Annotated in this window: 58 protein-coding genes, 2 tRNA genes and 1 pseudogene (2 of these 61 cut by a window edge); 14 read left to right on the top strand and 47 right to left on the bottom strand. The window is 67.7% G+C overall.

Translation table 11 applies throughout. From position 1 onward, the window contains the following. Both mobF and ESP70_RS03925 read left to right on the top strand, forming a co-directional pair. A protein-coding gene (gene mobF / locus ESP70_RS03920; protein WP_188110473.1) for a MobF family relaxase crosses the window boundary here: on the top strand, positions 1-955 show its end. The gene continues 2852 nt to the left of window position 1, outside the view; only the last 955 of its 3807 coding nucleotides appear in the window; the start codon falls outside the window, past its left edge; its stop codon occupies positions 953-955. 199 nt (positions 956-1154) lie between these two features. Then, positions 1155-1838, top strand: a complete 684-nt coding sequence (locus ESP70_RS03925; RefSeq protein WP_149688024.1) for a hypothetical protein — start codon at positions 1155-1157, stop codon at positions 1836-1838. A 60-nt stretch (positions 1839-1898) separates the two neighbouring features. Here ESP70_RS03925 and ESP70_RS03930 read toward each other — a convergent pair whose 3' ends face one another. The 4 genes from ESP70_RS03930 to ESP70_RS03945 all read right to left on the bottom strand — a co-directional run bounded on the left by ESP70_RS03930 (position 1899) and on the right by ESP70_RS03945 (position 6084). After that, positions 1899-3119: a hypothetical protein gene (locus ESP70_RS03930; RefSeq protein ID WP_149688025.1), complete on the bottom strand. Its 1221-nt coding sequence runs from the start codon at positions 3117-3119 to the stop codon at positions 1899-1901. Positions 3120-3637: 518 nt separating this feature from the next. After that, positions 3638-4264: a helix-turn-helix domain-containing protein gene (locus tag ESP70_RS20660; protein ID WP_149688026.1), complete on the bottom strand. Its 627-nt coding sequence runs from the start codon at positions 4262-4264 to the stop codon at positions 3638-3640. Positions 4265-4576: 312 nt separating this feature from the next. Continuing rightward, positions 4577-5506 carry a nucleotidyl transferase AbiEii/AbiGii toxin family protein gene (locus ESP70_RS03940; protein ID WP_149688027.1) on the bottom strand — a complete coding sequence of 310 codons (930 nt, stop codon included), beginning with the start codon at positions 5504-5506 and terminating at the stop codon, positions 4577-4579. Then, positions 5503-6084 (bottom strand): type IV toxin-antitoxin system AbiEi family antitoxin domain-containing protein, encoded by a 582-nt coding sequence (locus ESP70_RS03945; protein ID WP_149688028.1) that lies wholly within the window; start codon positions 6082-6084, stop codon positions 5503-5505. Before ESP70_RS03945 ends, ESP70_RS03940 begins: the two co-directional genes overlap by 4 nt. Before the next feature lie 180 nt (positions 6085-6264). On the opposite strand from ESP70_RS03945, the gene ESP70_RS03950 reads away from it, so the two are divergent. After that, positions 6265-6516 (top strand): helix-turn-helix transcriptional regulator, encoded by a 252-nt coding sequence (locus tag ESP70_RS03950; RefSeq protein WP_149688029.1) that lies wholly within the window; start codon positions 6265-6267, stop codon positions 6514-6516. Between the two features lie 16 nt (positions 6517-6532). Beyond that, positions 6533-7543, top strand: a pseudogene (locus ESP70_RS20665) (tyrosine-type recombinase/integrase); the annotation flags it as partial. Between the two features lie 212 nt (positions 7544-7755). On the opposite strand, the gene ESP70_RS03960 reads toward ESP70_RS20665, so the two are convergent. From ESP70_RS03960 to ESP70_RS19995, 10 genes are all read right to left on the bottom strand, one after another. Further along, positions 7756-7831 (bottom strand) — tRNA-Glu (locus ESP70_RS03960). A gap of 66 nt (positions 7832-7897) precedes the next feature. After that, a tRNA-Gln gene (locus ESP70_RS03965) sits at positions 7898-7969 on the bottom strand. A gap of 76 nt (positions 7970-8045) precedes the next feature. Then, the gene (gltX, locus tag ESP70_RS03970; RefSeq protein WP_149688030.1) at positions 8046-9527 is read right to left on the bottom strand and encodes a glutamate--tRNA ligase; all 1482 of its coding nucleotides are present in this window, start codon (positions 9525-9527) and stop codon (positions 8046-8048) included. Next, positions 9520-10302, bottom strand: coding sequence for a fumarylacetoacetate hydrolase family protein (locus ESP70_RS03975; RefSeq protein ID WP_149688031.1), 783 nt, complete (start codon positions 10300-10302; stop codon positions 9520-9522). Before ESP70_RS03975 ends, gltX begins: the two co-directional genes overlap by 8 nt. Before the next feature lie 51 nt (positions 10303-10353). After that, the gene (locus ESP70_RS03980) at positions 10354-11286 is read right to left on the bottom strand and encodes a CU044_5270 family protein (RefSeq protein WP_149688032.1); all 933 of its coding nucleotides are present in this window, start codon (positions 11284-11286) and stop codon (positions 10354-10356) included. A gap of 2 nt (positions 11287-11288) precedes the next feature. After that, positions 11289-11843: an RNA polymerase sigma factor gene (locus tag ESP70_RS03985; protein WP_188110474.1), complete on the bottom strand. Its 555-nt coding sequence runs from the start codon at positions 11841-11843 to the stop codon at positions 11289-11291. Positions 11844-11891: 48 nt separating this feature from the next. Then, on the bottom strand, positions 11892-12656 hold the full coding sequence (locus ESP70_RS03990) for an isoprenyl transferase (protein WP_149688034.1): 765 nt from the start codon (positions 12654-12656) through the stop codon (positions 11892-11894). 4 nt (positions 12657-12660) lie between these two features. After that, entirely contained in the window at positions 12661-13389 is a 729-nt protein-coding gene (gene recO / locus ESP70_RS03995) for a DNA repair protein RecO (RefSeq protein ID WP_056404387.1), read from the bottom strand. Positions 13390-13436: 47 nt separating this feature from the next. Continuing rightward, positions 13437-14471: an SGNH/GDSL hydrolase family protein gene (locus tag ESP70_RS04000; protein ID WP_149688035.1), complete on the bottom strand. Its 1035-nt coding sequence runs from the start codon at positions 14469-14471 to the stop codon at positions 13437-13439. 101 nt (positions 14472-14572) lie between these two features. Next, positions 14573-14734 (bottom strand): hypothetical protein, encoded by a 162-nt coding sequence (locus tag ESP70_RS19995; RefSeq protein ID WP_188110475.1) that lies wholly within the window; start codon positions 14732-14734, stop codon positions 14573-14575. Here ESP70_RS19995 and ESP70_RS04005 point away from each other — a divergent pair, their 5' ends adjacent. After that, complete coding sequence (locus ESP70_RS04005) at positions 14735-15139, top strand: DUF3052 family protein (RefSeq protein ID WP_149688036.1); 405 nt, start codon at positions 14735-14737, stop codon at positions 15137-15139. It begins immediately after the preceding gene. Here ESP70_RS04005 and ESP70_RS04010 read toward each other — a convergent pair. From ESP70_RS04010 to leuA, 4 genes are all read right to left on the bottom strand, one after another. Beyond that, entirely contained in the window at positions 15136-15564 is a 429-nt protein-coding gene (locus ESP70_RS04010; protein WP_149688037.1) for a VOC family protein, read from the bottom strand. The genes ESP70_RS04005 and ESP70_RS04010 overlap by 4 nt on opposite strands. A gap of 39 nt (positions 15565-15603) precedes the next feature. Next, positions 15604-17109, bottom strand: coding sequence for an L-piperidine-6-carboxylate dehydrogenase (gene amaB / locus ESP70_RS04015; protein WP_149688038.1), 1506 nt, complete (start codon positions 17107-17109; stop codon positions 15604-15606). A gap of 1 nt (position 17110) precedes the next feature. Further along, entirely contained in the window at positions 17111-18208 is a 1098-nt protein-coding gene (locus tag ESP70_RS04020; RefSeq protein WP_149688039.1) for a saccharopine dehydrogenase family protein, read from the bottom strand. 261 nt (positions 18209-18469) lie between these two features. Further along, entirely contained in the window at positions 18470-20209 is a 1740-nt protein-coding gene (leuA, locus tag ESP70_RS04025; RefSeq protein WP_149688040.1) for a 2-isopropylmalate synthase, read from the bottom strand. Positions 20210-20350: 141 nt separating this feature from the next. Here leuA and ESP70_RS04030 point away from each other — a divergent pair, with 141 nt between their 5' ends. Beyond that, positions 20351-21340, top strand: a complete 990-nt coding sequence (locus ESP70_RS04030) for a glutathione S-transferase family protein (RefSeq protein WP_149688041.1) — start codon at positions 20351-20353, stop codon at positions 21338-21340. Here the strand turns inward: ESP70_RS04030 and ESP70_RS04035 are convergent. The 4 genes from ESP70_RS04035 to ESP70_RS04050 form a co-directional block, all read right to left on the bottom strand. Continuing rightward, positions 21326-23557, bottom strand: a complete 2232-nt coding sequence (locus ESP70_RS04035; RefSeq protein ID WP_188110476.1) for a transglutaminase TgpA family protein — start codon at positions 23555-23557, stop codon at positions 21326-21328. The two genes, ESP70_RS04030 and ESP70_RS04035, sit on opposite strands and share 15 nt — an antisense overlap. Further along, the gene (locus ESP70_RS04040) at positions 23544-24806 is read right to left on the bottom strand and encodes a DUF58 domain-containing protein (protein ID WP_149688043.1); all 1263 of its coding nucleotides are present in this window, start codon (positions 24804-24806) and stop codon (positions 23544-23546) included. Before ESP70_RS04040 ends, ESP70_RS04035 begins: the two co-directional genes overlap by 14 nt. A gap of 5 nt (positions 24807-24811) precedes the next feature. After that, positions 24812-25750 (bottom strand): AAA family ATPase, encoded by a 939-nt coding sequence (locus ESP70_RS04045; RefSeq protein WP_149688044.1) that lies wholly within the window; start codon positions 25748-25750, stop codon positions 24812-24814. A 96-nt stretch (positions 25751-25846) separates the two neighbouring features. After that, the gene (locus tag ESP70_RS04050) at positions 25847-26194 is read right to left on the bottom strand and encodes a hypothetical protein (RefSeq protein ID WP_149688045.1); all 348 of its coding nucleotides are present in this window, start codon (positions 26192-26194) and stop codon (positions 25847-25849) included. 54 nt (positions 26195-26248) lie between these two features. Between ESP70_RS04050 and ESP70_RS04055 the strand changes: the two genes are divergently transcribed. Further along, positions 26249-26734, top strand: a complete 486-nt coding sequence (locus ESP70_RS04055) for a flavodoxin family protein (RefSeq protein WP_149688046.1) — start codon at positions 26249-26251, stop codon at positions 26732-26734. A 38-nt stretch (positions 26735-26772) separates the two neighbouring features. Next, positions 26773-27492 (top strand): hypothetical protein, encoded by a 720-nt coding sequence (locus ESP70_RS04060; protein ID WP_149688047.1) that lies wholly within the window; start codon positions 26773-26775, stop codon positions 27490-27492. Here ESP70_RS04060 and ESP70_RS04065 read toward each other — a convergent pair. From ESP70_RS04065 to ESP70_RS04075, 3 genes are all read right to left on the bottom strand, one after another. After that, positions 27466-28578: a hypothetical protein gene (locus tag ESP70_RS04065; RefSeq protein ID WP_149688048.1), complete on the bottom strand. Its 1113-nt coding sequence runs from the start codon at positions 28576-28578 to the stop codon at positions 27466-27468. The genes ESP70_RS04060 and ESP70_RS04065 overlap by 27 nt on opposite strands. 94 nt (positions 28579-28672) lie before the next feature. Beyond that, positions 28673-29692 carry a PHP domain-containing protein gene (locus tag ESP70_RS04070; protein WP_149688049.1) on the bottom strand — a complete coding sequence of 340 codons (1020 nt, stop codon included), beginning with the start codon at positions 29690-29692 and terminating at the stop codon, positions 28673-28675. 9 nt (positions 29693-29701) lie between these two features. After that, a complete protein-coding gene (locus ESP70_RS04075) occupies positions 29702-30505 on the bottom strand; it encodes a pentapeptide repeat-containing protein (RefSeq protein ID WP_223148598.1) in 804 nt (267 codons plus the stop codon). A 26-nt stretch (positions 30506-30531) separates the two neighbouring features. Between ESP70_RS04075 and ESP70_RS04080 the strand changes: the two genes are divergently transcribed. Next, positions 30532-30798: an acylphosphatase gene (locus tag ESP70_RS04080; protein WP_188110477.1), complete on the top strand. Its 267-nt coding sequence runs from the start codon at positions 30532-30534 to the stop codon at positions 30796-30798. Positions 30799-30878: 80 nt separating this feature from the next. Beyond that, entirely contained in the window at positions 30879-31316 is a 438-nt protein-coding gene (locus ESP70_RS04085) for a hypothetical protein (protein ID WP_149688051.1), read from the top strand. 9 nt (positions 31317-31325) lie between these two features. Here ESP70_RS04085 and ESP70_RS04090 read toward each other — a convergent pair whose 3' ends face one another. From ESP70_RS04090 to ESP70_RS04125, 8 genes are all read right to left on the bottom strand, one after another. After that, positions 31326-31859, bottom strand: a complete 534-nt coding sequence (locus ESP70_RS04090; protein WP_149688052.1) for a GNAT family N-acetyltransferase — start codon at positions 31857-31859, stop codon at positions 31326-31328. Between the two features lie 2 nt (positions 31860-31861). Further along, on the bottom strand, positions 31862-32779 hold the full coding sequence (gene era / locus ESP70_RS04095; protein ID WP_149688053.1) for a GTPase Era: 918 nt from the start codon (positions 32777-32779) through the stop codon (positions 31862-31864). Beyond that, positions 32776-33105 carry a cytidine/deoxycytidylate deaminase family protein gene (locus ESP70_RS04100; protein ID WP_149688054.1) on the bottom strand — a complete coding sequence of 110 codons (330 nt, stop codon included), beginning with the start codon at positions 33103-33105 and terminating at the stop codon, positions 32776-32778. Before ESP70_RS04100 ends, era begins: the two co-directional genes overlap by 4 nt. After that, positions 33089-34396 carry a hemolysin family protein gene (locus ESP70_RS04105; RefSeq protein ID WP_149688055.1) on the bottom strand — a complete coding sequence of 436 codons (1308 nt, stop codon included), beginning with the start codon at positions 34394-34396 and terminating at the stop codon, positions 33089-33091. Before ESP70_RS04105 ends, ESP70_RS04100 begins: the two co-directional genes overlap by 17 nt. A 10-nt stretch (positions 34397-34406) precedes the next feature. Next, complete coding sequence (gene ybeY / locus ESP70_RS04110; protein ID WP_149688056.1) at positions 34407-34883, bottom strand: rRNA maturation RNase YbeY; 477 nt, start codon at positions 34881-34883, stop codon at positions 34407-34409. Continuing rightward, a complete protein-coding gene (locus tag ESP70_RS04115; RefSeq protein WP_056212975.1) occupies positions 34861-35889 on the bottom strand; it encodes a PhoH family protein in 1029 nt (342 codons plus the stop codon). The genes ybeY and ESP70_RS04115 overlap by 23 nt, the downstream gene beginning before the upstream one ends. A gap of 96 nt (positions 35890-35985) precedes the next feature. Next, positions 35986-37068 (bottom strand): alkene reductase, encoded by a 1083-nt coding sequence (locus tag ESP70_RS04120; protein ID WP_149688057.1) that lies wholly within the window; start codon positions 37066-37068, stop codon positions 35986-35988. Between the two features lie 88 nt (positions 37069-37156). After that, the gene (locus ESP70_RS04125; RefSeq protein ID WP_149688058.1) at positions 37157-37651 is read right to left on the bottom strand and encodes an RrF2 family transcriptional regulator; all 495 of its coding nucleotides are present in this window, start codon (positions 37649-37651) and stop codon (positions 37157-37159) included. 88 nt (positions 37652-37739) lie between these two features. Here ESP70_RS04125 and ESP70_RS04130 point away from each other — a divergent pair, with 88 nt between their 5' ends. Further along, complete coding sequence (locus ESP70_RS04130) at positions 37740-38474, top strand: SDR family oxidoreductase (protein WP_149688059.1); 735 nt, start codon at positions 37740-37742, stop codon at positions 38472-38474. Here the strand turns inward: ESP70_RS04130 and ESP70_RS04135 are convergent. From ESP70_RS04135 to hrcA, 3 genes are read right to left on the bottom strand one after another with little or no spacing between them, the layout of a single operon-like run. After that, positions 38471-38821, bottom strand: a complete 351-nt coding sequence (locus ESP70_RS04135; RefSeq protein WP_149688060.1) for an HIT domain-containing protein — start codon at positions 38819-38821, stop codon at positions 38471-38473. The two genes, ESP70_RS04130 and ESP70_RS04135, sit on opposite strands and share 4 nt — an antisense overlap. Next, complete coding sequence (gene dnaJ, locus ESP70_RS04140; RefSeq protein WP_149688061.1) at positions 38818-39966, bottom strand: molecular chaperone DnaJ; 1149 nt, start codon at positions 39964-39966, stop codon at positions 38818-38820. Before dnaJ ends, ESP70_RS04135 begins: the two co-directional genes overlap by 4 nt. Positions 39967-39995: 29 nt before the next feature. Continuing rightward, complete coding sequence (gene hrcA, locus ESP70_RS04145) at positions 39996-41012, bottom strand: heat-inducible transcriptional repressor HrcA (protein WP_149688062.1); 1017 nt, start codon at positions 41010-41012, stop codon at positions 39996-39998. Between the two features lie 59 nt (positions 41013-41071). On the opposite strand from hrcA, the gene ESP70_RS04150 reads away from it, so the two are divergent. Together ESP70_RS04150 and ESP70_RS04155 are read left to right on the top strand one after the other, a co-directional pair. Further along, the gene (locus tag ESP70_RS04150; protein WP_149688063.1) at positions 41072-41515 is read left to right on the top strand and encodes a hypothetical protein; all 444 of its coding nucleotides are present in this window, start codon (positions 41072-41074) and stop codon (positions 41513-41515) included. Next, a complete protein-coding gene (locus ESP70_RS04155) occupies positions 41508-42341 on the top strand; it encodes a DUF3097 domain-containing protein (RefSeq protein ID WP_149688064.1) in 834 nt (277 codons plus the stop codon). Before ESP70_RS04150 ends, ESP70_RS04155 begins: the two co-directional genes overlap by 8 nt. Here the strand turns inward: ESP70_RS04155 and ESP70_RS04160 are convergent. From ESP70_RS04160 to lepA, 10 genes are all read right to left on the bottom strand, one after another. Continuing rightward, a complete protein-coding gene (locus ESP70_RS04160) occupies positions 42328-43401 on the bottom strand; it encodes a CHAP domain-containing protein (RefSeq protein WP_188110478.1) in 1074 nt (357 codons plus the stop codon). The genes ESP70_RS04155 and ESP70_RS04160 overlap by 14 nt on opposite strands. Positions 43402-43537: 136 nt before the next feature. After that, positions 43538-44704: a radical SAM family heme chaperone HemW gene (hemW, locus tag ESP70_RS04165; RefSeq protein ID WP_149688066.1), complete on the bottom strand. Its 1167-nt coding sequence runs from the start codon at positions 44702-44704 to the stop codon at positions 43538-43540. Positions 44705-44708: 4 nt separating this feature from the next. After that, entirely contained in the window at positions 44709-46544 is a 1836-nt protein-coding gene (locus tag ESP70_RS04170; protein ID WP_149688067.1) for an AMP-dependent synthetase/ligase, read from the bottom strand. Between the two features lie 71 nt (positions 46545-46615). Next, positions 46616-47251 carry an MOSC domain-containing protein gene (locus ESP70_RS04175; protein WP_149688068.1) on the bottom strand — a complete coding sequence of 212 codons (636 nt, stop codon included), beginning with the start codon at positions 47249-47251 and terminating at the stop codon, positions 46616-46618. A gap of 16 nt (positions 47252-47267) precedes the next feature. Further along, the gene (locus ESP70_RS04180; protein ID WP_188110479.1) at positions 47268-48860 is read right to left on the bottom strand and encodes an efflux RND transporter periplasmic adaptor subunit; all 1593 of its coding nucleotides are present in this window, start codon (positions 48858-48860) and stop codon (positions 47268-47270) included. Beyond that, positions 48857-49642: a hypothetical protein gene (locus ESP70_RS20000; RefSeq protein WP_188110480.1), complete on the bottom strand. Its 786-nt coding sequence runs from the start codon at positions 49640-49642 to the stop codon at positions 48857-48859. The genes ESP70_RS04180 and ESP70_RS20000 overlap by 4 nt, the downstream gene beginning before the upstream one ends. Before the next feature lie 20 nt (positions 49643-49662). Beyond that, positions 49663-50886 carry an ABC transporter permease gene (locus ESP70_RS04185; protein ID WP_149688070.1) on the bottom strand — a complete coding sequence of 408 codons (1224 nt, stop codon included), beginning with the start codon at positions 50884-50886 and terminating at the stop codon, positions 49663-49665. Further along, complete coding sequence (locus ESP70_RS04190) at positions 50883-51566, bottom strand: ABC transporter ATP-binding protein (protein WP_342780157.1); 684 nt, start codon at positions 51564-51566, stop codon at positions 50883-50885. Before ESP70_RS04190 ends, ESP70_RS04185 begins: the two co-directional genes overlap by 4 nt. Further along, positions 51563-52795, bottom strand: a complete 1233-nt coding sequence (locus ESP70_RS04195; protein WP_246161777.1) for a permuted SH3 domain-containing protein — start codon at positions 52793-52795, stop codon at positions 51563-51565. Before ESP70_RS04195 ends, ESP70_RS04190 begins: the two co-directional genes overlap by 4 nt. A 75-nt stretch (positions 52796-52870) precedes the next feature. Then, on the bottom strand, positions 52871-54721 hold the full coding sequence (lepA, locus tag ESP70_RS04200) for a translation elongation factor 4 (protein WP_149688071.1): 1851 nt from the start codon (positions 54719-54721) through the stop codon (positions 52871-52873). Between the two features lie 310 nt (positions 54722-55031). Between lepA and rpsT the strand changes: the two genes are divergently transcribed. Continuing rightward, positions 55032-55292, top strand: a complete 261-nt coding sequence (rpsT, locus tag ESP70_RS04205) for a 30S ribosomal protein S20 (RefSeq protein WP_056212949.1) — start codon at positions 55032-55034, stop codon at positions 55290-55292. Between the two features lie 40 nt (positions 55293-55332). Here rpsT and ESP70_RS04210 read toward each other — a convergent pair whose 3' ends face one another. Then, positions 55333-55700, bottom strand: the final stretch of a protein-coding gene (locus tag ESP70_RS04210; RefSeq protein WP_149688072.1) for a DUF418 domain-containing protein. The gene runs 796 nt beyond the window's last position; the window shows 368 of its 1164 coding nt (coding positions 797-1164); its start codon lies off the right edge, out of view; it ends in the stop codon at positions 55333-55335.

Below are 55700 nucleotides of genomic sequence, written 5' to 3' on the forward strand. Positions count from 1 at the left end.
TGTCTCCGCCACGACCACGGCTCGCGAAGCGACGTCACCGTCGGCGCAGCTCCACGATGCCACCACCAGGTACGCCGATGCACTCGTCGCCGCCGCCGAAGACATGCTTGGCCTAGATCGCGTTCTCGATATCGCAGAACAAGCGGAACAACTGCTGCCCGGACTCACCGGCTCGACTGGATGGCCGACCCTGTCGGCGCAGCTCCTCATGATTGAGTCCAACGGACTGAGTGCTCACGATCTCCTCGAGACTGCCTTCACGTACCGCCCGCTTGACGATGCTGACGACGCTGCACTCGTGCTCGGCTGGCGGCTCCATACCCTCGCTCCAACAGACGGCGGGCCGCTGCCGTGGCTACCCGCCACACCTGCAAACCTCACTGACGACCCGACCTGGGGCACCTACTTGGCCGAACGCGCGGAGCAGGTCAGCACCCTCACCGACGACCTCCGGAGATCCACGGATCAGCGACCGCACGAGTGGTTGCCGCCTAACTCCACTCTCCCCGCCAGCCTTACGAGCGACATAGAAGTGTGGCGCGCCGCCCACGGCATACCCGAAAGCGACCGAAGGCCGACCGGCTCACCGAAGGCGGACTTCGCGGCCCGCGAACATCAACAACGTCTCGATCAACGCCTCAATCATCACCTCGACAAGCAAGGCGCGGCGTGGATCCGGCCAATCACTGAGCTCGTCGGACACCGCGACACCCACACGCCCGTCCTTGCCGAACGGCTCGCCCGACTGGTCCAGCAAGGCCACGACGCACACCGCCTCCTCGAGACAGCAGGAAGCCAGGGACCGCTACCCGATGACCACGCGACATCGGCCCTCGACTCCCGGATCACCCGACTCCTCGCGGACGAAAACCGCGTCTCCAGCCGCATCCGCCAACAGAACATTGCCCTGCCACGGCGATCATTCGATCCACCCCGAGGAGGGCCCAGCATTTGAGTGACTGCAGGTCGCTTTCGCAAGAGGTTGGCGGCCCACGAGGACTGGTATCCGAGCGTCCGTGGCATTGAGTCACACAATTGTCTGATTGGTGCGTGAGTATGACCTCATGACAGGCGACCGCGCACGTTGCGCCTTCTGCTTCGCTGAGAGCTCTGCGTTTCCAGCGCTGACACGGGAGCACCTGATGAGCCGTCCTGTGGCTGACGCATTCGGTATCGACAGGACTGCCGCTCTCGCGCGTGTGGACAGCGGACAGGTTGGCAGCATCCGTTGGACAACTGTCAACGGTATCGGACGACGGTTCGTCTGCGCCCCGTGCAACAACGGATGGATGAACGCTCTCGAACACGAAATGGCGACAGCAAGCCTGTGGACTTCTAGTAGCGACGAGCCACTGGGCGAGCATCGGGCGCAGGTAGTTCGAAACTGGGCATTCAAGACCCACCTGATCCTCTGCTACGTCGAGGGTAACGCGGGCAAATTCGCAGATCCGGACGTTGACGATGCGGTTGTCCCGCCCCTCAGTTTGGCGCGAGCGATATACGAGAAGCGGTACGACGACCTCGCGGAGCTGGCTGTCGGATTGGCTATCAACGGCGCGTCTACAGACTTCGCGTACGAGTTCGGTACACCCGGTGTTATGACTGTCGGGGGCGTCGAGCGTAAGAACGGCATCACGGCGCCTGCCTCGATTATTTCGATCGGCCGACTTCAGATGTGGGTTGTCACACCGCTCCCTATCGGGTTCAACCTGTTCGTCGCCGACGGCGTGAAGGCGTGCGAGGCGTCAGTGACCGTGAATGAGCTTCCGCCACTGGACGCAGTCGGAAACCTGAGGCAGATTCGCGTGGACTACGAGGACGAATGGCCGTCTCCATAGGTTGATGCGCCCGATAGATCAGTCGACCAGAAGACGGATCACGCGTGCCATCCATTGCCGTCAGCCCTCGCCGCGTTCCGTGGCCGTCTGCGCCCCCGACTCCAGCAGCGCTTCCACCATGCCGTGCAGGGTGGTGAATACCGTCTGCGGTTTCCCTCGAGTCCGCTGCAATTGTGCCAACTGCGTACCTGTATGCGCCTCGGCCGCGACGAAGTCCGCGTACCCGGCCGCGCAGGACAAGAAGAGCATGTCCACCAGATCGTTCGGCTTCCACACAGTCGTCCCGTTGAGGTAGCGCTGCGTGAACAGGCCGGATAGGTAACCGACCATCGGCATGCTGGCCAGGCTAGAAACCAACTGTCGGTCGTTCAGGTGCGGGAGGGGCTGATCCGTTTTCAAGTCGTGGTGCCCATTGAAGAAGGGCTGGAAGTCGGCCTCCCAGAACCGACGCAGCGCTAGCCGGCGCTTGGATGCTGTGCCGGATAGCGCTGTCACCTCAGCCGTGACCGCTACTTGGCGGTCCAACCAGACCGTCGGGTTACCCCGTTCCGAGGTCTCAGGATGAAGCAGCATGTCCGCGATCGTTGCTGCGCTGCTCATCACGTACTCAAACAGCTCTTGGCTATCGGGCTCGAAGTCGGCAGCACGCTTCCCCTCAGACATGAGGGCGTTCGGTTCCAGCGTGATGACGGGCGGAGACCCCGGTCGGTCCTCCCCCAGCACGTCAGCGAACATCTCCGCTGCTTCGTGCCGCCACACACTCATCGGGTGCCGCAGTTGCCAGCCGCCGGTGAGTGACGCCATGGCCACGCCAAGGTCGTATCGCTTGTCGCCGTATAGTCCCGCCGTTTCCAGCATGTGGCCGGACGACAGCGGCAGCACGATCCCGCCATCGGTTGCCAACCGAATCAGTTCGCAAGCAGCGGCCAGCTCGTCCCGGTTCTTGACCCGCTCGGGCGCGACGCGTGCGAGCGCCACGGTGCTCCAATGATTCTGGTCCAGATAGACGGTCGCACGCCCATGCAGCGGGTCCTCCTGGAACGGGCTGTATGCCTCGGCGACGATCGCATGTTCACGTGTCGTGATGCTGATGTTCCGCCAGCGCTCCCAGTCGAAGATCATCATCGCTACTTCGGAGGTCCGTAGCGCCTCGTCGAGATTCATCGGCTCGGTGTGCGTCTCTCCGTTTTGAAGAACCACCCGGAACTGCTGGCTGCGACGGTCGACCATCCACAACTTGAAGACATCGGCCGAGAAGACGTAGGGCGCGTCGTCAGTCACTATCCCAGTGTGGACCGCCGGGAGGTGCGCAGGCGCCCAAACTACCGCCTCTTGGGATCAGATGCCGGTGACGATGCCGCCAAGTCAGCGGCCAGCATCCTATTGGAGGACCACGTCGCCCAGCTATCGACTAGGGCCACAATGACCGACCCGACCACTGAGTGGCCTAGGACCTACATGGCGAACGGCATCGGACCTGTGTCATCGTCAACGTCCTCGAATAGCACGCACGAGTCGGATGACGTCGCGCCTCTGACGCGGCTTCAAACGGACGAACCAACGCAGCGCGACGGTCATCAGGACCAACGTCATTGCGGCGATTGCGGGAACGGCGGTTGCTGCCTCCAAGGCAGCACGGCAGATGGCGATCAAGGACATGAAAAGCGCCTCCGGGCATAAAAAAAGCCCGCGCGAGCGGGCTAAGAGGGTAGGGGGGGGAATGGACTTGGACGGGAAAAGGGCAGAGCTGCGCCTAGGGAGGTCTCATGTCTGACCTCCCTCCCGAAGGGGCGGGTTAACTAACGCGCAAGTCGAGCCACGTCAGCCACGCGCACGAGAACTTGACCGTTCTCGTCGCGCGAAGTTGTTAGGCGTCCGCGACTGATCCACGAGCGGACGGTTGAAGGTGCGACACCCACCGCACGAGCGGCGTCAGCGGTGCTGATCAGTCGGTGGTGGTGTCGAGGGTGGATTCTGGCTCCAAGTCCCGACGTCCGGTGTGTGCGCGCCTCGATCTCATCGTGGGCGATTCGCACGGCGCGGCTGTCGAACACGCTGGAGCCACGCTCGGTTCCCGTGGGCTTCAGGTACCCACGCTTTACCCACTGCCGCACCGTCGACGGACGCACGTCGAAGTAGTGCGCAACATCGCGGGTGGACCACACAGGCTCGTAGTCGAGATCGCGACGCCAGCCGAGGGTCGTGTCCTCGTCGTACGGCGGTTCGAACGTGACCAGGCGGGGTCCCGGCCGCCGTCGAAATCGGTTGTTAGGTCGATTCCCCGGTGGGGCGGGGCTGGGATTAGCGGCGCGAAGAGCATCGGCTGCCGAGGGCGGGACACTCGACAAGTGCGACGGCAGGCGAAGAGACCTGGCGACCTCGTCTGAGGAGATTCCCAGTTCGCGGCCAAGTTCGTAGACACGCATTCTGAACAGAGGTTAACTGCGTGACAGTGCAACATGCGAGCGCGGAAGTCAGGGGCAGTCCTCTAACGAGGGCAGCAAAAAACCCGGGTCCGATTCAGGTCCCGGGCTGTCTTGGGCGTAACTCTCCCGCCAAGACGTGACTTTACAGCAAAAAAGCCGGGATAGAAGCAGGAGCGCCGGACAAGCCACAGCGGTCTCTTTGTGGTCGCTATGCCCCGCGTCTTAGAGGGAATCGATCCACGTGTTCCCGACCGCGAAGTCGAGTGACCCATTCCTCGTGAGCCGAGGCGTAGTCAGTTTTGCTGGCCTCCGTCAGTCGTTCTCCCGGACGTCAGCTGTTGGCAGCCACTGATTTGCGACGGGGTCCCATAGGCTGCCGACGGTTCGATGAGCAATGACCGGATCAACGAACGACGCCACTTCTTCCAAGACGTCGGCAAAGGCTTGGGGCAGCGTGTTCTGGTGCGCTTGTCGGCGACGCCACGGGGCCCATTTGGGTTGCGCCAACGTCGGCATGGTGGCGAGGCTCGGGAGCAGTGTCGTCAGGGTCACTTGTCGGTGGTTGGCCACCGCGTCCAGCGCGTCGAGGAGGTCGGTGCTTTCGATCCGATGCGTGCGGCTGATCGTGAGGATGTCGGCATAGTCACGCCAACGTGTATTCGCTTGGCCGCGCTGGATCGCCGTAACAGCCTTCTCTGCGATCACCATGGGCAACGGGTAACCCAGCAGTCGCACCGGGTCTTGTCCCAGGTCCAGAAGACGCGGCAGAACTGTCTCAGTTGGCTCCGGCCAGATCGGGTCGCCGAAGCTCACATCGATTCCAATAGGCAGTCTCGAGCGTCCAACCTTGCCCACGACGCGCACGCGGACCCCCGAGTACTCGTCCTCGTCACGGATCGTCTGGGCGGAAATGCTGGCGAGGTCGAAAACCACGCCGTCCTCCACCTCGATGCCGGCAATCTCCTTGATTCGGGTAGTGATGGCATCGACGTCATTCGGAACTCCAGCAGCCTGGAGGTCGATGTCCTTGGTGGCCCTTCGCAAGTGAAACGACGCCAGCAGCACACCGCCCTTGAGCACGAAGTCTTCTCGAAACTTCGAGACGGCCACCCGACTCAACAGCGCTTCTAATACGTATAACGTCAGAAGTTCTTGGACGTCTCCCCCGGTTCCACGGGCAAGGCTCTGTACGGCCAGGAAGGCGTCTCCCGCCGGATTCCCGTGCTGAGGTTTGGACTTCACAGGAGGATCTCCAAGGCCGATCGCAGCGCCGGATTGGCTTTGGGGAAATGAGTGGCCATCGTCAGCAACTTGCTGGGGTTGTTCCCCCGGCGCCGCAGCCATTGCTTCAGCGCCTCATGGGCGAGATCACTGCCCAATTCATGGCGCATACGGAACGCGTCGATGATCGTTCGCTCGCTCCCGTACAGACCGATCTCGATATCACCGGGCAAGTGGTGGGTCTCTCGTCCCAGGTGAAAGGTCTCCGGATCGAACGAATGCCACTTGATCGGGGCGAATCTCGTCTTGGGCGTCCGTTCGCCCCGGGGCAGGGCGATATCGGTCGCGCGCGGAATCTCGTCGGTGAGCTCGTGCAGTGCAAGTGCGCTCAGCAGACAAATGGTCGCGTTCGGTTTCCGCAGCGCTATGGCAGCCCATGCGGCAGTTGTGTCGTCCATGCCCCCGGGCCTCAGGTAGATCCCTGGCGCAATCTGCTCGAGTTCACCGCTCTCGCGCAAGGCATAGAGTCGATGCCGCGTCAGACCGAGGCTCTCCAGCTCTGACCGACGGATGATCGTAGGCAACTCCGTGCTCGGCATGACCCACCTCCGCCAAATCGGACAAATCGTTTACACATGAAGCATATCTGTATGCATTTCGTCTGACAAGACGATGAACGGACAGTTCACTCCCCCGACGAAAAATCTGCTGCCATCTGGCCTCTCGCCTATAGCTTCTCGGCCTTCAGGACTATCAATCACCTCACCGAGGAGCACATCATGACCGAGCACGTCACCGACACTGTCGACACCGACGACGAACTGCTGACCATCGACGAAGCCGCTGCCCTGGTACGCGCACCTGTGGCAACCCTGCGCTACTGGCGACACCTGGGCACCGGCCCACACAGCTTCCGCGTCGGCCGTGCCGTCCGCTACTGGCGCCGAGACGTCCTTGCCTGGCTGAACGAGCAAACAATCCACAGCGGGCCGCCGCGCCTTGATACCCACCCGTTGACGCAACGAGACTGAGCGTAGGAGGAACTCCATGGCCAGCATCGAGAAACGGACGAGGGACGGACGAACGGTCTGGCGCGCGCACTACCGCACGCCCGCTGGACACCAGCGAAACAAGACCTTCGACCGCAAAGTAGACGCCGAGAGGTTCCTCACCAGCGTCGAGAGCTCCAAGAACACCGGCGACTACATCGACCCGTCACTCGCCCGAGTGACCATCGGTGACTGGGCTCAGACATGGCTCGACGGACAAAACCACGTCAAGCTCACCACGCTCAACCGCTACGAAGGCGCTGTGCGCAAGCACATCCTGCCGGCGTGGAGCCACGTCAGGCTCTCGGCCGTCTCCCACTCCGACATACAGGTGTGGGTGACCAGCCTGTCCAAGACCCAGTCACCGGCTTCGGTCCGCAAGATCCATCGCGTGCTCTCGCTGATCCTCGACATGGCGGTCAAGGATGGTCGACTCACCCGCAACGTCGCCGCCGGGGTCAACCTGCCACGACCAATCAAGCACGAGAAGCGCTACCTGACGCATACCCAGGTCGACGAGCTTGCGTACGCGTGCGGCTACCCGGCCGAGGTCAGCAAGCACCGGGCCTTGGACGAGCACAGCAACGAGATGTATCGGCTCGTCGTCCTGTTCCTCGCCTACACAGGCGTGCGGTTCGGCGAGATGGCCGCACTCCGTGTGCGCCGTCTCGACCTCACCAAGCGCCGCGCGGTCATCGCGGAATCAGTGACCCCCGTCCAGGGCCACGGTCTCGTCTGGGGCGCACCGAAGTCCCATCGTCGTCGCGAGGTGCCGATCCCCCGGTTCCTCGTCGACGACCTCGCCCGGCACGTCGCCGGCAAGGCACCGGAAGACCTCGTCTTCGGAGGAATTCGCGGTGGCGAGGCACTGCGGGTCAGCGTGTTCCGCAAACCCTTCCGAGTGGCAGCGACGGCCATCGGCATTCCTGATCTGCACCCGCACGAGCTGCGCCACACTGCCGCGTCGTTGGCGATCGCGTCCGGTGCTGACGTCAAGGTCGTGCAGCAGATGCTCGGCCACGGCTCGGCGACGATGACCCTCGACACGTACGGACATCTCTTCGAGAACCGCCTCGACGAGGTCGCCGACGCGATGGATCTGGCACGCACTTCCGAGCGCGCTCAACCTGCTGTTGCCCGAGTGTTGCCCGAGCACCTTACGGACCTGGATGAGGAAGACCCCCTGACCAGCGTTTCCGCTGGTCAGGGGGTCTTTTTCCATGGTAGCCCCGACGGGATTCGAACCCGCGCTACCGCCTTGAGAGGGCGGCGTGCTAGGCCGCTACACAACGGGGCCATGGGTGGTCTTGCGACCGCACAAAACCCTACCAAAGCATGCTCGGGAGCTGCCCGGAGGGTTTCGCTGGGATACTAGGACTCGAACCTAGAATGGCGGTACCAGAAACCGCTGTGTTGCCAATTACACCATATCCCAATGGCTGCGGACGGGGTCCGAGCCGAGGTCACACTTTACCCGACCGCACCTCTCGCGCCCAAACCGGGACCACCGCTCACGATGCCGTCACGGCCGACAGCCGCGCCAACGTCGTCTCGCGTCCGAGCAGCTCGAGCGACTCGAACAGCGGCGGCGAGATCCGGCTGCCCGTGACCGCAACGCGTACGGGCCCGAATGCCAGTCGCGGCTTGAGTCCCAGGCCCTCGATGAGCGCCCCTCGGAGCGCCTCCTCGATCGGCTCGGTCGTCCAGTCCGACACCGCTGACAGCGCCTCGTGCGCCGCCCGCGCGACAGCGAGGCCAGCCTCGTCGAGGTTCTTGGCTGCGTCGGCCTCGTCGATCGCGAAGTCCTGCTCGGCGACGAACAGGAACCGCAGCATGTCGACGGCCTCGGTCAGCAGCGTCATGCGCTCATGCACCAGCGGGGTCGCCGCCTCGAGCGTGCTGAGCTGGTCGACCGTCGGCTCGTCGTCGATCAGACCGGCGGCCTGGAAGTAGGGCACCAGGCGATCACGCAGGTCCGGCTCGGACAGCAGGCGTACGTGCGAGCCGTTGATCGCCTCGCACTTCTTGATGTCGAACCGCGCGGGGTTGGGGTTGACCCGGCCGATCTCGAATGCCTCGACCATCTCGGGGATCGAGAAGATGTCGCGGTCCTCGGCGATCGACCAGCCCAGCAACGCCATGTAGTTGAGCAGGCCCTCGGGCAGGAAGCCCTTGGGCTTGTAGTCGAGCAGGTTGGACTCGGGGTCGCGCTTGGACAGCTTGCGGTTGCCCTCGCCCATGACGAACGGCAGATGGCCGAACTCGGGTGTGAAGCCGCCGCCGATGCCGATCTCGGCGAACGCCTCGTAGAGCGCGATCTGCCGCGGCGTCGAGCTCAGCAGGTCCTCGCCGCGCAGCACGTGGGTGATGCCCATCATGGCGTCGTCGGTGGGGTTGGTCAGCGTGTAGAGCGGCTGGCCGTTGGCGCGTACGAGGACGTAGTCCTGCACGTTGGCCGAGTCGAACGTGATCTCGCCGCGCACCAGGTCGTTGAACGTGTAGGTGCGCTCCGGCATCTTGAACCGGATCACGGGCTCACGACCCTCCGCCTCGTAAGCCGCGACCTGCTCGGCCGTGAGGTTGCGGTGCAGGCCGTCGTAGCCGCTGGGCTTGCCGGCTGCGCGGGCGGCATTGCGGCGCTCCTCGAGCTCCTCGGCGGTGTCGTACGCCTTGTAGGCGAAGCCCGCGTCGAGCAGCTGTTGCGCCACGTCGGCGTAGATGTCCATGCGCTCGGACTGGCGATAAGGGCCGTGGGGGCCGCCGACCTCGGGGCCCTCGTCCCAGTCGAGGCCGAGCCAGCGCATGACGTCGATCAGGAGCTGGTAGGACTCCTCGTTGTCGCGCGAGGTGTCGGTGTCCTCGATACGGAACACGAACTTTCCGCCGTGGTGGCGGGCGAACGCCCAGCTGAACAACGCCGTGCGCGCCATGCCGACGTGCGGATTGCCGGTCGGGGACGGGCAGAAACGGGCGACGACGGGACGATCAGTCATTGCGGCTCACCACGCTGTTCGTCAGGGTGCCGATGCCTTCGATGGTCACGCTGACCTCGTCGCCGACCTCCATCGGGCCGACACCGTCGGGCGTACCGGTCAGGATCACGTCACCGGGCAGCAGCGTCATGAACGACGACACGTACTCGATGATCGCCGGCACACTGAAGACCATGTCGGACGTGTTGCCGTCCTGCTTGACCTCGTCGCCGAGCCGGGTCGTGACCTGGACCTTGGACGGGTCGAAGTCGGTCTCGATCCACGGGCCGAGCGGACAGAACGTGTCGAAGCCCTTGGCTCGCGTCCACTGGCCGTCCTTGGCCTGCAGGTCGCGCGCCGTCACGTCGTTGCCGATCGTGTAGCCGAAGATCACCTTGGCGGCGTCCTCGGCGGAGATGTCGCGGCAGATCCGGCCGATCACCACAGCGAGCTCGCCCTCGAAGTGCACATTCTCGCTCTGGTCGGGATAGAAGATCGGCTCACCGGGGCCGATGACGCTGGTGTTGGGCTTGAGGAAGATCAGCGGCTCCTCGGGCACCTCGCCGCCCATCTCGGCCGCGTGCCTGGCGTAGTTCTTGCCGACGCAGACGACCTTGCTGCGCGGGATCACCGGTGCGAGCAGGCGTACGTCCGCCAGCGGGATCTTCTGGCCGCTGAGGTTGAGCCCCGCGTAGAGAGGATCGCCGTTCAGGACCGCGATGGTGGGGACGCCGTTGTCGTCCCCGATGACTCCGAAGCGGGGATCGTCGTCCCCCGCGAACCTGGCAATGCGCATATGCACCAGCCTATCGTTCCGCGGGCACCCGCCCTCCCGCGACCGAGCCCGCTAGTACGCAGCGGTCGGCACGGTGGGGGTGGCGTCGGTCGGGCCCTGCGACAGATAGGTCATCCGGTAGGACCCGCCGGCCGCCAGCTTCATGCGGCTCTCGAGCAGCTCACCGGTGCTCGGCTCGACCACGTACGTCATGTCGCCCAGCGTGATGCCGTAGCCGGTCCGGCCCTTGGCGTCCGTCATCCGGCCGTCGTTCTTGACGCCCTTGAGCTCGGCAGCTGCGTCCCACATCGCTTTGCGGACCGCCGGTGGCGCGGGGCTCTCGCCCAGCAGGTCGCCGAGCGTCTTGAACGCGTAGTGGTCCGGCGTCCCGCCCCTGAGGCCACCGGTGTCGGCACGGAGCAGCCTGAGGAGCTCGGACTTCGAGGTCGTGAGGTGGAGCAGCTGGTCCCAGGTCAGGCTCTGCTGCTGGAAGCTGAACTTCGCGACGCCCATCTTGACGAGACCGCCGTCGCCGAAGCCCTCGTCGAAGAGATATCCGGTTGACGTGTGCCCCTGCCAGAACGTCCGCCGGTACACCTTGTCGCCGCTCTGGTGGTACTCCGAGTCGACCCTCCAGTACTTCGCACGGGCGGTGTCGTGGGTCTGGGCAGCTGCAGACGTCCCTGCAGCGTGCAGGACCTGCGAGGCGTTGCGGAACTCCGGCGTCTGGATCGGTGCCACCGGCACGGTCGTACGTCCCGGGGGCTCGGCTGTGGGCGCGGTGTCGTCGACCAGCCGCGGCGCGATGACGACGACGGCGGTCGCTGCAGCGACCATGAGGACACCGGCCGTGCGCCGGCGCCGGGTGCGCCGCCGCGCGATGTGCGTGATCCGGTCGACGCTGGCCTGGGCCACAGCGAGCGACTGGACGCGGGAGAGCTCCAAACCCTCAGGGCGCGGGTCGGTGGTGGGGCGGGTTTCCTCGAGGAGGTCGTCGATGTGCATGATCATGAGTCCTGTCGATGGGGTTCTGGGGAGATGGCTGACAGCAGGGATTCGGCGCGCGTACGTGCGCGGTGGAGGCGACTCCGGGCGGCGACGCCACTGATCCCGAGAGCCTCCGCCGCTTCGGAGACCGTGAGCTGTTCCCAGCCGACCAGCAGCAGCACCTCACGTTCGCCCGGCGACAGCTGTTCGAGGGCGTGGCGCAACCGGCTCCGCAGCGATGACGCGTCGAGGCGCGCATCGACGGCATCCCAGTCGAGGTCGAACGAGTCGTCGTGGCTGCTCTGGGAGCTGCGTTGCCGCAGGTGGGCTCGGAGCACGTTGCGAGCAATGCCGTAGAGCCACGGCAGCGCCGACCCGCTGGCATGGGGCTTCACCCGGAGGCGGGCCTCCACCGCAACGGTGAACACCTCGGCGAGCAGATCCTCGGCGATGCCAGCTCCGGCACGCCTGGAGAGGTAGCGGTGCACGGCCGGGGCATGGCGGGTGTAGATGACGCCGAACGCCTCCACGCTCGTCCGGGACCTGACGAGAAGCTCGGCGTCCGACGTCTGCATGCTCACACCTTGCTTATGCCCGTCGGCGGCAAAGCGTTGCATCGCGCGTCAGGCGCTGCCGTAGCGGCGGTTGCGGGCGGCGTACTCCTCGATCGCGGTCCAGAGCGCGCGGCGGTCGACGTCGGGCCAGGCGATGTCGGAGAACACCATCTCGGCGTAGGCCGACTGCCACAGCAGGAAGTTGCTGGTGCGCTGCTCCCCCGACGTGCGCCAGAACAGGTCGACGTCCTCCATGTCGGGCTCGTCAAGGTAGCGGGCGAACGTGCGCTCGTTGACCTTGTCGGGGTTGACCTTGCCAGCCGCGACGTCGCGAGCCAGTGCCGCCGCCGCGTCGGCGATCTCGGCCCGGCCACCGTAGTTGACGCACATCGTGAGGGTCAGGACGTCGTTGTGCTTGGTCATCTCCTCAGCGGTCTCGAGCTCCTTGATGACGCTGCGCCAGAGGCGGGGGCGCCGGCCGGCCCACCGGACGCGTACGCCGAGCTCGTGCATCTCGTCGCGGCGCCGACGGATGACGTCGCGGTTGAAGCCCATGAGGAACCGGACCTCGTCGGGCGAGCGCTTCCAGTTCTCGGTCGAGAACGCGTAGGCCGAGATCGCTTTGACGCCGATCTCGATGCCGCCCTCGACGACGTCGAACAGCGCCGCCTCGCCCATCTCGTGACCGGCGGTGCGGGGCAGGCCCCGCTGCTTGGCCCAACGGCCGTTGCCGTCCATGACGATCGCGACGTGCCGGGGCACCTGCTCGAGGGGTATGGCCGGCGGCTTCGCGCCGGAGGCGTGCGGAACCGGCTGGCGTACGGAACGCTTCATGCCGCTACCTGTCGACGTGACTCAGGGAACGCAGACCGCGCTCGAGGTGCCACGAGAGGTAGGCGCTGACGATGCCGCTGGCCTCGCGGCGGGACCGGTCGTCGGACGTGCCGACGGCAACCCAGTCGCCGCTCAGCAGGCCTGCGAGCAGCGAGACGGTGAACGGTGACGGCGCGGCCGACCCCGCCACCCGGCAGTCGTCGCACAGCATGCCGCCCGACGCGGCGTGGAAGTTGCGGTGCGGGCCCTCGGCGGCGCAACGGGCGCACGCGTCGAACGTCGGCGCATAGCCTGCGATCGACAGCGCCCGGAGCTGGTAGGAGTCGAGGATCAGGCTCGGCGTCATGCGGCCCTCGGTGAGCGCGCGCAGCGCACCGACGAGCAGCTGGAGCTGGGGCACGGCGGGCTCGCCGTCCTCCTGCACGAGCCGCTCGGCGGTCTCGAGCATCGCGGTGCCCGCGGTGTAGGCGGCATAGTCGCCGCCGAGGTCCTTGGCGAACGCGTTGATCGTCTCGACCTGCGTGATGATGTCGAGCGAACGCCCCTCGGCGAGCTGGAGGTCGACGTGCATGAACGGCTCGAGCCGGCCGCCGAAGCGCGACGTGGTCTTGCGGATGCCCTTGGCAGCGGCTCGCACGATGCCGCGGTCACGCGTGAGGAGCGTGATGATGCGGTCGGCTTCGCCGAGCTTGTGGACACGCAGCACGATGCCGGCGTCACGGTAGAGGCTCACCTGTCCATTGTGCCGTGAGGGGAGGACGAAAGCCGTACGCGGCACGCCTACCTGGTCGCTTGCGCCTTCGCGTACTCACGATCGACCCGGTCGATGCTCGCGCGACTGGTCAGGTCGACACCGGCACGCTTCGCTGCCGCCCGGATCTCGGGACTGGACAGGTCCGGCACCTCGAACACCTCTGGGCGGATCGTGGTGTCAGTCGCCGCGTATGCGCGTTGCTGCTTGGCCAGCTTGCCGCTCGCCGACTCAGCCCGCGTCATGACCGCCGCGTTCACCGCGACCGCAGCACCGATCAGCTTCGCGCTGACCAAGGGCGTGTAGCCGCCGGAATGCCCGAGCTTGTTGGGGTGGTACGAGTCCGTGACCGGGTTGGACAAGCCGTTGAGCCATTCGGGGCTGTCGCAGACGGCATGACCGATGAAGGCGCTGACCGGGCTGACGAACGTGAAGCCCTTCGCGGTGGCTGCCGCGGAGATCTTGGAGTTGATGAGGTCGGCGGTCGCATTGAGTCGCGACTCGTCGTCGGGTGAGAACCACGTCAAGGCGTTGCAATCCTCTCCGTTGAACAGGCGCGGATAGCCGACTGTCACGACCTTGGCGTTGGGCGCCTTGGCCTTGATGCTCGCGTAGAGCGTCGACAGCGACCCCGGAAGCGTGTTCTTGATGTAGTTCTGCGCCGTCGTCACCTTGCCGGAGCAGTTGCTGGCCCAGGCGGGCAGCGCGCACTCGGTGAGGACGTCGGTGAAGCCGGCATCGTTGCCGCCGACCGAGATCGTGACGTACTTCGTACTGGTCGACAGGGCGCTCAGCTGGCCACTCGTGACGTCGGAGACCTTGGCGCCGGAGCAGGCCCGGAAGTTGAGGGCGTAGCCCTTTGCGGAGGCGATCAGGGACGGGTAGGCGTAGACCGAACGCTGACAGCTGGTGCCGTCACTGATGTAGGTGCGGGTGCCGACGCCTGAGGAGTACGAGTCACCGAGCGCCACGTAGGGAGCGGCTGCGGCACTGGCACCCGGTTGCCAGATGACGCTCGGAATCACGGCCAGGACGGCTGCGGCAAGACCTAGACGACGAAACATGAATCGCAACCCCCGATGGATTCTGATGTGACCTGTGTCACCCTGTCGCCAAGGTAGGGCATCGCGGCTGCGCCGTCCATAGCGGTGCGTCTCTCAGGCGATCACACGGCGCCTTGCGACACTTGGCAGCGGTCCTGGATGCTGCTCAGCACCTCGTCGAATGCCTTGTCGTCGGCATCGTCGAGCTTCTCGGCATCGTTGTCGCCCGTGTAGCGGCGCAATGCCTCGTCCGACAGATCGGAGTCGGGCCCTAGTCTCGTCACATGACGCAGGACTCCGGATATTCGAGCACCCCGCAGCTCAAGAAGCTGGGGATCAAGCCGGGCCTGCGGCTCGTGGTGGTCAACGCCGACACCGGGTGGAGGTTCGCGGAGCCACTCGACGACGTCGAGCTCATCGCCGAAGGACCGACCGACGTCGTCGTGGTCTTCGTACGCTCTGCGGCCGAGCTCGACCCACTGCCTGAGTGGGGCGAGTGGATCTTCCCGGCCGGCTCGCTGTGGATCGCGTGGCCTCGCAAGGCCGCCGGGCACGTCAGCGACGTCACCGAGAACGCCATCCGCGACGGCGCGCTCGAGCTGGGCCTGGTCGACGTCAAGGTCGCTGCGATCGACACCGACTGGTCGGGCCTCAAGCTCATGTGGCGCAAGGAGAACCGCGTCCGCTAGTCGAGGCAGAACTCGTTGCCCTCGGGGTCCTGCATCACGATGAAGATGCTCTGCATGTCCTCGCGCACCTCGACCTTGGTCGCACCGAGCGGCGCCAGGCGGGCAGCCTCGGCCTCGAGCGCAGCGAGCCGCTCGTCGCCCTCGAGACCGGGCGCCGAGCGTACGTCGAGGTGCACGCGGTTCTTGACGGTCTTGCCCTCCGGAACACGCTGGAAGAAGATCCGCGATCCCTTGCCGTCAGGGTCGACAATCGCCGACTTGCTGTTCCACTGGTCCTCGGGAACGCCCCAGGCGGTCAGCGCATCGGGCCAGGTGGCAAAGCCCGGTGGAGGGCCCTGCACCTGGTAGCCGAGCGCCGCTGCCCAGAACTCCGCGAGAGCCCCGGGATCGGCGCAGTCGAACGTGACCTGGATTTCTTTCGCCATGACCCCACCCTGCAACAGTCGACGGACAAAACCGACCCGTCAGACGAACTCCACGCCCTGCGCCAGCGGGAGCTCGGTGGAGTAGTTGACGGTGTTGGTCGACCGTCGCATGTAGGCGCGCCACGCGTCGGACCCGGACTCACGGCCGCCGCCGGTCTCCTTCTCGCCGCCGAACGCCCCACCGATCTCGGCACCGGACGGGCCGATGTTGACGTTGGCGATGCCGCAGTCGGAGCCGACGACCGACATGAACTGCTCGGCCTCGCGCACGTTGAGGGTGAAGATCGACGACGACAGGCCTTGGGCGACCTCGTTGTGCAACGCGAACGCCTCGTCAAGGTCGGAGTAGGTCAGCACGTACAGCAGTGGCGCGAACGTCTCGGCCTTGACGATCTCGGTCTGCTTTGGCATGTCGATGATCGCGGGGTGGACGTAGAACCCGTCGCCCTCGACGTCGGCGGCGGTGCCACCGGTGACCAGGTCACCCCCGTCGGCGGTGGCCTGCTCGACCGCGGCACCGAATGCATCGAACGCGGGCTGGTCGACCAGAGGCCCGACCAGCGTGGACGCCTCCAGCGGCGAGCCGATCGGCAGCGTCTCGTAGGCGGCCTTGAGGCGGGTGACGAGGTCGTCCTTGATCGACTCGTGAACGATGATGCGGCGCAGCGACGTGCAGCGCTGGCCTGCGGTGCCGACCGCGGAGAACACGATGCCGCGGACCGCGAGGTCCAGGTCGGCCGACGGTGCGACGATCGCGGCGTTGTTGCCGCCGAGCTCCAGAAGCGTACGTCCGAGGCGGGCCGCGACCCGGGGGGCGACCTGCTTGCCCATGCGGGTCGATCCGGTCGCCGAGACCAGCGGCACGCGGGGGTCGTCGACCAGCACCTCACCGATGCGGTAGTCACCCAGCAGCACCGCCGACAATCCCTCAGGCACGCCGGCACGACGACCGGCCTCAGCGGCCAGCGCCTGGCAGCCCAGCGCGGTCAGCAGCGTCTTCTCCGACGGCTTCCAGACGACCGCGTCACCGCACACGAACGCGAGCGCGGCGTTCCATGACCACACCGCGACCGGGAAGTTGAACGCCGAGATGACGCCGACGACACCGAGCGGGTGCCACTGCTCCATCATGCGGTGACCGGGACGCTCCGTAGCGATCGTCAGGCCGTGCAGCTGGCGCGACAGGCCCACGGCCAGGTCGCAGATGTCGATCATCTCCTGGACCTCACCGAGGCCCTCGGACACGATCTTGCCGGCCTCGATCGAGACCAGGGCGCCGAGGTCGTCCTTGTGCTCACGCAACAGCTCACCGAGCTCGCGGACGAACTGCCCGCGTACGGGCGCCGGCACGCTGCGCCACTGCTCGAAAGCAGCCTGGGCGCGACCGATGACATCGGCCGCCTCGTCAGCGGTGTGCGACCGGAGCCGCCCGATCTCGCTGCCGTCGATCGGCGACCGGCAGACCAGGTCACCGTCGGCGACGAACGGGTTGCCCGCACCGAGGCGGTCGAGGATGTCCTGCGTACGGATGGCGATGTCGGTCATGTCAGACCTCTCCCTGCTCGGCGAAGTGGCGCCCGGCCTGTGTCGAGAACAGCTGCTCGAGCGTGATGTCTTCTTGCTTGATGAATCCAGAGTGCGGCAGCGTGCCGTCGGCGACGAGCTCCACGACGCTGACCGCGGAGGCGGCCGTCGTCCATGAGATCGCGCGCCACGTGCGGCCGGAGATGTCGAGCGGCTTGTAGGCGCGCACGTGGTTCTCACGGAACGGGTGACCGTTCTTGACCCCCTCGACCGCGGCGTGGATGAACACGACGTCGTCGTTGACCGGGGGCTTGGAGTCGACCAGCATCTTGCCGACGAGATCGCGCTGCTCCCGCAGGTTGAGCTCGTCGAACAGGAAGTGCATCTGGTCGAAGTGGCCGGGATAGCGCAGCGTCTTGTAGTCGAGGCGGTGGACACGCCCCTCGTACGTCTCGCACATCGTGCCGAGTCCGCCGGACGTCAGTGCAGCCTCGAGCTCGATGCCGCCGATGAAGACGCGTTCCTTCTCGGTCATCGCCGGCACCATCTGCCGGTTGCCCGAGCGGAGCACCTCGCAGTCGTTGAGGTACTCGTTGACGACGCCCTCGGGCGACCAGTTGATCGCGTAGCCGAGCAGGCCCGTCGGGTTCTGCGGCAGCGCGCCGACCTTGAGCTCGATCGAGCGGATCTCGTCGAACGTCTTGGCGATCGAGGCACCGATAATGCCGATCAGGCCGGGAGCGAGGCCGCACTGCGGGGCGAACGCGGCACCTCGCCCACCCGGGGCACCCTGCTCGCCGGCGAGCTCGATGACCCGGTTGGTCGTGGGGACGTCCTCGGTCAGGTCGAAGTAGTGCGTGCCGGCGTCGTACGCAGCCTCGGCGACGTCGATGTTGAGGTGATAGGGCAGGCACGACACGACGGCGTCGACGCCACGCAGGGACTCCCGCAGTCCGGCGGTGTCCTGCACGTCGAGCGGCTTGACCTCGAACCCGAGGTCGTCACGCGGTGCTGAGTCGTAGCCGATGACCTTGAAGCCCGACTCCCCCAGCATGACGGCGACGAGCTCGCCGACCTTGCCGAGCCCGAAAACCGCGACCTGGTTGATGATGCGCGCCACGAATCCTCCTCACGACCGGCGTGGATCTCACTCCGGTGGAACACTCCGCCGAAGGTGGTCGGCGTCCCCACGAGCGTATCGCGTGCGAGGGCCATTTACTGTACCGGCCGGTGCAGTGATCCACGGCACGTCGCCGCCGTCTGGCGCCCGCAGATGGATGCCGCGGTTCGCAAGCGCGAGTCAGCGCAGTGGAACCGCGCCGTCGACCATGCCCTCGGGTGGGTGCTGCCGCCGGAGTGAACCGGCGGCAGGCACCCGTGGTCAGCCCGGGATCGTCTGAGCGGCGGCGCGGTTGGCAGCGGACACGACGGCCCGCAGCGACGCCGTGACGATGTTGCTGTGGATGCCGACGCCCCACACGGTCTCGCCGGCGACATCACACTCGACGTAGGCCGCGGCCTGCGTCGTCGCACCCTCCGACTCCGGCAGCAGCGCGTGCTCGGAGTAGTCGAGCAGGTTGATGTCGGCACCGGCCTGTCGCAGGCTGTCGACGAAGGCCGCGACCGGACCGTTGCCCTCGCCGCGGAACTCCTTGACCTCACCGCGCACGCGCAGGGAGACGACCTGGTGGTCGCTGCCGTCCTCAGCCGTCGCGGAGCTGAAGCTCTCCAGGTCGTACGGCTCCTGGCGCACGAGGTACTCACGCTCGAACGCCGCCCAGATCTCGCTGGGCTCGATCTCGCCGGCCTCTCCCTCGGTGAGCTCCTGCACGACCTGGCTGAACTCGATCTGCAGCCGGCGCGGCAGGTCGAGCTGGTGGTCGTTCTTGAGGATGTAGGCGACGCCACCCTTGCCGGACTGGCTGTTGACCCGGATGACCGCCTCGTACGTACGACCGACGTCCTTGGGATCGATGGGCAGATAGGGCACCGCCCAGTCGATGTCGTCGACGGGCTTGCCCTGATCCGCGGCGTCCTTGGCCAACGCCTCCAGGCCCTTCTTGATCGCGTCCTGGTGCGAGCCGCTGAACGCGGTGTAGACCAGGTCGCCGCCGTACGGATGACGCTCGGGCACCGGCAGCTCGTTGCAGTACTCGACCGTGCGACGGATCGCGTCGATGTCGTGGAAGTCGATCTGCGGGTCGATCCCCTGGCTGAACAGGTTGAGCCCCAGCGTGACCAGACAGACGTTGCCGGTGCGCTCGCCGTTGCCGAACAGGCAGCCTTCGATGCGGTCGGCGCCGGCCATGTAGCCGAGCTCGGCAGCGGCGACGCCCGTGCCACGGTCGTTGTGCGGGTGCAGCGACAAGATGATGCTGTCGCGACGCGGCAGGTTGCGGTTCATCCACTCGATCGAGTCGGCATAGACGTTGGGCGTCGCCATCTCCACGGTCGCCGGCAGGTTGATGATCAACGGCCAGTCGGGGGTCGGGTCGATGACGTCGATGACCCGGCTGCAGACCTCGAGCGCGTAGTCGAGCTCGGTGCCGGTGTAGGACTCCGGCGAGTACTCGTAGGAGATCTTGGTGTCGGGCGTGTGGATCTCGGCGTACTTCATGCACAGGCGCGCGCCCTGAGTCGCGATGTCGGTGATGCCGTCCTTGTCGAGCCCGAACACGACCCGTCGCTGCAACGTCGAGGTCGAGTTGTAGAAGTGGACGATCGCCTGCTTGGCGCCGACGAGCGACTCGAAGGTGCGGTCGATCAGCGGCTCCCGGCACTGCGTCAGCACCTGGATCACGACGTCGTCGGGGATGTGGTCGCCCTCGATGAGCTGGCGTACGAAGTCGTAGTCGGTCTGGCTGGCGCTCGGGAAGCCGACCTCGATCTCCTTGTAGCCCATGCGCACGAGCAGCTGGAACATCGCCAGCTTGCGGGCCGGGGTCATGGGGTCGATCAAGGCCTGGTTGCCGTCACGGAGGTCGACGGCGCACCAGCGAGGCGCCTGCGTGATGGTCGTGCCCGGCCACGTACGGTCGGGCAGCTCGATCGGCACGAACGGCTGGTAGCGGTGGTGCGGCATGCCGCTGGGCTGTTGCGGGGTGTTGGCGTAGGTCGTCATCGGGATCCTCGGGGTGTTTGTCTGGCTGGTGAGCGGCCGGTACGTGACAAACTCCGCGCCGAGGGGTCCGACCTAGAGGACCTCGACGCGGCAGAGAAGAAGCAGGCTCTGGATCCGCATGGTGATGGGTAGTTTATCAGCATGACGACTGACGCCGCCAAAGGTTCCTACGTCGAGCCCGGCAAGGGCTACGACCGCGACATGAACTACATCCCCGACCGCATCACGCGTGACGGCCGCGACGGGTGGCCCGTGGAGGCTGGCCGCTACCGGCTGATCGTGGCCCGGGCCTGCCCGTGGGCCAACCGGTCGATCATCGTGCGCCGGCTGCTGGGCCTCGAGGACGCGATCTCGATCGGTTACTGCGGGCCGACGCACGATGAGCGCAGCTGGACGTTCGACCTCGACCCCGGCGGCGTGGACCCGGTGCTCGGCATCGAGCGCCTGCAGCAGGCGTTCTTCAAGCGCTACCCCGACTATCCGCGCGGCATCACGGTCCCGGCGATCGTCGACGTGCCGACGGGCCAGGTCGTGACCAACGACTTCCCGTGGATCACCCACGACTTCTCGACCGAGTGGACCGAGTTCCACCGCGAGGGTGCCCCCGACCTGTGGCCAGACGACGTCCGCGACGAGATGGAGGAGGTCATGCAGCGGATCTTCACCGAGGTCAACAACGGGGTCTACCGCTGCGGCTTCGCCGGCTCACAGACCGCGTACGAGGCGGCGTACGACCGGCTGTTCGCGGCGCTCGACTGGCTCGAGGAACGCCTCGCAACCCGGCGATTCCTCATGGGCGACACGATCACCGAGGCAGACGTGCGCCTGTTCACGACCCTCGCGCGGTTCGACGCGGTCTATCACGGTCACTTCAAGTGCAACCGGCAGAAGCTCGCCGAGATGCCGGTGCTGTGGGCGTACGCGCGTGACCTGTTCCAGACTCCTGGCTTCGGGGAGACGATCGACTTCGACCAGATCAAGACGCACTACTACGTCGTGCACTCCGACATCAATCCGACCGGCATCGTGCCCAAGGGCCCCGAGCCCGAGCTCTGGCTGGCGCCGCACGGCCGCGAAGAGCTCGGCGGACGCCCCTTCGGTGACGGGACGGCGCCGCTACCCGAGCGTTGACACCGGCTGCAGGGGGCCGTCGGGGACGTACGCCCTGCGGCCCGCCAGCGACCGGGGCAGCGCGATCGCGCGCCACTTCTCCTTGCGGGACGCGGCACGATGCAGCGAGTCGATGACGGCACGCAGGTCATCGATGCCATCACCCTCCCGGACCGCCGAGCGAGCGAACCGCGCCCGCTCGACCCGCTGGAGCAGACGGTTGAGCGCCTCGTGGTCGATGCCGTCGCGGGTGCCCAGGCGCGTCGCGAACCCTCGCGGGGTGTCGGTCGGCGAGAACGGGACGCCGAAGTCGCGCGCCGTGTCCTCGAGCTCCCGCCACAAGGGCTCGACCGACGAGGCGGCCCGGCTGAACCGCCAGCGACGCCGGGCCCAGCGGAGCAGCGCCGGTATGCCGACGAGCAGCAGCAGTGCGGCGAACGTGATGAGCGCGGTGCGGGGTGCGGTCTGCGACGACTCCGTGGTCGTGGCGCCGGTGCTGTCGACGTTGTTGGTCTCCTCGCGCACCGCGCCACGAGGGTTGCTGGCGACCTCGCCCTCGTCGGTGTTGGTCGACGGCACGCCCGGCTCGGTGAACGACGTCGCGGAGCCGATGCTCGGCGTGGGCTCGAAGCCCACCCATCCGACACCCGCGAAGTAGATCTCGGTCCAGGCGTGCAGATCGTCCGACGTCGCCTCGTACTGGTTCTGGCCGTCCTTGATCCCGACAACGCTGCCCGGCGCGTAGCCGACCGCGATCCGGGACGGGATGCCGAGGGTCCTGGCCATGACGGCCATGGCCGACGAGAAGTGCACGCAGTAGCCCGACTTCTTCTTCAGGAACTCCGCGATGACGTCGACGCCGTTGCCGTCATAGCCGTCGGCGACCGGCGCGGTCTCGGAGTAGGCGAATCCCCCGTCGTTGCGGAGGTAGTCCTGCAGGGCGACGGCCCGGTCGTACTCGTTCGTGGCGCCCTCGGTGACCTTGCGCGCCGTCTCCTCGATGATCGCCGGCGTCTTGTCGGGAAGCTTGGTCTCCTCCTGCAGGAGCAGGTCGCTCGGGCTGGTCGTGATGGCGCGCACCTGGGTGGCGGTCGGCTGGACGTCGAGACTCGTGACGGAGTACGTCTGACCGCGGGTGTCGTCGTCGGTCGAGATCATCGTGAGGCCGAAACCATCGAGCCACTTGCCCTCGAGCCCCGTGACCTTGGTCATCGGATAGGGCACCGGGAGCATCGTGGTCTTGAGCTGCCGGATCGTGATGGTCGTCGACTCCTTCTCGACCTTGATGGCGGGGTTGTTCTTGAGCGCTTCCTCCCCCTCGGGAGCGGCGAACTGCTGGTTGGTGCCGGGTTTCCAGGTCTTGCCGGTGAAGTTCCGCAGCGTCGCGACCTTGAGATAGGGCGCCTCCGACAGGCCAGTCGTGTAGGTCAGGGCAGTCGTGGTGCCGTTGCGCCGCAGATTCTGGCCGAGCTCGAGCATGGGGTTGATGCCACGGCCGAAGACCGCCGGCGGCGGCTTGCCCCACGACGTCGCGACCGCGCTGACGTCGGGCGAGACCAGCGGGAACGCGATCGAGGCCGCGAGCGCAGCGGTGGCCAGGACGAGGGCCGGGCCGCGTTGGCGGCGGGCGAGCGTACCTCCGAGTGCCGTCCTGGACCGCAGGATCACGAGCCACAGGGCGGCGACCACGACGAACAACCACATCGACGGAGTGTCGCCGGAGATCAGGGCCGGCGTCGCGAACACCGAGAGCATCAGCAGTCCGATGCCCGATGCCGCGTGGCGGCGCTGGAGCAGGACGTCGGCGACGATCACGAGCAGGCCGAACGAGCTGGCGATCACGAGGACGACGGGCTTCGCCGCCGCAACCGGGGCCTGCTCCTCGATGATGATGTCCTGCGCCGCCGACGCCAGGTGGCCCAGCTCGCGGAACGTGTCCCACGTCGGAATGATCCCGATCAGCGTGCCGGGCACGAAGATCCAGGCGAGTGCCAGCAGCTCGACGACGATGGCGATCGGGGCGACCCAGCGCAGACCGACCGCGCGGAGCACGGCGCACGCGAGTCCCGTCAGTGCGGCAACCAGGATCGTCGTGATCCACCAGTCGTTGCCCGTGATGACGCTGCGGAATCCCGACAGCAGCAGGGCGAACGCCACGCCGATGACGATGTGGTCGAACCAGGTGTCACGCGCCGTGCGGTTGTTGACGCGCTGCGTCGACGCCTCAGCCCGCAGCATGCGCACGCGCCCCGTCGAACTCACTCCACAGCTCGCCGATGTCATCCTTGGGGCCGTAGGTCACCACGCGCCAGCGCGCGTCCTCGAGGATGCCCCGCGCCTCGGGCGACGTGTTGGACGTGACCAGTGCCAGCACGGCGCGCGACGTCGCCATGACCTGGGCCCAGTGCTGCGCTCGCTCGACGCTCAATCGGCCCAGCACCATGAACACGGCCCGCTCGGGCGCGACGTGCCGGTCGTTGTCGTGCTCCTCGGGGTCGATCACCGCGAGGTCGACCATGGCGTCCTCGAGCGTGTCCTGCCCGTCGGCGATGAAGCGGTCGATCCCGGTGCCGTTGGACTGCAGCACCACGACGTAGCCGGCCTTGACCAGGTGCGCGGTGATCGAGGCGGTGGCAACGACACACCACTCGAACACCGAGGAGAACTCCCACTGTCCCTGGCGGTCCTTGGCGGTGCCCTGGCTGGTGGGATCGCAGTCGAGCACGACAGCAGCACGCGGTGTGAGCTGTTGCTCTTCCTGTCGGACCATCAGCTCACCGCGGTGGGCCGTGGCCTTCCAGTGGAGCCGCTTCATGGCGTCGCCGGGCAGGTAGCTGCGGGCGATGACGTCGTCCTCACCGAGCCCGACGTGCTGTGGCGCCGGCCGGGTCGCGCCGTCCTCGCTCGTCCCGCGGGGCGCGATGGGCCGCAGGTCGACCCGCTTCGGCAGCACCGTCAGCATCTCGGGGCTGCCGAACTTGTGCCGGCGGAAGACCAGGCCGAAGGGATCCAGGACGTTGACGCGCAACGGCCCGATCGGGTGGCGCCCCCGCCGCAGGCCTTGCAGTGCGTACGAGAAGGACACCCGCGAGTCGGTGCCGTGGCTGCCGCCCAGCGCGGGCAGGATGCCCGAGGCATCGCCCGAGATGCCGTGCGGCAGGTCGTCGGACCACCTGGCCTCGAGGCACGGCAGGACCGAGAGGTTCGTGATGCGTACGGTCGAGCGGGACATCTGGCCGGGCGGCACGACCTGCGGCGCGAACGAGCGCTCGATGCGTACGCGTGAATGCCCCACGAAGACGAAGACGGCGGAGAACAGGACCAGCCCGATCAGCAGCCCCGTGACGTAGAGCAATGCCGGCAACGACAGCATCGGGGCGGCCACGAAGCTCGCCAGACCCGCGATGAGGAACCCGACACCACGCCGCGTGAGCACGACCGAGCTCGCCGCCCGTCTGAGGCGGCCGGCAGAACTCTCGCTCGTCATGATGGTCAGCTCGGCTGGACGGCGCCGGCCGGGACCGGAGTTTCGGCGATGATGCGATCGACGACGTCCTCGACGCTCGAGGCACCCCGCATCGGGATCAACCGGTGCGGCAGCACGACCGGCGCGAGCGCGTCGATGTCGTCGGGCAGGACGTAGTCGCGACCCTGGATCGCCGCGCGGGCCTTGGCCGCGCGTACGAGCTGGAGCGTCGCGCGAGGGCTGGCACCAAGGCGCAGGTCGGCGTCGACACGGGTCGCCTGGGTGATGTTGACGGCGTAGTGCTCGACCGCCGGGGACACGTAGATCGCCCTGGCAGCAGCGATCATCGACTGCACGTCCTCGATCGACGCAACCGACTCGAGGCCGTCGAACGGGTTCTCGGCGTCGCGACCGCGCACCATCGCGAGCTCGGCGTCGGAGTCGGGATAGCCCATAGAGATGCGCGCCATGAAGCGGTCGCGCTGAGCCTCCGGCAGCGCGTACGTGCCCTCCATCTCGTAGGGGTTCTGCGTGGCGACGACCGTGAAGGGACTGGCCAGGACGTACGTCGTACCGTCGACCGTGACCTGACGCTCCTCCATCGCCTCGAGCAGCGCCGACTGGGTCTTGGGCGAGGCGCGGTTGATCTCGTCGCCGATGACGATGTTGGCGAACACCGCGCCGGGCTTGAACTCGAACTCCCGGTCAGCCTGGTTGTAGACCGAGACGCCGGTGATGTCGGACGGCAACAGGTCAGGCGTGAACTGGATGCGTCGCACCGAGCAGCTCACCGACCGGCCCAGGGCCTTGGCGAGGACGGTCTTGCCGACCCCGGGCACATCCTCGATCAAGAGGTGACCTTCGGCGAGAAATACGACCAATGCGGCCTCTGCGGCCTCGGGTTTGCCGTCGATGACCTTCTCGATGTTGGCGAGAATGGCCCGCGCAGCTGTCTCGAACTCCATATGTGATGGTAGTCATATGTCGCCAAATGCGCAGTGGATATTCACCTGCGGCAGGGCATCCATTGCGTGTCCTGGCAGCGCCGTCCCTGGTACGCCCTAGGCGTACGTCCCGCCGGCGGAGCGGCCCTCCGCCTTGGCACGACGTCCCTCCACGACGAGTGCGCCGATGAGGTAGAGCAGCGCCAGCGGCCCGGCGATCGCGGGGACGGCGATCCAGTCGATCCGCTCCTTCGCCGCGTCCCGGCACTGGTCGACCCAGTCACGCGGGTAGGGCAGCTCGCCGCCGTAGAGCGGCTTGCCCTCGAGGGCTCCCATGGCGTTGCCGCAGGTCAGCTCGGTGCCCTTGACGGAGGACGGTGTGATGTCCGACCTCAGCATCCAGACGCCCCAGATCAACGATGCGAGCATGATGAACATCGCGAGGATGGCGAAGTAGCGGCGCATGGCTCATCGTGGCAGGCCCCACCGCCCGGTGGGCCGGATTGCTAGTGTCCGGCCATGGCACGTCTGCTCGTAGTCCATCACTCCCCTACGCCGAACCTGCAGCGGATCACCGATGCGGTCGTCGCGGGCGCATCGGATGACGCCATCGAAGGCGTGGAGGTCGTCGTACGCCCGGCGCTGGAGGCCAACGCCGAGGACGTGCTTGCCGCCGACGGCTACCTGCTCGGGACCTCCGCGAACTTCGGCTACATGAGCGGGGCGCTCAAGCACTTCTTCGACACGATCTTCCTCGAGGCCGGCGGGTCCCTCGCGGAGGACGGCTCCGCGGGCAAGGGCGCCGACGGCAAGAAGCCGTACGGGCTGTGGGTTCACGGCCGCTACGACACCACCGGCGCCGTGCGATCCGTGCAGAGCATCGTGCAGGCGCTGTCGTGGACACAGTCCGCCGAGGTCCTCGAGGTGATGGGTGACGTCACGGGCGCCGACCTCGAAGCAGCACGCGATCTCGGCGGCACGCTCGCCGCGCTGCTGATGGACTGATCGCCGCTTGACGCAGGCGGGACACTGGAGGGGTGACCATGAACGTGCCTGAGGCCCTGCCGACACTGTCCGCCGGCTCCCACGACGCCGACCACGGCGAGGCGTGCGTGATGGAGTACGTCGCCCTGCTCGCCGGTGAGGCGTGGAGCGACCGACCCGAGTGCACCCACCCGATGCTGGCCCACGAGGCCCGCACGACGAACGACCTCCTGCGCGACGGCGACCGTCCGCGTCTGGTGCCGTTGATCGGCCGACTGTTCGGGACGACCGAGGACTCCGCCGAGCTTCGCGCGAGCCTCCGCATCGAGCAGGCGCGCCAGGTCATGGCACTGCTGGAGCCGGGTGCACGCAGCCGGGTCACCGGCGCCGTCGAGCAGGCGGAGTCCTGGCTGCATCGCGACGGCGACTCCACCGACGTACGCCAGGCGATCGACGAGGCGATGGCCTACCCGCGGCACACGGGCGATCTGGACGCCGCGCACACGAGCTTCCACCTCAATGCGTCGCGGGTGTTCGCGTTCGTCATGACGCCTGAGCTCGAGCCCGCCGAGGCGTACGCCGCCAAGGCCCTGGTCGTCGCACACCTCGTCGCGGCCTCGGGCGAGTGCCGCGCCGACTGCGGCAACGAACCGGCACGGGCCCGGCGCATGGTCAAGGACCTGACGCGCCTGATCGACGTGTACGACGAGGTCACCGGGCGAGCGGCGACGCCGCCCACCCAGGTGACCGTGTCAGAGCTGGCCCAGAGCCTCCACTGAGTCCGAGCCGGTGCTCCCCGTCCCGGACAGGACGGCCTCCCTCAGCTTGTCGAGCTTGTTGATGGACTCGACGGCAGTGGCGCTGAAATAGGCCTCCTGCCAGAACGGGTACTTCGCGACGCGGTAGTCAGACTTGAGGTTGGGGCGCGCCTTGAGCAGGGTCTTCTTGAACGACTTGTCGACCGCCTTGTTGTCCCTGACCATCTTGTCGTACTCCTTGCGGAGCTTGCTGGTCGACGGAGCGACCGACTTGATGACGTCGCCATAGTCGCCGATGTTGGCGTAGTAGGACGACAGGTTGGTCTTGAGCGCGGCGCACAGCTCGGCGTACGAGGTCTTTTCGCACGCGCCTCCGCCGAAGTAGCGATTCGAGTAGTAGGCCTTGCTGACCTTGAGTCCCTTGAGGATCAGCTCGACGTACGTGGTCCGTTCCTGGACCGTCGCGGGGAGGCAGGGGCCCTTCGCCGTGGACGGGCAGTAGTAGTTGCCGGCCGTCTGGCCCGGCTTCAGCAGCATGTCCTTGGCCTGCTTGTAGAGCTTCTTGGCACCCGGCGCATCGTCCTTGGTGGAGTTCACCTTGATGTTCCACGCGCAGTCCTTGCGCAGCTGCAGCAACACCTTGTCGGCGGCTCTGGCATAGGCCTTCACAGCCTTCTTGCGCTTGACCGAGTCCTTGATGGCCTGACGCTCGTCGGAGCTCAGGAGCTTGAAGAAGGAGTCCGGCGCCTCCGGGACCGCTGCGGCGTTCTTGGCGGCGGACTCGCGAAGCGTCAGCACTCGGGCGCAGGCAGCCTTCTGCTTCACCAACGACTTCTTGGTCGACGCGTCGCCGAAGTCCCACAGCTCGCTGTTGGCCTCCCCCGGGGCGCCGAGCAGGTCGTTCCGCTGCTTGCTCCAGGCGTCGAGAGCCTTGGCGTAGTCCTCGGCCTTCGCATCGCCCTTGGCCTTGACGCCGTACGCCGCTCCGCCGAGCCCGAGCGCGAGGAAGAGCACCACGGCAAGGGCGACGATCCACTTCCGGCCGATCTTGCGGCGGCGACGAGGAGTGGCTTCGGGCTCAGGAGCGGGCAGGATCGGATCAGACATGGTGCTTCCCAGGGAGTGTCGTCATGAATGGTCGGCGCTGCCCGGACCGACGACTTCCCCGAGACGAGCCGGATCAGTATATGGACGAAATGCGTCAGTGTTTCGCGTTTGACCATTCCAGCAGGCGCTCGACCGGCCACGTCGTGACGATGCGCGATGCCGGCACCTTGTTGGCCGAGGCGCGTTCGGCGCCGTAGTCGAGGAAGTCGAGCTGCCCGGGCGCGTGTGCGTCGGTGTTGATCGCGAAGAGGCAGCCGTAGTCGAGCGCGATCTGGATCAACCGGCTCGGCGGATCGCGACGCTCCGGCCGGGAGTTGATCTCGACCGCGACGTCGAACTTCTCGCAGGCGGCGAACACCATCTCGGGATCGAACCGCGACTGGTCGCGCCCACCGCGCGACCCGGCGACGAGGCGTCCGGTGCAGTGGCCGAGCACGTTGGTGTGCGGGTTGGCGATCGCGGTCACCATCCGCCGGGTCATCAGGTCGCGGTCCATCTTGAGCTTGGAGTGCACGCTCGCGACGACGACATCGAGTCGCCCCAGCATCTCATCGGTCTGGTCCAGCTGGCCGTCGTCGAGGATGTCGACCTCGATGCCGCTGAGCAGCCGCAGGTCGTCGTGCTCGGCATCGACCTCCGCGATGACGTCGAGCTGCTCGGCGAGGCGCTCGGCACTCAGCCCGTTCGCGATCGTCAGCCGCGGCGAGTGATCGGTCACGACCTGGTACTCCCGGCCGCGCCACACCGCCGCCCGGGCCATCTCGGCGATCGACGAGCCTCCATCGGACCAGTTGGAATGGCTGTGCAGGTCGCCACGCAGCTTGGCCCTCAGCTTGGCGCCGCCGACGGCGAGTGGCTTCTCACCTCGCTCGCGCAGATCGGCGAGGTAGCCGGGCACCTCACCGGCCACGGCCTCGGCGATGATCCCGAACGTACGGTCGCCGATGCCCTTGAGGCGTTTGAGGCTGCCGTCCTTCACCTGCTTGGCGAGCTCGTCCGGTGACAGGGGCTCGATCGCGGCGGCAGCCTTGCGGAAGGCCTCGACCCGGTAGGTCTTGGCGAGCTCCCGCTCGAGCCAGAACCCGATCTCCTTCAGCGCCTCGACAGCCTCCATGCGTCCTTCCTAACCTGCCCAGTGCTCAGGTCGCACGAGCACGTCGGGGATCTTGGTGCGTACGTCGCCTCGCGCCGAGTTGACCTGTGTCTGGGTGAGGAACAGGCTGCCGGTCAGGTCCGCCCCACCGAGGTCGGCGTCCCTCAGGTCGGCGCCGATGAGGTCCGCCGCACGGAGATCCGCGTCACGCAGGTCTGCCGCGATGAGCAACGCACCGCGCAGGTTGGCGCCACGGAGGTCGGACGTCGCGAGCTTGGCGCCGATGAGGTCGGCGCCGCGACGCTCGGGCCCGCAGTGCTCGGAGCGTACGAGCTCACTCGTGCGCTGCAGCAACGGATCGACCACCGCTCGGTGAGGAGGAAGATCGAGCGCCGCCAGCGCCCCGGCGTCCGTACGTGCGAGGGCCTCGGTCGCGGCGTACGCGCTCTCGAGGTCTGGGCGCAGCCGCTCGGCGGCCGGGTGGGTGAGCGCCTCGGCGAGGTACCAGAGCATCTCGTGCAGCTGGCGCATGACGGGGAGCGCGGCGAACATCGCGACCGAGATGTCCGGCGCCTCGCGCCAGCTCGTACCGCCGAACGTGTGCTGGGCGACGCGCTGGCCGGCGCCGAAGCAGTCGTACACGGCGGAGCCGCGAAAACCCTCGTCGCGGAGGGAGGCGTGGATCCCGCAGGTGAAGTCGGTCGCAAGGTTGACGCAGGGCTCGCCGGGCCGCTTGTCGACCGGGAAGTCCGCTGACCTCTCGAACGCCAGCGCGACGCAGCACAGCCCGAAACAGCTGCTGCAGTCGGCGACGAGCTCGAGGCGGCGGTCCACGCGGGGGAGCCTAATACGCTGGAGCGATGATCCGCCGGCGCATCGTGGTGCACGGGACTGTGCAAGGCGTCTTCTTCAGGGCATCGTGCCAGCAGGAGGCTGCGAAGCACGGCGTCGCCGGCTGGGTCGCCAACCGCCCGGACGGCGCGGTCGAAGCGACGTTCGAGGGTGAGGACGTGGCTGTCGAGGCGTTGATCGAGTGGAGCCGACAGGGTCCGCCGCGTGCCGAGGTCGACGCCGTTGAGGTGAGCGAAGAAGAACCCGAGGGCCTCCGCGGCTTCGACGTACGGTGAGATCCGCCTCCAGGACAGCCGCATCTGCGAGAGGATCTACTGCACCGGCACATTCCGCCGCTCGATGCGAAGGACCCAGCATGCCCAAGACGCAGTTCACCGTTCACACGACGCTGTCGCCGAGCGAGGTCCTCGGCCTGCTGACCGACTTCGGCCCCGATCGGCCGGAGAAGTGGCCGAGCATCGACGCCGCGCACTTCACGGTGCACGAGCTCGGTGCCACCACGGCCGATGTCACGGAGGGCACGTCAATGGGCTGGGAACGCAGCCACTACGCCTGGGACAGCGCGGCTGGAACGGTGAAGGTCGACACGGTCGAGTCCAACCTGTGGGGACCCGGCAGCGGATGGCTGTACGAGCTCAAGCCGGCAGACGGCGGCACGGACGTCCACGTCGTGCTGACCCGCAAGGCGAGCTCCCTCAAGGGCCGGCTCATCGGCGCCCTCATCCCGGTCGTCGGCGCCAGCGCGCTCGGCAAGCAGTTCACGTCGGTGCTGCGCAAGGCCGAAGCAGCCTGAATTCGACCTTCACCCGTCACCGATGCGCGAGTACATCCACATGTCGCGGCGCGTCTCGCCCACCAACTGCCACGATCGCATCAGGCCCTCACGTTGGAACCCGGCCTTCTCGGCCGTACGGATCGACGCTTCGTTCCACCGTTCGACGTAAAGCTCGAGTCTGGGGATCGACAGATCGGCGATCGCCCATTCAGCCAAGGTGCTCAGGGCACTCGCGGCAAACCCGTGACCGCGATGCTCGGGTCCGATCCAGTAGCCGACCGAAGCTCGCCCGTCCTCACGAAACGTCAGGCCGATGTACCCGACGGCGACGTCGTCAGGTGGCCGCGCAATCGCGAAGGCATAGCCGACGCCGGACGGCTGACGTGTCCTCTGCCGCGCGATGTACGCCTGCGCGCCCGCTGCGTCCGGGGTCGTCGGCACCGTCGTGATGAGCGGGATGAGCGGATCCGTCGACGCAGAGATGACCAGATTTGCGTCTTCGGGTCTGAAGTCGCGCAGCCGGACACCATTTCGCTCAATGAGCGGCTGTGCATGACCCACGGTCAGAAGCCCAGCTTGCGCAGCTGCTTGGGGTCGCGCTGCCACTCCTTGGCGACCTTGACGTGCAGGTCGAGATAGACCGGCGTGCCCAGGAGCTTCTCGATCTGTGAGCGCGAATTGGTGCCGATCTCGCGCAGTCGGGCACCCTGCTTGCCGATGATGATGCCCTTTTGGCTGTCGCGCTCGACGTACACGTTGACGCGTACGTCGATCAGTGGCTTGTCCTCGGGGCGGTCGGGCCGAGGGACCATCTCGTCGACGACGACGGCGATCGAGTGCGGGAGCTCGTCGCGTACGCCTTCGAGCGCCGCCTCGCGGATGATCTCGGCGATCAGCGTCTCCTCGGGCTCATCGGTGAGCTGGCCCTCGGGATAGAGCGCAGGGCCCGCGGGCAGGGTGCCGATCAGCAGGTCGGCGAGCAGGTCGACCTGGTCGTTGGCGACCGCCGAGACCGGGATGATCTCCTGCCACTGCAGGCCCGCGTCGATGCCCGCCTGCTGGATCTGGAGCAGGTGGTCACGCAGCTTGTCGGGCTTGACGAGATCGGTCTTGGTGGCGATCGCGAAGACCGGCTTGCGGCGGATCTGCGCGAGCTCACGGATCAGGAACTTGTCGCCCTCACCCACGGACTCGTTGGCCGGCAGGCACATGCCGATCGTGTCGACCTCGGACCATGTCGACCGGACCAGCGCGTTGAGGCGCTCACCGAGCAGCGTGTGCGGCTTGTGCAGCCCCGGGGTGTCGATCAGGATCAGCTGCGCCGCCTCGCGGTTGACCAGGCCGCGGATCGCGTGGCGGGTGGTCTGCGGCTTGGACGACGTGATGGCGATCTTGCCGCCCACGAGGGCGTTGGTCAGCGTGGACTTGCCGGCATTGGGACGGCCGACGAAGCAGGCGAAGCCCGACTTGAACTCGGTCATGACTCGTGCACCGCCCCGACGGTGCCGCTCGCATCGGCAACGAACACGCTCACACCCGAGCCGGCCAGGTCGCGTACGGCTGCGGTGTCGACGACCTCGGCATCGGTCACGGCCGCCGCGGCCTCGAGCCCCTTGGCACCGGACGACACCGCCATCGCGACGGCGAGGTCGAGCGCCGCCACCTGGAGCGAGTCGAGCGCCACGGTTGATGCCGCGTACGTACGACCGTCGAGGTCGCGCACCGCCGCACCTTCCACGGCGCCGGTGCGGGCCCGCGAGGCACGCGCGAGCGTCACCAGCTTGGCGTCCTCAGGACTGAGTTCCATGGTCCGAACCTCTCGATGCTGTGGTGTCTGCGGGCTGGTCGATGCGGCTCACGTGGACGCGGCCGATGCGGTTGCGTCGCCCCGAAGGGCCCTCGGCCTCGAACCTCAGCCCCTCGACCTCGACGACGCTGCCGCGGATCGGGACCTTGCCGAGGTGCTTGGCCATGAGTCCGCCGACGGAGTCGACGTCCTCATCCTCGATCGGGATGTCGAACAGGTCCTCGAGGTCGTCGACCTCGAACCGCGAGCTGAGCCGCCACGAGCCGTCGGGCAGCTGCTCGCTCTCCTCGGGCTCGGTGTCGTACTCGTCGGTGATCTCGCCGACGATCTCCTCGACGATGTCCTCGATCGTGACCATCCCCGAGGTGCCGCCGAACTCGTCGACGACGATCGCGACGTGGGTGCGCTCGGCCTGCATCTCCTTGAGGAGGTCGTCCGCGTGCTTGGTGTCGGGCACGAACAGGCACGGCCGGGCGATCGACTCGATGCGTTCGGAGGTCTCGGCATCATGCTTGTCGAAGACGCGCTTGGTCACGTCCTTCAGGTAGGCCATCCCCACGATGTCGTCGAGGTTCTCGCCGACGACCGGCATGCGGGAGTAGCCGCTGCGCAACGCCAACGACATTGCCTGCCGCAGGGTCTTGTTGCGCTCGATGAACACCAGGTCGGTGCGGGGCACCATGACCTCGCGGGCGATCGTGTCGCCGAGCTCGAACACCGACTGCAGCATCTTGCCCTCGTCGGACTCGATGACCGAGCTCGCGGCGGCCAGGTCGACAAGCTCTCGCACCTCGACCTCGGAGGCGAACGGGCCCTCGCGGAAGCCCTTGCCGGGTGTGACGGCGTTGCCGAGCAGGATCAGCAGCTGTGGGATGGGGCCGAGCAGACGGGTGAGGCCGATGACCGGAAGTGCCGAGGCGAGCGCGATGGACTCGGCGTGCTGACGGCCGAGCGTACGGGGGCCGACGCCGATCAGGACGAAGCTGACGACGACCATGATGCCGACGGCGATGAGCAGCCGGCTCCACAGCCCGTCGACCTGGTCGGCGACGAACAGCGCGACCAGCACGACGCTCGACGTCTCGGCGACGACGCGCAGGAGCAGCACCGAGTTGAGGTAGGGCGCCGGGTCCTCGAGGATCTGCGCGAGGCGGCCCGCTCCCCCGCGACCCTCGTCCTCGAGCTCCTCGGCGCGGGCCTTGGAGAACGCCGAGATCGCCGCGTCGACGCTGGCCAGCGTGCCCGCGACCAGCGCGAGGACGACCGACACGACGATCGGCGCCCAGCTCATCGTGGGCTCGTCACGGTTGCTCGGGGTCCTTGCCCTCGGCCGCCTGCTGCCACTCGAGCAGGAGCCGGCCCTGGATGCCGAACATCTCCTTGTGCTCCTCGGGCTCGGCGTGGTCGTAGCCGAGGAGGTGCAGGATGCCGTGCACCGTCAGCAGGTCGACCTCGTCCTGCGTCGTGTGACCGGCTGCGGGCGCCTGCTGCTCGGCGACCTGAGGGCACAGGGCGATGTCGCCGAGGTAGCCCTCGGGACTCTCGGCGTCGTCGCGGCCCGGCGTCAGCTCGTCCATCGGGAACGACAGCACGTCGGTCGGCCCCTTCTTGCCCATCCACTGCTCGTTGAGCGTCGCGATCGTGTCGGGGTCGACGAGGCGTACGGTCAGCTCGGTCGCCGGATGGAGGCGCATGCGCCGCATCGTGAAGCGGCACAGCCGGGTCAGGCCGACGACGTCGACGTCGGCGCCGGACTCATTGAGTACGTCGACGTTCATGCGGCTCTGCACCCGCCTCGGCCACGCGGCTGCGCTGGGGCCGGTCGGCCTCGAACGAGTCGTAGGCCGCGACGATGCGGCCGACCAGCTTGTGCCGGACCACATCGTTGGCGGTCAGCTGCGAGAAGTGGATGTCGCGCACGTCGTCGAGGATGTCCTGCACGACGCGGAGGCCGCTCTTGGTGCTGGACGGCAGGTCGACCTGCGTGACGTCACCGGTGACGACGATCTTGGAGCCGAAGCCCAAACGCGTCAGGAACATCTTCATCTGCTCCTGCGTCGTGTTCTGCGCCTCGTCGAGGATGATGAACGCGTCGTTGAGCGTGCGGCCACGCATGTAGGCCAGAGGGGCGACCTCGATGACGCCCGACGTCAGCAGCTTGGGGATCGTCTCGGGGTCGATCATGTCGTGCAGCGCGTCGTAGAGCGGGCGCAGGTAGGGGTCGATCTTCTCGCCGAGCGTGCCGGGCAGGAAGCCGAGGTGCTCACCGGCCTCGACGGCGGGCCGGGTGAGGATGATGCGGGTGACTTCCTTGGCCTGCAGCGCCTGGACGGCCTTGGCCATCGCGAGGTAGGTCTTGCCGGTGCCGGCAGGGCCGATGCCGAACACGATCGTGTGGTTGTCGATCGCGTCGACGTAGCGCTTCTGGTTGACCGTCTTGGGCCGGATCGTGCGCCCGCGGTTGGACAAGATGTTGAGGCTGAGCACCTCGGCCGGCTTCTCCTCGGTCTCGGTGCGCAGCATCGTGATGCTGCGCTCGACCGTCTCGCGAGTGAGGTTCTGGCCCGTGCGCACGATCGTCACGAGCTCGTCAAGCAGCCGCTCGACCATCGCTGCCTCGGCAGGCGATCCGGTCACCGTGATGGTGTTGCCGCGCGCGTGGATGCGCGCCTCGAAGGAGTCTTCGATGAGGCGCAGGAATTCGTCGGCGGGCCCGAGCAGGGCAACTGCCGGAACGCTCGACGGGATCGTGAACGTGTGAGCAGGCGTGGTGTCTTCAGTCATGTGGGATCAAGTGTATTTGATGGGTTCACGCACGTGCACATCTCACGCACGTCGCCCGGATGAAACGGTGCCCGCTCCATCCGAGCGACGTCGCGCTCAAGCGCTCTGCTGTTCCAGCGTCGGATAGTCGGTGTAGCCCTCGGCGCCGCCGCCGTAGAACGTCGAACCATCGGGCTCGTTGAGCTCAGCACCAGTCTTCCAGCGAGTCACGAGGTCGGGATTGGCGATGAACTGTCGACCCACTGCGACCAGGTCGGCGAGGTCTCCGTCGACGATCTCCTGGACCTCATCGAGATCGGTGACGCTCAAGAAGCCCGTGTTCGCGATCACCGGGCCGCCGAAGCGACGGCGAAGATCCTGGAACAGCTCGGTCCGCGGGTCGGCCAGGACGCTCAGGTAGGCCAGGCCCAGCGGGGCAATCGCGTCGATCAACGCGCCGTACGTGGCAGCAACGTCGTCAGGATCGGACTCGACGGCGCCCTGCACGTTGTGGGCGGGCGAGATGCGGATACCGACACGGTCGGCTCCGATGGCGTCGACGACCGCCTTCGTGACCTCGATCGAGAAGCGCGCGCGATTTTCCGGCGATCCCCCGTACTGGTCGGTGCGCTCGTTGGCGGACGGTGCCAGGAACTGGTGCAGCAGGTAGCCGTTGGCAGCGTGCAGCTCGACGCCGTCAAGACCTGCCTCGATCGCCGACTTCGCCGCGTGCACGAACTCCTCGACAACCCCGCTGATCTCGTCGGTCTCGAGCGCCCTCGGGACGACCGAGTCCTTCTCGCCCTCGGCGGTGACGGTCTTCTGGTCGAGCTGGATCGCGCTGGGGGCGACCGATTCGAGGCCGTTCTTGTTGTCAGGGTGTGCGATCCGCCCGACGTGCATCAGCTGGACGACGACTCGACCGCCTTCGGCATGCACCGCATCGGCGACGGCACGCCAGCCCGCGATCTGCTCGGCGGTGTGGATGCCCGGAGTGTTGAGGTAGCCCTGGCCAACGGCGCTGGGCTGAGTGCCCTCGGTGACGATGAGGCCGGCGCCGGCGCGCTGTGCGTAGTAGGTCACTGCGATGTCTTGTGGGACCTGGCCCTCGCCGGCGCGGTTGCGGGTCAGTGGCGCCATGACGAAGCGTTGGGGAAGCTCCCAGCTGCCTACCTTGATCGGCTCGAATACCTCGGGCACGTGAACTCCTTGTCGTGGTGACGAGTGGCCAGTCGGCCAACTACTTCAATGTTCAACAAGGTTGCGGGCCAGGAATTCCCTCGTCGGCTCAGCGAACCGGCTCCGACGCGGTGCCCGCTCCCAGCCAGTGGCGCACGCTGTCCCACGTGCCCGGCAGGTTGGTGTCGACCGTCGCCGCGAGATCGCCGATCGTGACGCCCCGCAGCGAGTCGCGCCACGCACGCTCAGCGGTCGCCATGACCTTGGCGATGCCGCAGGGCACCTTGCACGCCTCGCCCGTGGCCGGCAGCGGCCCTTGCTGCCGGATCTCGGTGCACCGGAACGCCGCCTCGGGGCCGTCGACCGCACGCACCACGTCGTAGACCGTGACCTCCGCCGCCGGCCGCGACAGCTCATAGCCGCCATCACGACCCTCGACCGCATGGATCAACCCTGCCTTGGAGAGGGCCTGCAGATGCTTGGCGAGGTACGTCCTGGAGACACCGTGCAGCTCGGCCAGCCGGTGCGCCGGCACCGGTGCGGTCGCGGTGCTGAGCACGGTGCAGCAGTGCAGGGCCCATTCGACTCCGGCCGACATCTTCATGCCCCCAACTATACCCGGACACGAGTTATCTGAGTATGATCGGGATTACTCGGACAACATGTGTCCGACTCAACGAGAGGATCACACCATGCGCATCGCTGTCGCCGGCTCGACCGGACTCGTCGGACGCAACGTCGTCGCCGCGGCCACCGCCGCCGGGCACGAGGTCGTCGGGCTCGCCCGCGAGAACGGAATCGACCTCACCTCCCCCGACGGACTGGCCGAGCGCCTCGCCGGTGTGGACGCCGTCATCGACGTGACGGCAAGTCCCGGCATCGAGGGAGACGCGGCCCGGACGTTCTTCACGACCGTCGCCCGCAACCTGGGCGAGGCCGCGACGGCGGCCGGCGTCTCCCGCTCGGTCGTGCTCTCGATCATCGGCGTCGACGCGATGCCTGACTACGGCTACTACGAGGCCAAGCTGGCGCAGGAGCAAGCCGTCATCGAGCACGCTCCCGGCCCGCGCATCCTCCGCGCGGCCCAGTTCCTCAACTTCCCGGCGCAGATGCTCGAGTGGTCACGCCAGGGCGACGTCGTCACGCTGCCGGAGATGAAGACCCAGCCGGTCGCCGTCGAGGAGATCGCACGACTGTTGCTGGCGCTGGCCGACGGCACCGAGACGCGTACGCACGTCGAGCTCGCCGGGCCGAAGCCGGAGGAGCTCGCCGACCTCGTCCGTCAGGTCGCCGCGCACCGAGGAGTCGACGTGAAGATCGAGACGCGGGTCGAGAGCCAGGCCATGGCCGACGGCGCCTGCCTGCCTGGCCCGGACGCGGTCATCGCCGGCCCGGACTTCGCCACCTGGCTCGCCGAGCAGGACTAGCCGGGAGGCCAGCCGAGCGCGCGGCCGGCGAGCACGTGGGCATGGCAGTGGAACACCGTCTGGTGCGCGTCGGCACCAGTGTTGAAGACCAGTCGGTAGGACCCATTGCCCTCTGTCTCGGCGATCCGCTTCGCCTCGCCCAGCAGTGCGATCGTCGCCTCGGCGTCGGCCGCAGCGAGGCTGCCGATGTCGGGCTCGTGCCGCTTGGGGATCACCAGCACGTGAGTGGGCGCCTGCGGGTCGAGGTCGCGGAACGCCACTGTGTGGTCGGTGGTCGACACGATCTCGGCGGGAATGTCACCCACGACGATCTTGCAGAAGATGCAGTCCGGATCAGAGGCGCTCATTTGAACGCGTCCTTGATCTTGCCGAACACACCCTTGTGGTTGTTGGCGATCAACGCCTCGGGACGCTCCTCGTCGCGGAGCCTGGCCAGCTGCACCAGCAGCTCGCGCTGCTCGTCGTCGAGCCGGGCCGGCGTCTCGACGATGACCTGCACCTTGAGGTCGCCGCGACCCGAGCCACGCAGGCGCGGCACGCCGTGACCCTTGATCGTCAGGGTGTCGCCGGACTGGGTGCCGGGCGCGACGTCGAGCTCGACCGTGGTGGAGCCTTCGGGCGGCTCGGGCAGATCGGCCTCGAGCGTCGGCAGGTCGAGATGCGTGCCGAGCGCGGCTGCCGTCATCGGCACCGTGATCTGGCAGAACAGCTGGTCGCCCTTGCGCTGGAAGACCGCGTGGCGGGCGACGTTGATCTCGAGGTAGAGGTCGCCGGCCGGTCCCCCACCGGGTCCGACCTCGCCCTCGCCCGACAGCTGGATGCGGGTGCCCTGGTCGACGCCGGCCGGGATCGTGACCGAGATCGAGCGGCGCGAGCGGACCCGACCCTCGCCGGCGCACTCGGGGCACGGGTCGGGGATGACGGTGCCGAACCCATGACACGTGGGGCAGGGTCGGGACGTACGGATGTCGCCGAGCAGCGAACGCTGCACGTGCTGGACGTCGCCGTGGCCGTGGCACGTGCGGCACGTGACGGGCTGTGAGCCGTTGGCCGCGCCGCTGCCCTGGCACGTCGTGCAGGTGACGGCCGTGTCGACCTTGATCTCGTGGGTCACGCCGAACGCCGCCTCGGCGAGGTCGACATTGAGGCGCAGGAGGGCGTCCTGGCCGCGCTGGGTGCGGGGCCGCGGTCCGCGGCTCGCGTTCTGGCCGAAGAACGCATCCATGATGTCGTCGAAGTTGAAGCCCTGACCGCCGAAGCCGCCGCTGCCGTGGGCGCTCAACGGGTCGCCACCACGGTCGTAGGTCGACCGCTTCTGCGGGTCCGAGAGCACCTCGTAGGCGACCGTGACCTCCTTGAAGCGGTCGGAGGCATCCTCGGCGCTGTTGACGTCGGGGTGCAGCTGACGCGCGAGCTTGCGGTAGGCCTTCTTGAGCTCGTCGGCGGTCGCATCGCGCCCGACACCGAGCGTTGCGTAGTAGTCCTGGGCCATCAGTCGTGGGGTTCCTTGATCACGTGGGTTCAGTTGTCGGCCAGCATGCGGCCGACGTAGCGGGCGACGGCGCCGACGGCGGCCATCGTTGCGGGATAGTCCATGCGGGTCGGCCCGACGGTGCCGAGCGTGGCGAGGGCCTGGTCGTCCAGCCCGTACGCCGAGGAGACGACGGCCGTGCTCGACAGGCTCTCGTGGCCGGTCTCGCTGCCGATGCGCACCGTGAGACCACCGGTGGCCTCACCGAGCAGCTTGAGCAGGACGACCTGCTCCTCGATCGCCTCGAGCACGGGCTTGATCGCGGTGTCGAAGTCGCTGCCGAAGCGTACGAGGTTGGCCGTGCCGCCGACCGCGATGCGCTCGTCGGACCGCTCGTTGGTGAACGTCTGCGACAGGGTCGTGACGATCGAGGTGACGATCGGCCGGTCGTTGGGGGCGAACGTCTCGATCATGTCGGCGAGCCGCAGCGACGCCTCGGGCAGCCGCTGGCCGACGGTGGCCTGCGTGATCCGCGAGCGGATGTCGCCGACCAGCTGGTCGGTGGGGGTCTCGACGAGCTCGATGATGCGCTGCTCGACGCGGCCGCTGCTCGTGATGACCACGAGCAGGACACGGGCGCCCTCGAGCGCGACGACCTCGATGTGCCGCACCGTGGAGCGGGTCAGCGAGGGGTATTGCACGATCGCGACCTGGTTGGTGAGCTGGGCCAGGACGCGTACGGACCGCTGCACGACATCGTCGACGTCGACCGCACCGGTCAGGAACGTCTCGATGGCCCGGCGCTCCGCCGGCGACAACGCCTTGACGGTCGCGAGCCGGTCGACGAACATCCGGTAGCCCTTGTCGGTCGGGATGCGGCCGGCGCTCGTGTGGGGCTGCATGATGTAGCCCTCGTCCTCGAGGGCTGCCATGTCATTGCGGATCGTCGCGGGCGACACGCCCAGCTGGTGCCGGTCGAGCAGCGAGCGGGAGCCGACGGGTTCCTGCGTGGCGACGTAGTCCTCGACGATGGCTCGCAGCACGTCGAGGCGACGGTCGTCAGACATGCAATCCCCTCTCCGCGAGCCTGCTGGCACTCTCCCTGGTCAAGTGCCAGTCTAGCGATGTGCGGGGAATCCAGACGAATGACGACGGCACGATCGTGGTCGAGGGCGCCGAGCGCACCCTGACCTACGCACCTCGTCTCGTGACCCTCGACGACGGCACGACAGTGGCGCACGAGTCGCAGGGCGGCGAGATGTCATCGGTCTGGGCGACTGATCTCGGCGGCGACTGGTTCGTCGAGGTGGCGCACCTCGGCGACGGGCCTGTCGGCGGCGAGCTCGTGATGACCGCGACCCACATCGGTCTCGACGAGACGGTTCGCTACGTGACGATCGGCGACCTGTGGGCCGACGAGCTGCCCTCGGACGTACCGCCGAGCTGGCCGGTCGCGGTCGACCTCGCACTCGGCCTGATGGAGGGCGACGTCCACGTCGTCGGCGCCGACATCACCAAGGACGACGTCGAGACGCTGCATCAACGACTTCTGGGGGCACTGCATGGTTGACCGATACGGCACCGACGTCCTGTCGAGTGACTGGCGCAAGCCGCCGCGAGGTCGCACGACCGAGGTCGTCGTCGAGCACGGCATGGTCGTCGAGGACGCCACGACCGGGTTCTGCGGCGAGGTCATGATCATCGAGAAGGACCTCGGCATGATGATCCTCGAAGATCGCCGGCTCGTACGCCGGTCGTTCCCGTTCGGCCCCGGATTCCTGCTCGACGGCAAGCCGGTCAACCTGCGGCCGCCGTCCGCTGCGACCAAGGCCACCTCCGGGCGTACGGCATCGGGTTCTCGGGCCGTCGCCGGCGCCAGGGCGCGCGTCGCATTGCCGAGCCGCATCTATGTCGAGGGACGCCACGACGCCGAGCTCGTCGAGAAGGTGTGGGGCGACGACCTGCGCATCGAGGGCGTGGCGGTGGAGTACCTCGGCGGCATCGACGACCTCTCGTCGATCGTCGACGAGTTCGCGTCTTGGCCCGACCGCAGGCTCGGCGTCCTGGTGGACCACCTCGTACCGGGCTCCAAGGAGACCCGCATCGCGCAGCAGGTCTCCGGACGGCCACACGTTCTCGTCGTGGGCCATCCGTACGTCGACGTGTGGCAGTCGGTCAAGGCCGACCGCCTCGGCATGGCCGCGTGGCCCGTCATTCCCCGCGGCACGGACTGGAAGCACGGCATCTGCGAGGCGATGGGCTGGCCCCACCGCGACCAGGCCGACATCTCGCGCGCGTGGAAGCACATCCTCGGCCGGGTCGACTCCTACGCCGACCTCGAGCCGGCGTTCCTCGGCCGCGTCGAGGAGCTCATCGACTTCGTCACCGCACCCTGAGATAGACCGTCCGGCTGCTCGCAGTGAACGCCACCGATCGCCGATAGCGCACGCTGATCGTCCAGCGTCCCTTGCGTTGCCGCGGCAGGGTCACGGTCTGCCGCGTGCCGCTGGTCATCGTGACCCGCTTGAGCAGGGTCGTGCCGCGCATGACGTCGACCACGCCGCTCGCCTGGGTCGGCGCGAGGCTGATCCGGACCTTGGGGTGCTGGGTCCGGGCGATCGACGAGTCGACGAAGGAGGCACGTGTCACCGACGTCGCGCGGATCGTCACGTCCCGCTGTCCGAGCAGGACGTCATCGCCGGCCGTGCCCGGGGTGTTGAGGGCATACAGGAACATCGAGATCGGTCCCCTGGTGCCCACATGGCTGATGCGGTGAAACCGGAAGTACTCGCTCTCGAACGTGTACGTCTCGGCGCCTGCCGTGCCGCGCGGCCCGCCGAGACTCACCAGGTAGGTCCGGCTGCCGGCGGCGGCATCGGGGTCCGTCGCCGATCCCCAGAAGTCGAGCGTGCCGGCATCGGGCGACGTCACCGAGGTGAACTCCCCCGACGGCGAGCCGTCGGACTCCGGATAGTGGATGAAGCCGGACGGCCAGGTCCCGTCGAGCCGCGTCATCAGGCGCCAGCGGAAGTCGCCGTTGAGGTTGTCCTCCGAGACCAGCACGGCACCCGGGAGGACCGCCTCGACGTACGCCACATGACCCGACGTCGCCGAGGCTCCCCCAACCCCGGCGTCCCACCAGGCAACAGCCCCGACGACCGGCGCGTCGTCGACCGGGATGCCGGCATGGATCGCCGCCGGACCCCACGTCAGGGCACTGTTGGTGCCCGGCGGCCGTGCGACGAGTCGGCCATGGGTCAGCCGGTATGCCGCGTAGTTGGTGCAGTTGTGGCCGCCCGTCATGCTCCAGAACGACTGTTGATAGACGGTCCCGTAGCCGCCGTCCGTACGACCGACCGTCAGGCAGCCGGTGAAACCCGTGCAGAGCACGGTGATCGTCGCTCCTTGGGCCGGTGCGGCCCACAGTGATGTGACGAGCGCGACGACAACCACCACCAGTCGCACCGGCCCATGCGCGTGGCGCATAACTCCCTCGCCGTTTCTCCCCCCGAGCTCCCAGGGTCCACTCCCATAGACCCACTCCCTGCTCGGAGCGTAGGCCGTAACTTCGCGTTACTTCAGCGAATCGGCGTCATTCGACGAGCTCGCGCACGACGGCATCCGCAAGGAGGCGGCCGGTGCGGGTCAGGACGAGCCGGTCGCCCTCGCGGGTCGCGAGCCCGCGCGACACGACGCCCGGCACCGCGGCACTGGCCTCGGGACCGAGGGAGTCGAGGTCCAACCCGGTGCGCAGCCGAATCTCCAGCATGATCTGCTCCATGCGTGCGGTGGCCGTGTCGATCGTCTCGCCATCGTGGCGAGGTGACTCCCCCGCAGCCAGCCTCTGGGCGTACGCCGCCGGGTGCTTGACGTTCCACCAGCGCTCGCCGCCGATGTGGGAGTGCGCGCCGGGGCCGATGCCGAGCCAGTTGTCGCTGTGCCAGTAGAGGACGTTGTGCCGGCACTGGGCCGCGTCGTCGGTCGCCCAGTTGGACAGCTCGTACCACCCCAGTCCCGCGGCGGAGAACAGCTCGTCGGCGAGGACGTACTTGTCGGCGGTCTCGTCGTCGTCGGGCATGACGACCTCGCCACGCCTGACCTTGCGCGCGAACGCCGTGCCGTCCTCGACGATCAAGGCGTATGCGCTGATGTGATCGGGTTCGAGGGCGATCGCCTGCTCGATGCTGGCCCGCCAGTCGTCGATCGACTCCCCCGGCGTGCCGTAGATCAGGTCGACGCTGAGCTGCTCGAACCCGGCCTCACGCGCCCATCGCACGGCCTGGGGCACGCCCGCAGGGTCGTGCGTACGGTCGAGGGTCGCCAACACGTGCGGCACGGCGGACTGCACGCCGTACGAGATGCGGGTGAAGCCGCCGGCTCGCAGTGCCGCGAGCGAGTCGGGCGTGACGCTGTCGGGGTTCGCCTCGGTCGTGACCTCCACGTCGTCGGCGAGGCCGAACGTACGGCGGATCGCGTCGAGGATGCGGACGAGGTCCGCCGACGGGAGCTGGGTCGGCGTGCCGCCGCCGAAGAACACCGTCTCGACCGCCGGCGCGCCGGTGAGCTCGCGGCCGGCGCGCTCGATCTCGAGGATCGCCGTGTCGGCGTACGACGCCCGTGTGGCGCCCTCGCCCAGCTCGTCGGCGGTGTAGGTGTTGAAGTCGCAATAGCCGCAGCGCACCGAGCAGAACGGCACGTGGACGTAGACGCCGAACGGTCGCTCCCCCAGCGTGGACAGGGATCGTTCGGTCAGGGGCACACCGTCAAGCGTAGAAGCCGTCGAGGATGTCCTTGTTGTTGGCTTCGACGACGTTGCGCTTGACCTTGAGGCTGGGCGTGATCTCGCCGTTCTCGATGCTGAGGTCGTGGTCGAGGATCGCGAACTTCTTGATCGTCTCCCAGCGGTTGAGCTTGGAGTTGAGCTCGTCGATCTGGCTCTGCAGCAGGTCGTGGATCTCCTGCGACGCGACGACCTCGGCGTAGGACTTGCCGGCCATGCCGTGCTTGCCGGCCCACTCCGCGACCCCGTCGGGGTCGAGCGTGATGAGCGCCGAGCAGAAGTTGCGCTCGTTGCCGTGCACGACGATCTGGCTGGTCAGCGAGCTGATGCCCTTGAACATGCCTTCGATGTGCGGCGGGGCGACGTACTTGCCGCCCGAGGTCTTGAACAGCTCCTTCTTGCGGCCCGTGATGAACAGGAAACCGTCCTCGTCGATGCGCCCCTCGTCGCCCGTGTGCAGCCAGCCCTCGGAGGTGAGCGACGAGGCGCTCTCGGCGTCGAGGTTGTGATAGCCCTGCATGATGTGCGGGCCCTTGATGAGGATCTCGCCGTCCTCGGCGATCTTGGCCTCGCTGCCGGGGAACGGTGTGCCGACCGATCCGAGCTTGAAGCTGGTCGGCTGGTTGACGAACGCCCCGGCCGACGTCTCGGTCAGGCCGTAGCCCTCGAGGATCAGGACGCCTGCGGCGTGGAACCACTCGGCGATCTCGGGCGACAGCGCGGCCGCACCGGAGATGAAGAAGCGCACGCGGCCGCCGAAGCGGTCACGCACCTTGGAGAACACGAGCTTGTCGGCGACGGTGAACTTGGCCTTGAGCACCGGCGAGACGGACTTCCCGGAGCGCACCGCGCGGGAGTACTCGACGCCGACGCTCTCGGCCCAGCGGAAGATCTTGAGCTTGGCGCCGCCCTCGGCCTCGGCCATGCCGACGATGCGGCCGTAGGCCTTCTCGAAGATGCGGGGCGCGGCGCCCATGAACGTCGGCTTGATGATCGCCAGGTTGTCGACGATCTTGGGGACGCGACCGTCGATCGCCGTCGGGAAGCCGATCGCGATCTGCGTCGACAGCAGGACCTTGCCGAACGAGTGCGCCATCGGGAGCCACAGGAACTGCAGGTCGTCCTCGCTGAGGAAGCCGCCGGAGACGATGACCGCACCCTCGTACGTCCAGCCGTCGTGGCTCAGGCGTACGCCCTTGGGCCGGCCCGTGGTGCCGGACGTGTAGATGAGGGTCGCCAGCGAATCAGGCTTGGTGGCGGCGACGCGATCCTGGACGACCGTCGGGTGCTGCTCGAGGTAGGCCTCGCCGAGCTTCTCCAGCTCATCGAAGCCGATGACCCAGTCGCCGTCGGTCGTGCCCTCGAACACCACGACCTTGATGATCGACGGCAGCTCGGAGTGCTTCTCGCGGAGCTTGGCGACCTGCTCGTCGTCCTCGGCGAAGACGATGCGGCTGTCGGAGTCGGCCAGGATGTAGGCGACGTCGTCGGACATCGTCGACGGGTAGACCGTGGTCGTGGCTGCGCCGGCGGCCAGGACCGCGAGGTCGGCGAGGATCCACTCGAGGCGCGTGCCGGAGGCGATCGCCACCCGCTCCTCGGGCTCGATGCCGAGCGACACGAGGCCGGCGGCGAGGCGGGTCACCCGCTCGCCGGTCTCGGACCAGGTCATCGAGTGCCAGTTCTCGTCCTCGTCGGGATAGCGGTAGGCCTCGCGCGGGCCCGACTGCTCGACCCGCGAGAAGAACGCGGCGCCCATGCTCGGGGCCCGGTCGTTGACGATCTCGATCTGTTCAGGGGTGGCGACGGTGACGGTCATGGCGGAGTCCTCTGGCGCGAGCGTACGGAGAGCGGGGGCTGTGGTGCCGATCACCCTAACTTACTGCCGAGTCACGTCGCAGTGTTGTTGTTCCGCGCACCCAAACGCCGCGCCACGAACGAGTCGAGACGCGGCTCGTCGGCCAGCAGCGGGATGAGGTGCCGCTCGGTCGTCAAGGCGCGGAACAGCAGATCAACCGTCACATCGTGGGTGCGGTGCTCGACGACCTCGATCCGGTCGCCCGCCTGCACCGCCCCGGGTTCGAGGACGCGGAAATAGGCGCCCGGCCGACCCTCCAGCGTGAAGCGCTTGACCCACTGCGGCTCGTCGACGAATCCCTGGAACACCGAGCACGGGATGCGTACGCCCGACAGCTCCAGGAGGGTCCCGCCGATCCGCCATCGCTCGCCGGCGCGGGCGGCGTTGAGGTCGATGCCCTGCGTCGTGAGGTTCTCGCCGAACAGGCCGGCCCGGAGCTCACGGCCGAGGATCCGTTCCCACGCATCGAGGTCCTCACGGGCGTACGCGTAGACCGCCTGGTCGGGGCCGCCGTGATGCTTCAGGTCGGCGATCTCGTCGTCGCCCACACCGAGCGGATGCACGTGAACCGCCCCTTGGGCCGGCCGCTTGTCGATCGCCGACCGCTTGAGCTGCCCCCACGGCACGTCGACGGTGGACCCGGTGTTGACCGACTCGACGAACGACATGGCCAGAGGCTACCGATCACCCCGCCGCGCGCTGCTGCCGCCTGGCCCCGGGCGCGCCGCCGAACCCGCCGGCGCCGGGGAACCGCGTCGTCGTGCTGTCGCCTGAGGGCAACGCGGCGTCGAGGTCGGCGATGACGACCTCCTGCCCCTTTGTGAGCCCCTGCGTGATCGACGTGCGAGTGGGCCCGACGACGCCGACCGTGACGGCCGTACGTACGGGATTGCCGTCGGTCAGCACCGAGACTGTCGTGCGCCCGGTCGTCGAGACGGCTGACGACGGAACCGTGAGGGCGTTCTTCGCCGTGCCGATGACGAGCGCGATCGATGCCGTCGAACCCTCAGGAGCCGCGACGCTGCCCCTCAGGTCCAGCGTCACCGGGTAGGTGGCGGAGTCGGTGCTCGAGTCGGGCAGCAGGCCGATCGACGTGACGGTGCCGGTGACGGGCTTGCCGCCGGCCGGGCTGACGGAAGCCGTCTGCCCCTTCTTGACGTCGGCGACCTGGGCGGCTGTGACGGTGGTCTTCGCCGTCGTGCCGCCGGTGCCCACGATCACGGCGACGACGTCGTCTGCGCTCACGGAGTCGCCCTTGGCCGCCGAGACGGAGAGGATCTTGCCGCCGAACGGTGCGGTCAGGTCGGCCGCGTCGCGGTTGCGCTTGGCCTCGGTGAGTGCCGCCTTGGCGGTGTCGATCGCGGCTTGGTCCTGCGCGAGGGTCGCCGCGGTCGCGGTGCCTCCGCCGCTCCCACCACCGGCTCCCGCACCCGATGAGCCCGTGCTGCGACTTTCGGACGTACCGGAGCCGCTCGGTGATGACGACGAGCCCGGCGCCGGCGTGGACGACTTCTGGATCTCCGTCACGGCGGCACCGAGCGTCTTGGCCAGAGCCCCGAGCGCGGCCTGCAAGGTGTCCTGCTTGGCGGCCACGACGTCCTGCGCGGCCTGCACCGCATCAAGCGCCGTGGTGCACGCGTCCGACCCCCCACTTGATGCCGGGTCGGCGGCATCGGACGGTGGATCGGTGCCGTCGGGCGTCTTGCAGGCGTCGGACTGGGCCGCGAGGGCCGTCTTGGCGGCCGCGATCGCGGTCGTCGCCTCCGTCTGCGCGGCCGTGACCGCACCCTGCTGCTGCTTGAGCGCGGCGAGGGCCGCCTTGAGCCTCGGCGAGACGGTCGACGACGAGCCGCTAGACGGCTGCTTGGACGAGCCGGTCGAGCCCGATCCGCCCGTGGCAGCCGTCGTGACCGTCGAGGACTGGCTGCTCTGGTCCGAGGCGAGCTGAGCCTGAGCCTTGGCCAGGGTCGCCCGGGCCTTGGTCACCGCGGTCTTCAGGTCGGCGTCGTCGAGGGTCGCCAGCACCGTCCCCGCTTTGACGACGTCACCGACCTCGACGCCGACCTTCGTGACCGCACCCGCGACACCGAACGACAGATCCTGTCGCGACGACGCCGCGATCGTGCCGGACAGCGTGAGCGTACGGTCGACGTCGCCGACCGTGACCGTGGCGGTGCGATAGGCGCCGGACGGGCCCTGCGCCTGGGCGTACGCGACCCCACCGCCCGCCACCACCACGGCCGCGGCCGTGGAAGCCACGAGCAGTCGACGCTTCACGAGCGACCCGCTCCGCGGCCGCCGAACCCGCCGAACCCGCACTCGCCTTCGACCGGCTGGGTCACCTCGATCGTGGTGGCGGCGATCGCACCGGTGTCGTCGGCCTTGCCACGGCTCGTCAGGCATGCCCCGACCTTGACCTCGGCGGCCGTGCCGGCCTTGGTCGTCGTGTACGTCGTCGAGCCGGACGTCATGACACTGACCGAGGTCGTCGAGTCGTCGCTGCCGAGCCGGCTCGACGCGACGGTGAAGCCCGAGTCGGAGACCGCGGTCACCTTCCCGATGGCGAACCCGCCGAACCGTCCCCCGGGAGCGCCCGACGGGACGCCCGACGGCAGGTCGGTCGGCCGCGGGCGGTTCGCCTCGCCCGACGGCCGGCCCGCGACGCCCGGCCGGCCGAGGGTGCACGTGCCGCCCGTCGCCTTCGTGATCCGCACCGACGCTGCGGCGACCTTCGTCGTCGAGGCACCTTGCTCGTCGGACGTCACCATGACGCACGAACCGACCGTGACCGCCGCGGCATCGGTGCTGACTTGAGTCGTGAACGTCGTGCTGCCGGTCCACGAGACCGCGACCTGCGAGTCGTTGCCCTGCACCTGCGCGGTCGATCCGGACACCTCAGTGACCTTGCCCGATCCACCTGGCATACGTCCGCCGGCCGGTTGTGCCGCCTCAGCGTTGCCCGAGGACGGCGCTGCCGATGACGGGTCGGATCCTCCACAGCCGGCCGCGACCAGGCCGATCGTGACGCAGAGGACGGACGTGGCGAGGACGTGTTTCATACGGGACTCCTGGTTGGGGTTCATTCGCTGCGCAGCGCTTCGATGGGGGTGAGACGGGCGGCCCGGCTCGCGGGGTATACCCCGAAGCCGATGCCGAGCGCGAGAGCCGTGACGAGGGCGGCCGCGATCGCGAGGAGCGACAGCGACACCGGCTGGTCGATGAGTGGCGGCAGGACCCGCGCCCCGATGACCGACAGCACGACGCCGACGAGACCGCCGGCGAAGCCCAGCATCGACGCCTCGACGAGGAACTGGCGGCGGATCGACCGTGGAGTCGCCCCAAGTGCCTTGCGCAGGCCGATCTCGCGGATCCGCTCGGTGACCGACACGAGCATGATGTTCATGACGCCGATGCCACCGACGAGCAGCGAGATCGCGGCCACGCCGCCGAGCAGCACGGTGAGCGTGCGGTTGGTCGAGTTGGCAGTGTCGATCAGGGCTTCCTGACTGGTGATCGTGAAGTCGGCGTCGGCGGTGGTGACGCCGTGCAGGTTGGCCAGGAGCGCCTGGATCTCCTGGTACGCAGCGCCGAGCGTCGCTTCCTGGGCACCTTCGACGTAGATCGACGAGACCGAGACCCCGGTGCCGCCGGTGACGGAGTTCGCCAGACCGAGCGGTGCGACCGCGGTGTCGTCCTGGCTGGCCTCCGACGAGGACGAGCCGGACGTGGCGAGCACGCCGATCACGGTCAGGGACGTGCCATTGACCGTCACCCGTTGCCCGACCGCGCTCCCGGTGAACAGCTCACTGGCCGTGTCGGCGCCGAGCACCACGACGGGAGCGCTCGAGGCGACCTCCGCCCGGGTGAAGAATCGGCCCGACTCGAGGGTCCTCGAGCGTACGGGCAGCCAGTCGGCCGTCGAACCGACCAGCGTCGTCGTCCAGTTGGTCGTCCCGTTGACCAGCGAGACTGACGACGAGGTCACCGGCGCGACGCGCTCGACGTCGGGCACGACGGAGCGGTCGGCGATCGCCTGGGCGTCCGCCAGCGTCAAGGTCGACGCCGAGCCGAAACCACCGCGTACGCCCGACGTCGACGTCGTGCTGCCCGGCGAGACCACCAGCAGGTTGCTGCCGAGCGAGTCGATCTGCTTCTTGACCTCGTCCTGCGCGCCCTGCCCGAGGCCCACCGTCAGGATCACCGACGAGACGCCGATGATGATGCCCAGCATCGTGAGGATCGACCGCAGACGGTGGGCCTGCACGGCCTCGGCGCCCGTGCGAAAGGTCTCCGGCCAGTTCACGCGGCACCTGCCGTCATGATGTTGCCGTCGCGCACGACGAGGCGCCGGCTCGCGCGGGCCGCGACATCGTGCTCGTGCGTGATCAGGACGATCGTGCGGCCGAGCCGGGACAGCTCGTCGAACAGGTTGAGCACGTCGACGGTCGACTCGGAGTCGAGGTTGCCGGTGGGTTCGTCCGCGAGCAGCAGTGCCGGCTCGGTGACCAGCGCACGGGCGACCGCGACGCGCTGCTGCTGTCCTCCGGACAGCTCGCCGGGCTTGTGGTCGGCGCGGTCCGCCAGGCCCACTCGCTCCAGCGCGGCCAGGGCACGTTCACGTCGCTCGGGGCGCGACACCCCGGCATACACGAGCGGCAGCTCGACGTTGCGCCATGCGGGCATGCTCGCGAGCAGGTTGAACTGCTGGAACACGAAGCCGATCCGCCGGTTGCGCACCTCCGCCAGCTCGGCCTCCGTCATCGCGGACACGTCCTGGCCGGCCAGGTGGTACGACCCGCTGGTCGGCACGTCCAGGCAGCCCAGGATGTGCATGAGCGTCGACTTGCCCGACCCCGACGGCCCGATCACCGCGACGTACTCACCCTCGGCGATCTCCGCGTCGACCCCGCGGAGGGCATCGACCCGGACGATGCCGGTCTCATATGTCTTGCGGACCGCCTCGAGCTCGATGATCGCGCTCACTGCGCGCCGCCCGGGAAGCCGCCGCCGCTGAGGTTCGGCGGCGCTCCCCCGCCTGGGAAGCCACCTTCGCCGAAGCCGCCTTCGCCCCGTGTCCCACGGTTCGTGGTGCCGGTCGGGCTTCGCCGGATCGTCGTGATCTCGACCTTGTCGCCCGACTTCAGGCCTTTCGTGATCTGGGTCGATGCTCCGTACGTCTCGCCGACGGTCACGGCGGTCTTCTTGGTCGAGGACCCGACGACCTTGGTGACGTACGTCTTGCCGTTCGTGGTCGTCAGCGCCAGCGTCGGCACGGTCAGCACGTTCTGCACCTGCTTGACGACGATCGAGATGTCGGCGGACGTTCCGGCGTACAGGTCCTTCTGGGCTCCGGTGACGCTGACCGTGACGGGGAACGTCGCAGCGCCCGAGGTGCCGGTCTCGGCGACCAGCCCGACCTCCTTGACCGTGCCGAAGATCGGGGTCGTGGCACCGGTCGGCGTGATCTGGACCTGAAGGCCCTTCTTGACCTGGGTGATGTCGTCGGCGGCAACGTCGGCATCGACGACGAAGGTCCGAGGCTGCACGATCGTCACGGCAGCCGTGGAGGTCGTTGCGGCCGAGGTGTCACCGCCCGTCGCTGCGCCTGTGCCGCCCTGGCCGCCAGCGTCCGCCGAGCCCGACGACGAGCTGCCAGCCTGGTCGCCGACCGCGACGTCGACGCTGGCGACCGTGCCGCTGAACGTCGCGCGCAGCGTCGCCGCAGCGAGGTCGTCCTTGGCCTGCGTGACGTCGGCCTGGGCACTCAGCAACGCGGCGCTGTTCGATGCCTGTTGCGTGCTCGACTCGCTGCTGTCGTTCGCGACCGTCGTCTCGGCCGCCTCGAGCTGTGCCTTGGCCGACGCCAGCGCGGCATCCAGCGAGGCGGTGTCGAGCGTGGCGACGACGTCGCCCTTGGCGACCGTGTCTCCGGCCTTGACCTTGACGCTCGTGACCCGGCCGGACACCTCGAAGTCAAGGTCCGCCTCACGGGCGGGCTGGATCGTGCCCGACCCGGTGACCGTCTGCTGGAACGTACCTGCTGACACCGTCGCGGTGATCGACTCCGCCTCCGCACCGTCGGCGCGCCCGAGGAACCACCATCCACCTCCTCCGACGAGGACCAGCGCGACCACGGCGGCGATGACGTACTGCCGGCGAGACCGTGGTCGTAGATGCGAGGCGAGGTGCTGGGCGTTGCTCGAGATCGACACAGCATGATGCTGCGGCCGCCGGCCAAGACCCCGCTGGCTCCCAGATGTGCAGAACCTGTGAAAGCAGGCGTCGTGCTACTTGTCGGCGTCGCCCGTGGAGAGTGCGGCGATGAAGGCTTCCTGGGGGACCTCGACGCGACCCACCATCTTCATACGCTTCTTGCCCTCCTTCTGCTTCTCGAGCAGCTTGCGCTTGCGGGAGATGTCGCCGCCGTAGCACTTGGCGAGCACGTCCTTGCGGATCGCGCGGATGTTCTCGCGGGCGATGACCCGGGCGCCGATCGCGGCCTGGATCGGCACCTCGAACTGCTGACGCGGGATGAGCTCCTTGAGCTTCGACGCCAAGGAGACGCCGTACGCGTAGGCGTTGTCGCGGTGCACGATCGCGCTGAACGCGTCGACGACCTCACCCTGCAGCAGCACGTCGACCTTGACCAGGTCGGAGGCCTGCTCGCCGGTCGGCTCGTAGTCGAGCGACGCATAGCCCTTGGTACGACTCTTGAGCGCGTCGAAGAAGTCGAACATGATCTCGCCCATGGGGAGCGTGTACTTGATCTCGACGCGATCCTCCGACAGGTAGTCCATGCCGATGAGCTGGCCGCGGCGAGCCTGGCACAGCTCCATGATCGTGCCGATGTAGTCCGTCGGGCTCAGCACCGTGGCACGGACGACGGGCTCGTAGACCTTGTCGATCTTGCCGTCGGGATACTCCGACGGGTTGGTGACGAGGTGCTCCTTGCCGTCCTCCATCTCGACGCGGTAGACGACGTTGGGCGCGGTGGAGATCAGCTCGAGGTTGAACTCGCGCTCGAGGCGTTCACGGACGATCTCGAGGTGCAGCAGGCCCAGGAAGCCGATGCGGAAGCCGAACCCGAGCGCGCCGGACGACTCCGGCTCGTAGACGAGGGCCGCGTCGTTGAGCTGCAGCTTCTCGAGGGCATCGCGCAGCGTCGGGTAGTCGTCGCCGTCCATGGGATAGAGCCCCGCGAACACCATGGGGTTGGGGTTCTTGTAGCCACCGAGCGGCTCGGTCGCGCCATGCACGTTGGAGGTCACGGTGTCGCCGACTCGCGACTGACGGACCTCCTTGACGCCGGTGATGAGGTAGCCGACCTCGCCGACGCCGATCTCCTTGGCCTTGACCGGCTCGGGCGAGATCACGCCGACCTCGAGCATCTCGTGCACGGCACCGGTCGACATCATCTTGATGCGGTCACGGTGCGAGAGCTTGCCGTCGACCACGCGTACGTAGGTCACGACGCCTCGATAGGTGTCGTAGACCGAGTCGAAGATCAGTGCGCGCGGCGGGGCATCGGGGTCACCCTTGGGCGGCGGGACCTCGTCGACGATCAGGTTGAGGAGCTCCTCGACGCCCTGGCCGGTCTTGGCCGAGACGCGGAGCACGTCGTCGGGGTTGCCGCCGATGATGCCGGCAATCTCAGCGGCGTACTTCTCGGGCTGCGCGCCCGGCAGGTCGATCTTGTTGAGCACGGGGATGATGTCGAGGTCGGCGTCGATCGCCAGGTAGAGGTTGGCCAGCGTCTGGGCTTCGATGCCTTGCGCGGCGTCGACCAGCAGGATCGCGCCCTCGCACGCCTCGAGGCTGCGGCTGACCTCGTACGTGAAGTCGACGTGCCCAGGGGTGTCGATCATGTTGAGGATGTAGACCGTGCCGGCGTCGTCGCCGCTGGTCTTGGTGAACGGCATGCGTACGGCCTGGCTCTTGATCGTGATGCCACGCTCGCGCTCGATGTCCATGCGATCGAGGTACTGCGCCTTCATGTCGCGACCGTCGACGACACCGGTGTGCTGCAGCATGCGGTCGGCCAACGTCGACTTGCCGTGGTCGATGTGCGCGATGATGCAGAAGTTGCGCAGGACCTTCGGGTCGGTGGCCCCGGGCTGGGGAACGGGGCTGGTGCTCATGATGCGTCCATTGTCCCATCACCCCGGGCATGCTCGTGCCATGTGGGTGGTGCCCGCTCCTTGAGCCGTCGAAAGGAAACCTCCCCGCGTTGGGCGGTCCCCGCCTTGGGCGGTCATCTCACCGGGTTTCGTCATCTGGCGGCTTCGCCGCGATCGCTCAACCTCCTCCGGCGCTCGCTCGCAGAGCTCGCTCGCCCTGCGGAATTTGAAGGGACGCGCCGCTCACTGATAGAGTTGGTGGTCGCGTGCCTCGGCATGTCCAACAACTTTTTCGCAGCATCCACACATTCGAGAGAAACAGGTTTGCCCCGTGGCGAATATCAAGTCGCAGATCAAGCGCAACCGGCAGAACGAGCTGGCTCGCGAGCGCAACAAGTCCGTGCGCTCCGCCCTCAAGACCGCCGTGCGTCGCTTCGAGGAGGCCGTGACGGCCGGCAACACCGACGACGCCAAGAAGCTCGCCGGCGAGGCCACCAAGAAGCTCGACAAGGCCGCTTCCAAGAAGGTCATCCACAAGAACCAGGCAGCCAACCGCAAGTCGGCCATTGCCAAGAAGGCCGCGTCGCTCTGACGTGTGCCATGAGGACAGCCGCCCCACGGGGCGGCTTTTTTCATGCCCGCGCGCGCCTGCCCCACACCGACAGCCGGCGCATGGCCCACTCGAGCGGCCCCTTGCCGACGAACCGCTGCCACAACGTCGCGACCAGGCACAGCACGACGGCCTGGAGGGCCCAGTCGCGATAGCTGCCCGGCGCGAAGTCGTTGGGATGGTCCTCGTTGAAGCCGACTCGCAGGCGCCAGGTCCACAGCACGTGGATCGTGTAGAGCGTCAGGGTCATCGCGCCCGCCGCCCGGACCGGGGTCAGCAGCAGCCGTGCCCACGGCACCCGGATGACGAGAGCGCACAGACCGACGACGAGGATCGCCGATCCGATCGAGCTGAAGACGTTGAGCGGCGTCGAGGTGTGCTGACCCACCT

This window comes from Aeromicrobium ginsengisoli, from assembly GCF_004134905.2.
Taxonomy (GTDB): Bacteria; Actinomycetota; Actinomycetes; order Propionibacteriales; family Nocardioidaceae; genus Aeromicrobium; species Aeromicrobium ginsengisoli.

Excerpts from the sequence above, each read along its gene's own strand:
- ESP70_RS20660 (WP_149688026.1), bottom strand. The coding sequence starts at position 4,264 with ATGCGTGTCTACGAACTTGGCCGCGAACTGGGAATCTCCTCAGACGAG.
- ESP70_RS03945 (WP_149688028.1), bottom strand. The coding sequence starts at position 6,084 with ATGCCGAGCACGGAGTTGCCTACGATCATCCGTCGGTCAGAGCTGGAG.
- ESP70_RS03950 (WP_149688029.1), top strand. The coding sequence starts at position 6,265 with ATGACCGAGCACGTCACCGACACTGTCGACACCGACGACGAACTGCTG.
- gltX (WP_149688030.1), bottom strand. The coding sequence starts at position 9,527 with ATGACTGATCGTCCCGTCGTCGCCCGTTTCTGCCCGTCCCCGACCGGC.
- ESP70_RS03975 (WP_149688031.1), bottom strand. The coding sequence starts at position 10,302 with ATGCGCATTGCCAGGTTCGCGGGGGACGACGATCCCCGCTTCGGAGTC.
- ESP70_RS03980 (WP_149688032.1), bottom strand. The coding sequence starts at position 11,286 with ATGCACATCGACGACCTCCTCGAGGAAACCCGCCCCACCACCGACCCG.
- ESP70_RS03985 (WP_188110474.1), bottom strand. The coding sequence starts at position 11,843 with ATGCAGACGTCGGACGCCGAGCTTCTCGTCAGGTCCCGGACGAGCGTG.
- ESP70_RS03990 (WP_149688034.1), bottom strand. The coding sequence starts at position 12,656 with ATGAAGCGTTCCGTACGCCAGCCGGTTCCGCACGCCTCCGGCGCGAAG.
- ESP70_RS04000 (WP_149688035.1), bottom strand. The coding sequence starts at position 14,471 with ATGTTTCGTCGTCTAGGTCTTGCCGCAGCCGTCCTGGCCGTGATTCCG.
- ESP70_RS04005 (WP_149688036.1), top strand. The coding sequence starts at position 14,735 with ATGACGCAGGACTCCGGATATTCGAGCACCCCGCAGCTCAAGAAGCTG.
- ESP70_RS04010 (WP_149688037.1), bottom strand. The coding sequence starts at position 15,564 with ATGGCGAAAGAAATCCAGGTCACGTTCGACTGCGCCGATCCCGGGGCT.
- amaB (WP_149688038.1), bottom strand. The coding sequence starts at position 17,109 with ATGACCGACATCGCCATCCGTACGCAGGACATCCTCGACCGCCTCGGT.
- leuA (WP_149688040.1), bottom strand. The coding sequence starts at position 20,209 with ATGACGACCTACGCCAACACCCCGCAACAGCCCAGCGGCATGCCGCAC.
- ESP70_RS04030 (WP_149688041.1), top strand. The coding sequence starts at position 20,351 with ATGACGACTGACGCCGCCAAAGGTTCCTACGTCGAGCCCGGCAAGGGC.
- ESP70_RS04035 (WP_188110476.1), bottom strand. The coding sequence starts at position 23,557 with ATGCTGCGGGCTGAGGCGTCGACGCAGCGCGTCAACAACCGCACGGCG.
- ESP70_RS04040 (WP_149688043.1), bottom strand. The coding sequence starts at position 24,806 with ATGACGAGCGAGAGTTCTGCCGGCCGCCTCAGACGGGCGGCGAGCTCG.
- ESP70_RS04045 (WP_149688044.1), bottom strand. The coding sequence starts at position 25,750 with ATGGAGTTCGAGACAGCTGCGCGGGCCATTCTCGCCAACATCGAGAAG.
- ESP70_RS04050 (WP_149688045.1), bottom strand. The coding sequence starts at position 26,194 with ATGCGCCGCTACTTCGCCATCCTCGCGATGTTCATCATGCTCGCATCG.
- ESP70_RS04055 (WP_149688046.1), top strand. The coding sequence starts at position 26,249 with ATGGCACGTCTGCTCGTAGTCCATCACTCCCCTACGCCGAACCTGCAG.
- ESP70_RS04060 (WP_149688047.1), top strand. The coding sequence starts at position 26,773 with ATGAACGTGCCTGAGGCCCTGCCGACACTGTCCGCCGGCTCCCACGAC.
- ESP70_RS04065 (WP_149688048.1), bottom strand. The coding sequence starts at position 28,578 with ATGTCTGATCCGATCCTGCCCGCTCCTGAGCCCGAAGCCACTCCTCGT.
- ESP70_RS04070 (WP_149688049.1), bottom strand. The coding sequence starts at position 29,692 with ATGGAGGCTGTCGAGGCGCTGAAGGAGATCGGGTTCTGGCTCGAGCGG.
- ESP70_RS04080 (WP_188110477.1), top strand. The coding sequence starts at position 30,532 with ATGATCCGCCGGCGCATCGTGGTGCACGGGACTGTGCAAGGCGTCTTC.
- ESP70_RS04085 (WP_149688051.1), top strand. The coding sequence starts at position 30,879 with ATGCCCAAGACGCAGTTCACCGTTCACACGACGCTGTCGCCGAGCGAG.
- era (WP_149688053.1), bottom strand. The coding sequence starts at position 32,779 with ATGACCGAGTTCAAGTCGGGCTTCGCCTGCTTCGTCGGCCGTCCCAAT.
- ESP70_RS04100 (WP_149688054.1), bottom strand. The coding sequence starts at position 33,105 with ATGGAACTCAGTCCTGAGGACGCCAAGCTGGTGACGCTCGCGCGTGCC.
- ESP70_RS04105 (WP_149688055.1), bottom strand. The coding sequence starts at position 34,396 with ATGAGCTGGGCGCCGATCGTCGTGTCGGTCGTCCTCGCGCTGGTCGCG.
- ybeY (WP_149688056.1), bottom strand. The coding sequence starts at position 34,883 with ATGAACGTCGACGTACTCAATGAGTCCGGCGCCGACGTCGACGTCGTC.
- ESP70_RS04115 (WP_056212975.1), bottom strand. The coding sequence starts at position 35,889 with ATGACTGAAGACACCACGCCTGCTCACACGTTCACGATCCCGTCGAGC.
- ESP70_RS04125 (WP_149688058.1), bottom strand. The coding sequence starts at position 37,651 with ATGAAGATGTCGGCCGGAGTCGAATGGGCCCTGCACTGCTGCACCGTG.
- ESP70_RS04130 (WP_149688059.1), top strand. The coding sequence starts at position 37,740 with ATGCGCATCGCTGTCGCCGGCTCGACCGGACTCGTCGGACGCAACGTC.
- ESP70_RS04135 (WP_149688060.1), bottom strand. The coding sequence starts at position 38,821 with ATGAGCGCCTCTGATCCGGACTGCATCTTCTGCAAGATCGTCGTGGGT.
- dnaJ (WP_149688061.1), bottom strand. The coding sequence starts at position 39,966 with ATGGCCCAGGACTACTACGCAACGCTCGGTGTCGGGCGCGATGCGACC.
- hrcA (WP_149688062.1), bottom strand. The coding sequence starts at position 41,012 with ATGTCTGACGACCGTCGCCTCGACGTGCTGCGAGCCATCGTCGAGGAC.
- ESP70_RS04155 (WP_149688064.1), top strand. The coding sequence starts at position 41,508 with ATGGTTGACCGATACGGCACCGACGTCCTGTCGAGTGACTGGCGCAAG.
- ESP70_RS04170 (WP_149688067.1), bottom strand. The coding sequence starts at position 46,544 with ATGACCGTCACCGTCGCCACCCCTGAACAGATCGAGATCGTCAACGAC.
- ESP70_RS04175 (WP_149688068.1), bottom strand. The coding sequence starts at position 47,251 with ATGTCGTTCGTCGAGTCGGTCAACACCGGGTCCACCGTCGACGTGCCG.
- ESP70_RS20000 (WP_188110480.1), bottom strand. The coding sequence starts at position 49,642 with ATGAAACACGTCCTCGCCACGTCCGTCCTCTGCGTCACGATCGGCCTG.
- lepA (WP_149688071.1), bottom strand. The coding sequence starts at position 54,721 with ATGAGCACCAGCCCCGTTCCCCAGCCCGGGGCCACCGACCCGAAGGTC.